The organism is Thalassolituus maritimus (genome assembly GCF_900156675.1).
Taxonomy (GTDB): domain Bacteria; phylum Pseudomonadota; class Gammaproteobacteria; order Pseudomonadales; family Oceanobacteraceae; genus Thalassolituus; species Thalassolituus maritimus.
Genome location: NZ_FTOH01000006.1, coordinates 1 through 57,671 on the forward strand (window position 1 = coordinate 1; position 57,671 = coordinate 57,671).

The following is a 57,671-nucleotide window of genomic DNA, read 5'->3' on the forward strand; positions in this document are numbered from 1 at the left end:
AAACGTCGGCCGGAAGAAGGGCTGATGCTCCATACGGATCGCGGAGTTGAATATCGCGGATCAGAGTACCAGAAGGAACTCCATAAACAGGGAATCGCGCATAGCCTTAGTAGACCGGGCAAGTGTACAGATAATGCCCATATGGAATCGTTCTTCCATTCAATGAAGGCTGAATTGATTCGCAATACAACATTCCATTCAGCAGCGGATTTGAAGTATGCTTTGGCGAGATACATTAATGATTACTACAACAGAAAACGGCTGCATTCGGGAATAGGTTACTGTTCACCAATGGAATACGAGCGAATAGCAGCATGAAAACGAACGTGTCCGTTTTATCGGGGCAAGATCACCATGATCACCAAAAAACCGCCACTTCGCCACTGCTGTCCCACAGTTTTGGGATCATATAACGAGCCTCATCTGAGGCTCGTTTTTGCATGGGTTAGGTGGCGACGGATTAAATACCTCCTGAAGTGTCTTTCGCTCAAACAGATTCATCTGCAAGACCCTTAACATCCTCAACACTGTCCAACCCGAGCGTGCTGCATATCGCGCGTAAGCAACCAATAGATAGACTGTCATCGCTATCCATATCTGGGTCATCACTGCATTCCGGGATCGCCCCAAAAACGTCTTAATCGATAAGCTCTGTTTGATGGCTTTAAAGAAGAGCTCAACTTGCCAGCGATCCTTATAGATCCCCGCAATGGTTTTGGCCGATAGGTCAAAATTATTGGTTAAAAACTCATAGGTCTTGTCTGTTTCTGAACAATGGTAAACCACGCGTCTCATGGCAGGCGCGCCTCGCTTCAGCGCATGTGCGCTGTTTGGCTGTATGTCCTGATCTGCTAATACACCGCTGTTTGGTTTGACCGGGTAGTCGGCGTGAATCTCATAGACTGCATTGGCTCGTAGCCGGGTGACAAAGAAAATTCCTTTATTTGTCAGTGTCTTATACCACTCGTAGTCAAAGTATCCTTTATCGAAAGCAACGATACTTCCCTTAGGGAAATCAAATTTCCGTCCTTCGATCATGTCGCTTTCATTGCCATCACTTAGTGCCACAAACTCTGGAATCAGAGTGCCATGATTCAAACCGACGCTCAGTTTCACGTTCGCGGTGTCGTCTCGGTGTGCCGCCCACGGAAACAGATTCATAGCCAGATCAATGGCGCTGGCATCCAGTGAATAGAGAGGGTTCTTAAACCTGAATTTGTGCTTTCCATGTGTATTCTTACAACGGGCAAGCAACTTTCCGAATAGCGACTGATAAAGCTCTGCCGGCTGCTTTTCATTGAGCCGGGCTAGCGTAGACCGAGCAATAGGCTTGGCTCCAAGATGGTAGAGCTTATGGCGTTGAGCTTCCAGGTTGGAGTGAATATCTCTCAAGCTCTGTCGATCAGAAATCTGGGATATGAACATGCCAATGAACTGGTCCCATCGAGTAGCAGAACGCAGTTTCTGGCCGCAATGATGGATTTTTGCGAGGGACTCAAACTCATGTCTCGAAACAGGTTTGAGCAACTGATGGAAAGCGGTGTTATGATGTGACAAAGCCTGATTCCTTGGTTTTTCTGGTGTGTGGTAACAACAGAATAACACTCGGAGTCAGGCTTTTTCATTTGCTGTCCCAAAACTGTGGGACAGCAGTGGCCACTTCGCTATGGTTTTTCGGCCCCTGCTGGCGGCGTTAAAAGCCTATGATATTTGCGTTTGCGAGTGATGATAAAGGGTTGGAAATATTCGAGGATGAGAGCTCTGCCATTTCGTCCTGCGAAGGTGTAGATGTTGAAGAGATCCCCATTCTATTCTGGGATGCTTGCGGCCGGCCTCTAAAGGCGGTCTTCATAAAGGCTAACAAGCGAAGTAAATATTCTGTGGTCTCGGGTGAATACGGGCTGGAGCCTGGCGGAGAGTTTGCGCCGCTGTTAGATATGCTTGATCAGGTGTCATACGTAGAGGGGCCAAATCCATTTGTTAGTGTAGATGAGGTCCGCCAGCATTTAACAAGTCAAACAAGCAGGACGTCTTAAGCGCCCCTGTTTGAGGTGTTAGCTTTCTCAGGGAGAGTACATTGGAAGATAACGAGTGCCGTGTTTATTTTGCTCTATATGGAGACAACTTTGATCCAGAGGAAATAACACGCATCTTAGGGATAGAACCAAGCTCTACAAAGCGGAGAGGTGAGAAAGTTCCCGATCATATTCCAAAATTTAGTTCTTGGATGCTTTCTACCGAGAATGTTACTGGTGATATTGCTGATGTTTATGATTTGGCCTCAGAAATTGTCAGAAAACTCCAGCCAAAGAGAGATAGTATAATTGAAGTAATGAGCAGGTTCTGTGCTTTTTCGAAGCTTCAAGTAGTCTTATCCATATCTATAAAAGATGAAGTATCGACCCCAGCAATAGGCTTCGATGTTGAGACAACTAGGTTTTTGGGAGAAATCGGTGCTTTTATCGATATCGATACTTACAAACACTAAAGCTAACAAACCGCAGCAGTCGCTCTTGTTGGTCGCTGGGACCACCAATCCGCTGCGCTTATATGTCTTCCCCTGTACGGGGCGGTAGGGGATCATCATGAATATCGACCGTCTTAGAGAAATCATTCCTCTGAATGAGCCTGACTATTGTGAAGAGTGCCATAAAGAAAATCTTAGAGGCTGGACTAACTCCAATAGACTTGAGACTAAGCTTCTAAAGCTTGGAAAGATAGAGTCACTGAAGAACAAAGGATACGAAGCCTATAAAAAAGGGGAAGAAAACCGTTTTTCTTCCGAGGCAACTGCGGCTCTCTCATATTATCCGTATAACGGAAGTAGCGTATATCAGTGTATATCCTGTAAGGGGGTCATCCTCATATACTTGGAAACAGGTGGTCATGCGGCCAGATATCAAGCACGCTGGATATCATCCAGAGTCAGTCTGAAGCCCTAAGAGGAATTTCGTGAATTGCGTTCGAAATTTCTTCGATTCCTGTACTTTCTAGATTGTGATCTTATACATGGATAAAGAAGCATAGAGAATTATCCATTTGGGGTTTGTATCGAATTTTTGCGCAGCGTAGTTTTTTGCAGGTTTTCAGAATTTCATGTTCTGCTCGCAGTGGCAGCTTAGCTGCTTACTTATTATTATTTTTTTGTTGTACCATTATCGTAATGGAATACTAAGGTAAGAGGCGTCCATTTATCGGGGCAAGATCACTCACTCGCTGAGAGAGGCCTTATCATCGCTTTAAACTAAGGATTTTTTTATGAAACGCATACTCGTTGTAAACGGTAACCCTAAAGAGAGCAGCCTGTGCCGTTCCTTAGCAGAAACTTATGTGGAGGCAGCTGCTAATTCAGGGTATGACGTGCATGTTTTTCATATTTCGGATTGTGATTTTAACCCGGTACTCAATGCCGGTTACGAAAGTCGCCTTCAGTTAGAGGACTCACTATGCACATTCAAACAGGAATTAGAGCAGGCAGATCACGTGGTTATGGTATATCCAGTGTGGTGGGGCTCGGTTCCTGCAGGGCTTAAAGGACTGCTGGATCGGGTGTTCTTGCCAGGATTTGCATTCAAGTACGAAAAGGATGACTTGTTTCCTAAGCGGCTCCTGAAAGGACGCAGCGCGCGTCTGATCATTACGATGGATACGCCGGTCTGGTATTACAAACTCGTTTATGGATCACCGGCTACAAAGATGATGAAGAGAACGGTGCTTGAATTTTGCGGTTTTAGCCCAGTGAAAGTAACTGAGTTCGGCAATGTAATTAAGTCCAGTGAGCATCGACGACGTAAATGGATTACCGAGGTAGAGAAGCTGGGGTCACTGGGTCTCTAGCTGCCTCTTATTTCCCACAGCGGGACTATGAAAACCACTCTGTAACGGAGTTAACTCGCAAACGTTGCAGAAAGACGCTATCTAAGGATCACAAGAAACACATGAACAAAAGTAAAATAGAACTATGCTGATCCTACTATGCGGAAAAATGGCCTCAGGTAAATCGACGAAGGCAGCCGAGTTAGTCGCTTCGAAGCAGGCAATTCTATTCTCGGAGGATGAATGGCTCACCCAGCTATGCCCTGATGTTATTTTCTCGGTTGCTGATTATGTTAATTACTCGGGCCTCATTAAACCCATAGTGAAGCCTTTGGTTCAGTCAATGCTCAGTAGTGGTCAGACTGTTGTGATGGATTTCCCGGCGAATACCCCTGGGCAACGTGCTTGGTTACGTAGTATCTTCGCGGAGGTAAATGCGCCGCATGAGCTTATCTACCTCGACTCATCTGATGACGTATGTTTAGCGAATCTTGCAAAAAGACGAGTAGAACAACCTGAAAGAGCGGCGACAGATACAGAGGAGATGTTTATGGCGATGGCGCGTTATTTTTCGGAACCTTCCGAAGATGAAGGGTTTAATCTGGTAAGGCTCGGTACTTTCAGCAGGTAGTGCTTAGTAAGTACTTACAGCTTTTAGTTAAGGATAGAAGGATGTCAAATTATCAGGGCTCGTGCCTGTGTGGGGCAGTGACTTTTTCGATCAAAGGGCAGTTCGACAGCTTTTACCTGTGCTATTGCTCGCATTGCCAGAAAGACAGCGGTTCAGCTCATGCCGCTAACCTGTTTTCTCAGTCAGCAGTATTGCATTGGAACAGTGGTCTCGACGCAGTGACGACCTTTAATCTTCCTGGCAGTCGCCACTCCAAAAGCTTCTGCAAGCACTGTGGCTCTGCTGTACCGGGGAGCGAGATTCCGGGTGTGCTGATGGTGCCTGCAGGTAGCCTGGATTGCGAAATCGATATAATACCGACAGCGCGTATATTCACGGCTCGCCAACATAGTTGGGTACAAAGTATTAACAACTCGCGGGAGTACGCTGAATTACCTGACGACTCAGCAGACGAATAACTCAGCCGAGCCCCAGCATCCTGATAACTAAGCTCCCATACTTCCCTGGCTTTTCTATCGCTCGGTGGGCTTCCCGAATGTCATCCAATTCATAAATTTTATGCACCACTGGCTGAAACTCGCCATTGATTGCGAGGGCCGTTAAGGTGTTCAGGTCTTCGATATCTTCACGCGCATTTCCGGTGATCTCGCGACGTTCTTCACTGTCTTTGTGCGTGAAAGAGAGCAGGGTGTCTTTCATGTCGGCAACAACCCTCAACAATCGTCCATTGGGTTTCATAGCTTGTTTGCTTTCTTTCCAGCGAGCGTTGCCGACGACATCAAGAATCATATCCCAGCGCTGGCTGTAATCGCGGAAGTCTTCGGTTTCGTAGTTAATAATGTGGTCGGCACCCAGTGATCGTACTAGGCGGGTAGACCGGAAACTGCATACGGCGGTTACGGTAGCTCCCGCTTGTTTAGCCAGTTGGACTGCGGCGGTACCAACAGTGCCTGAGGCGCCATTAATCAGCACGTGCTCGCCTGCAACCAGCTTGCCTTTGTGAAAGAGAAAGTCCAGGGCGGTTGTGCCGCCAAAACATAAGGCGGCCGCCTGTTCCCAGTTGAGGTTTGCTGGCTTTCTGACGATCAGAGAATCTTCTGTCAACACCACATATTCTGCATGGGCGCCGAGTTGGATGCCTGTCATGGCGATAACTTCATCACCCGGTTTGAATTGAGTGAGCTTGTTACCAATTCGCTCAACCACTCCCGCAAGCTCTGATCCCAGTACTTGCTGGCGCGGGCGAAATAGCCCAAAGAACAGCCTGACGATGATGCCGAACCCTGCGGGTACATTTAGGCTGCGGATACGCCAGTCGGCTGAATTCACACTGGTGGTCAGCACACGAATCTGTACTTCGTTGTCTTTAGGCATAGGTGTCGGGCGCTCTTCGATGTTAATAACGTCGGGCTCGCCGTATTCTTTAAATACTGCTGCTTTCATGTTTTTGCTCCTTTGTGTTCCTGGCGTTTCTTTTTCTCTTTCTCAGGTCAGACGTAATAGTCGGTTCAGGATCATGCCGTTGTCACGCAATTGCCTGAGCAGGCCGAGCAACTCAGATTGATCCCGCACCCGGATATCAATCAATGTGCCTTCGGGGGTGGTGCTGAAGTGAGCACCATCAAAGTTCTGGCAGAGAGAGGGGCGCCCGGCCTGCCCCTCGATCAGAATCTGATAACGATCCACGCCGGATCACCATTGATAGCCGAGGCTTAATCCACCCATGCTGCCCGCAAGGTCAATATCGCGGTTGCCCGTTTTCGGGTAGATATTGTCCAGCTCTGCCGAGCCGCCAACATAGCGCAGGTCGGCTCCTACAGTGATTGAGTCTGTGAGTGAGTAGTAGGTGCCAATCCCCACCCAGCCAGCGGTTATGTTGTCTTCATCTTCGCGTTTGGCATCGTCGATCTCGCTTTCCTGAAGTGCGTTGATTAATGCCAGGCCGCCGCCAATGTAGGGGTGGAAGCCTTGCCCCAGCTCGAATACTTTGCGTACACCTAAGTGCATTTCAGCAGTGTAGGTATCAAAGCGGTCGCCATTGGTTTTCCGCTCGCTGCCGGTACCAAACAGGTCGATGGCGATGCTTACCGGCCAGCGTGTCTGACGGAAGTCGGTGATAACGCCAATGACGCCGTGCTCATCATCTTTTGCCCAGTCATCCTCTGGGATAGATTTTGATCCCATCATAAGGCTGGTGTGGCCGGTCCAGTCGTCGGCGTGCACGTGTGATCCTGCAGCCAGTGCCAGGGCTGGTAAAAGGGCCAGCATGTTTGTGGTCAATGGTGTTTTCATGCGTGTTTTCCTTCAATTGCTGTTAGTCGTTGGTCAGTGCTTGTGCATCTGCCCATACTTTTGGTTTGTGAACAGCGAGAAGATTACGTGCAGGCAGGGGGAGGCCACATCACATCATGATGTGATTTTGCGATGTGATGATGTGAATGCAGGAGATTGCTATTCTCTCCCAGACAACTTTCGACAGGTAATGGGCGTACTAACAGGTAAGTAATGATATGAGTGACTTAACTAACAGAAAGGTCGTTATCTTCGGTAACTCGGGTTCGGGAAAATCAACACTGGCGGGTGAGATGGCGAACATCGAGGGCTTTGCCCATCTTGATCTGGACACGCTCGCCTGGCTGCCCGACATGCCTCCAGAGCGTAAGCCTCTGGCTGAATCTCAACGAGAAATGGATGTGTTCCTTGAGGCTAATGCTGGCTGGGTCATTGAAGGCTGCTACGCGGATTTATTGGAGTACGTTTTGCCGTGCGCGAGTGAGATTATCTATATGAACTTGCCGGTAGAAGCTTGTGTTGCTAATGCGAAAGCCCGCCCTTGGGAGCCACATAAGTATGAATCGAAAGAAGCGCAGGACGCTAATCTGGATATGTTGATTCGATGGATTCGCGATTACGATACACGCGACGATGTATTCTCCCGTCGCGTTCATGAGGCTTTGTATGAACGTTATCAGGGGAAGAAAACGGTCTACACCAGTAACAAGCGTTAAATAAGCGCGTTAAATAAGACGCAGCTCTTCAGCCCGCCGAAGCGCTGCTCTTCGGGTATTGACGCCGAGCTTACTGTAAATATTTTTACTGTGAGTGCGCAGGGTATTGAGTGAGACAAACAGGCTTGCGGCAATTTCTGGCCCTGTCATATCGCTATTCAGTGCACGCAGTACGTCCAGTTCGCGATCTGACAATGATTCTGTCAGTGGCTGTTTCGCAGCGGAGTCAGGCGAATCAAGGGAGTCAGGGTTGTGGAGTTGAGTATCAGCTCCGGTAGTAATTGAATTTTTAAGCCATTCCGGCGCAGAAACTTTACTGATGCTTTCTTTGAGCCAGCCAGATGCTGCTGGTAGGTCATAAAGAAATACGGCTGCGTTCTCCTCTGCCGCGGTCGCATTAATCGCAGCATTAAGATATTCAAGAGCACTGGTTGGTTCATTCATCAGATGGCATGTGAAACCGCTGAGAAACAGAATCTCGGGCATCATCCCAGGGCGACTTTGCTCTTCAAGAACCGCGAGGTGTTTAAGCAGTGACAAGACATCAGCTAAATTTTCAGCGCCTCGGATATGAGCCGCATCGGTCACTTCGATGTGGACCAGCGTCAGAAGCGTGAATGCAGTTATAACCTGAGGTTCACTTTTCAGACTGAGGCCGCAGTGGCTTGCCCAGGTTTTGGCTGCCGTAAGATTCCCTGTTAATACCTCGATCCGGGCCCTCCATGCCTCAAGAGGCTCAAACTCGGGGGCGGGGTTGGGTATATGAATGCTTTCTGCCTCGTCCATCAGGTCGAGGGCATTGCGGGCATTGTTTGCTCTGGCTTCGAGTATGGCTTTCACCAGATACCAGAGGTGTGCCGACTCCATCAACCGTGATTGATCGCCAAGTGACTGGGCGACTAGTAACTGCTTATTGGCGGTGTCGTGATCACCCCGGCGAAGTGCGAGCACCGCAAGCACCACGTGTATATCTGCGCTGCCTTGGGGCGCCAGCGGGTAGGGCTCGATCATTTTCAGCCCCCGCATGCACAGACGCTCAGCTTCGGCGGCCTGCCCTTGCATAATGCGCATACGGGCGAGTAAAAACAGAGAGCTGATCGCTCCACTGACTTCGTTATCCCGGCGCATTGCATCGAAGCCAGCCTGAGTTGCCTGAGCTGCTCCCTCTATGTCACCGCTAGCCCAGAGTACGAAACTTTTGAGAATAGAGGCGGCGCCGCGCCAGGTCAGTTCGCTTTCGGGAAGAAGATCCAGAGCTTTATCTGCGTACGTAATAATATTCGCGAAGTCACCAGAAGCACCGGCAGCATATGCCTGGCAGATAGCGAGGATGCCCGTTAATTCAGCGGGCTCTCCAGCCTTTTCAACGGCTTGTTGGGCGCTGCGTATCCAACGTTGTGCCTGCTCCGGGTCATAAGACAGCACTGCCAGTGAATAGTAGGTTGCCAGCACCGGATGATTTATGGCGACTTCTTCCGGGAGTGATTTAATCCAGTGCATAAAAATAGCTTCTGGTTCGCTTTTTCTTAGCTTTGGCCAGCAACCAGCAATAATATCTGCAGCACGTTCGGGGTCATCGCTCTGCAATGCGTGATCAATCGCTTCATGAAAAAGCCGCTGTTCTTCGAACCATTCGCTTGCTCGAGCATGTATTCGAGGTGAGTTGATTGAACTGTTATTGAGGCGAGCCTTAAGTACATCCGCGAATAAATGGTGGTAGCGATACCACTGGCGATTTTCATCCAGCGGAATAAGAAACAGGTTCTGAGTTTCCAGCTGATTCAGAAGAGCGCTGGAGTTACTGAGGCCAGTGACTGTCTCGCACAGCGATGCACTAAAACGAGGTAACACTGACGTTTTCAGCAGAAAGGTTTGTATCTCTTCTGGTTGTGCGTTGAGTACTTCCTCGGCGAGATAATCAAGCACAAAGCGGTGACTGCCTGCGAACGAGTGAATAAAGTCATCACGTGCTGTCGAATCCACTAGTGATTGCATCGAGAGTGCGGCAAGTTGTAGTCCGGCGATCCAGCCTTCGGTCTTTGCTTCGAGCGAATTGATCTGGGTTTCATTCAGCTCAATACCCATCGTCTTGCGGAAAAACTCAGTGGCTTCTTCTAAAGTAAACCTCAGGTCGTCGGCTCTGAGTTCTGTCAGGTCGCCGTTGACTCGCATACGTGCAAGGGGCAGTGACGGGTCTTCACGGGTGGTGATCACCCAGTGAACATGCGCCGGGAGATGCTCAAGCAAAAAGGACAGTGCGTCGTCTGTGGCGCCTGACCCAGTGTCATTATCCAGCCGGTGATAGTCATCCAGCACAATGATGACGTCCCGCGCCAGCCCAGAGAGGTCCCTGAGTAGCACTGGCAAAACGGCATCCACGGTAGGCTGCCCCGCGCTCAGAAGAGCCATCGACGCCTCAACAGACTCGGGCAACATAGTGTTCAGTGCGGCTGTTAAACCTGCCAGAAAGCGCAGCGGATCTGCATCGGCCTCATCGAGTGATAGCCAGGCCGATGGATAACCTGATTCAGCAATCCCTTGCGATATCAGCGTGGTTTTTCCAAAGCCAGCCGGAGCCGACACCAGTGTCAGGCGATGCTTCAGCCCTTGCTGAAGGCGCAGCGACAATCGCTCACGAGCAACCACACCGGCACGGAGCGACGGCGCATACAGTTTGGTCTGGATCACAGAAAGAGGCATCGCCATTCCTATGGCTGTTTGCAATGTTCAGAGAATACCAGACATTCAGGCGGTATGTGGTGACAGGAGTATGTAGAAGGGGATCTACTCCTGAGATGTATGGTAGGAGCGATTCAGCCGGAGGCTATTCGCGAATAGAGAGAAGTCGGGATTCGTGAGATAATCGTCAGGAAAGGATAATTGCACAAGGATGATTCATGTATAAGTTACTTACGTTGGTTGCCATCATATCTCTGAGCGGCTGTGCTACTTCTCCCGGGAACAGTACCGGAGAAATCAGAACTCACGATATGAGTACAGTAAAGGCCGTTAGCCCCTCGATAAGCTCTAGTCATTCTGAGCTGATAATGTACGAGAATAATAAGACAGGCATCGATTCCATAATTTCTAACGAGGCACTTGAATCGTTCCAAACTAAGTATAAGGAAGCAACATCCAATAAAGCCTTTGCACAATCCGTGAGTGGAGCTTGGAATTGGAGGTCAAACAGAACCTCAATTGAACATGCTAAGACCAGCGCTTTGGTCGGCTGCCAGCGTAATAATAAAAAATCTGAAGATTTATATCCGTGCCGAGTAATCCATGTGAATGACAGCTGGGTAACACCATCCCCATCTTCTGTTCCTCCGCATAAGCGTATTGCTTCGAACGTTGAGAGCCGCCCACATGTATGGTCAAGCCATAAAGAGCTGGATATCCCTGCCCCAGCATGTGGCCAGAAAGGGGAGGATGTTCTGAACGCTCTAGGATTCAGTAATGTCGTGAAAAGCAGCCATGGTGAATACATTTATGGCAACTACATTAGTAGTCGAGCTGCAGTAAAGTGCGTCCCGCAGGATGATAAATCGTTCGTCTACATTGTAGTTGCCGGTTCGGATGTAGTAGCTGTTGAAAGACTGCGTAATGAAATAACTTGGAATTACTAAGTTAATAGTAATTTTGGTTTTAATAGAGATGTTGCGAAGCACCCGGATGATGAAGTTTAAAGTTTATATTATCGTTAGCATTAGTATGTTTCTAACAACTTCTATTCTTTCTTTTGGAAGTATCATGGGAGAGGAAATTGAAAGAGTAAGAAAAGATCTTATGGTTAGATCCATGTTTGATGGTCGCGACTTAGATGATATTCCTATGGATGAAGTCGAAGGTTTCTATAGTAGCCCGGACTTTCTTGATAGATACGAAGATGCAAATCAAGCTGCGAATAAGACTCTAAAATGGTATGTTATAGCTAATTTTTCTATTCAGATACTTATCTTCATTCTGATAGTCTGGATATGCGGGCGCTCTGTTATTTACACTGTACAAAAGTATGAGGGCAATCAGGAGTAGCTGCTCATTTGAAAGCCGATCATTGACGTCGGTATACTGCTAGCGCGCTGACAATTACTGGTAAGTTACTAACGACTAGGTTTATTACTATAGGAACTAGAGCGGCCCCTCTCAAGTAGTACAGTTTAAGAGCGATTTAGCCGGAAGCTATTCTCGAAAACCTTCATTATAAAAAAAAGCCCGCGGGTCCTATTGGGATCGCGGGATTTTTTGTTATTACTTACTGAATCCGCACCTGTAGTGAGTATGTACCCGTGCCTGGGATGGCTGCCATCCACACATACACTGCGGTAGTCGCAGCCGGTACCGTGTAGGTAAGGGACGTGCTCATCTCGTTTTCACCAAAGTAATGCTCAACCGGTTCGTTATTTTCCTCAAGAATTGTGTCATCTGAGTCTACTAAGGCAACGTAAATCAGGCTTGCGCCATCGTCGGTAGCAGAGGCATTGATTGTGACGACGTCACCTTCAGTGACTGCGTACTTGTAGTAATCGTCAGCGTCAGAGTTATCCGTATCCAGAGTCCCGTCGACGGTCGTGAACGACTCTGAAACAACCTGAGCAGTAGCCGGTGTATCGTTCGGTTCATCGTCAGTAATTTCTGTGGCAACAGGAGCGACCATGGTGAGTGTAAAGGCGGATCGGCTTGGTAGAGCAGGCGTCCAGACTTTGACCCATATCTCACTGATACTGGCGACGGTATATTCAAGTGTTTCATCGACACCATTGCCCTCGGTATCGGCACAGGCGAGCTTGTTGCCTGAACCATCAAAGAAGGCAATGTTGTAGTCTTTGTCATCCGGCACCGTCATTTCGGCAGTGAGCTCCTGACCTACAGACACCGGCATGCGCCATACCGCGAGAGCATTATCGAAGGTGAGCTCCGTGTTGACCGTAGTTCGCGCCGCAGCATTAATGCGCGTGGTGCTCAGGCTGACGTTACTGCAGTCTTCAAGAGAGGTCGCGCCCGGAGATTCCGGAGCAACTACTGTATCGGATGAGTCTGCGTCATCGCCAGCACAAGCGGCCAGCATCGTACTGGCAATAACAGGGAGGATAAGTTTGCGCATATGAGTCCTTCAATACTGTCTGATTCTGAAGTTAGGGGAGGCATCGACGAGCGTCGATCATGATGATGTAGAGCCGCTGATTCAGCTTAGTAGTTCAGTATCGATCGGGAGGTGGAGAGGGTAGTTAGACAGGTTAGAGATTGGCCTGATTGAAAATCAGACCAATCTGACGTGTTGTAGCTCAGGCTTCGGCTGCTTTCTGGCGCTGGCTACGGCGCACTTTGATCTGCGGCTTCTTAGCTTCACCATAAGGCGATGTGCTGGCAGGCTTACCGCTGTGTGCAGACTTATTCTGCGCTGGTTTACCTGACTTACTTCCCGATCCAGGCTTACGGTGACCACCTGATCGACTGTTGGCGTTACCCGAGTTTGCCTGCGACTGCTCTTTTGGCTTTTTAGGTTTCTTGGGCTTTTTGTTTTTAAGAGGCAGAATCTTGCGCGATTCAGGCAGAGGGTTCTGCGGTTTGAAGCCTTTCACTTCTTCGCGATCGATATGCTTCTGGATCAGTCGTTCGATATCCTGCAGCTGATCGATTTCATCCGCACTTACCAGAGATATGGCATGGCCTGTCATACCCGCACGGCCAGTACGACCAATACGGTGTACATAGTCGGCCGGTACATTCGGCAGGTCAAAGTTTACGACCTGTGGAAGCTGGTGGATATCGATACCACGTGCGGCAATATCCGTGGCAATAAGCAGCGTGATTTTTCCATCTTTAAAGTCGGCCAGAGCTTTAGTGCGCTGATTCTGGCTTTTATTACCATGAATGGCAGCGGCTTTAATGCCGTCTTTTTCCAGCAGTCGAACCAGTTTATTAGCACCGTGCTTAGTGCGACTGAACACTAGCGCCTGTTCCCAGTTCTCGGTACGGGTCAGGTGGCTCAGCAGGCGTGTTTTTGCCGACTTATCGACTGGGTGCAGTTTGTGTTCAATCTGAGTATTAGTGGTGTTTTCTTTTGCCACACTGACTTCGGCTGGGTTATCCAGCAAGCCATGAGCAAGCTCACGGATTTCATCGGAGAAGGTCGCAGAAAAGAGCAGATTCTGACGCTGCTTTGGTAGGATTTTCAGAACACGTTTAATGTCGTGAATAAAGCCCATATCGAGCATGCGGTCGGCTTCATCGAGCACAAGAATATCCAGCTCGTCGAACTTAATGGCGTTCTGGCTATGCAGATCGAGTAGACGCCCGGGCGTTGCGACCAATACCTCAGTACCGCTGCGCAGTTTCTGCATTTGCGGATTAATTTTTACTCCGCCAAATACAACGGTTGAACGTATTTTCGTGTGCTTGCTGTACATCTCGGCATTTTCGAGAATCTGTGCAGCAAGTTCGCGGGTGGGGGTGAGTACCAGCGCTTTGCATCGATTACCGGACGCGCGAGGTTTATCGAGCAATTGCTGCAGTACCGGCAAAGTAAAGGCGGCGGTTTTTCCTGTACCTGTCTGGGCCGAGGCGAGAAGGTCGCCGCCCTGCAGAACCACAGGGATGGCTTTCGCCTGAATTGGGGAAGGCTTGGTGTAGCCTTTTTCTTTCACGGCACGGGCAATCGGTTCGGCCAGCGCCAGGTCATCAAATGTGATTTCAGTGTTTGTATCAATAATGTCGGACATAATATTCCAATAGATGCTGCCAGCCGCAATAGAGCCAGAAGCAATAAGTCGTCGCCCTTAATGGGCAGAAGCAGCAGTAGTCAGAACGAAATAGGTTCGGATCAGACTGAAGCCAGCGAGTTGGCCATGAGTTATAAAGTGGCCGGGTGCGGCATTCAGATATTGTCAGGATCGGACGGGTGTCGATGAAGAAGCAATAAAGGATGTCGCGACAGGAGTAAACTGTCATGGCGAGCAAGTATATCAGCAGTCTCTTTAGTTTTCTTCCTGAACAGGTACACTGATGTGAAAAATATCTGTAAGGAAGCATCTGATGCGTTTGATGGCGACTCTTCTTCTGGTCGTAGTTCTTAGCGGCTGCGGCATTAACAATATCCCTACCTACGATGAACAGGTCGCGAGTGCCTGGTCGCAAGTGGAAAACCAGTATCAGCGTCGAGCTGACCTGATACCAAACCTGGTGGCGACGGTGAAAGGTTTTGCCGCACAAGAACAGGAAACTCTGACAGCGGTTGTAGAGGCCAGGGCGAAGGCGACTTCGATCCAGTTGGATGCATCGATGCTGGATGACCCACAAGCGGTTGCCCGTTATCAGGAAGCGCAGGGGAGCCTTGAGCGTGCACTCGGCCGCTTGTTGATGGTCACAGAAAACTATCCGGATCTTAAGTCGAATACTAACTTCCTCGCACTTCAGTCTCAGCTTGAGGGCACCGAGAATCGTATCGCGGTTGCTCGCCGTGACTTTATTCAGGCAGTGCAAAAGTACAACACGGAGATCAGAACCTTCCCTGGTCGTATCTGGCACTCTCTGCTGTATAGCGATATGGAGTTGAAAGAGAATTTCAGTGCGACCACTGAAAACGCCGAGCAGGCGCCTGCGGTAGAATTCTGATGAGAGTGAATGTGATAAGGAGTATCACGGCAACTGTCTTACTGATGCTTTGTGCGCAGACGTTTGCAGCGATAGAGTTTCCATCGCTTACCGGTCGTGTTGTTGATAACGCATCGATGCTTCCTGTGTCATCCGAGCGCAGTATAGAAAAGATCCTGAAAGCTCACGAAGAAGCGACCAGCAATCAGGTTGTGGTGGTTACCATCGACTCCCTCAAGGGCTACAGCATTGAGGAGTATGGCTACCAGTTGGGGCGCCACTGGGGAATCGGCCAGAAGGACAAGAATAACGGTGTGCTCCTGATCGTCGCCAAAAATGACAGAAAAGTGCGCATTGAAGTCGGCTATGGCCTGGAAGGTAATCTGACCGATGCCATTGCTGGCCATATTATCCGTACAAAAATAACGCCTGATTTTAAACGCGGTCGTTTTACAGCGGGTATAAGCAAAGGGGTTGATTCAATCCTGCTGGCCATTGATGGTGCTTACAAAGCAGATAAGTCGAAACTAAATGGCAAACAGAGTGACTTTATAACCATCCTTTTTGTTGTTCTGATTCTGTTCATTTTTATTGCGAATTTCTTCGACACCGGAGGGCCAGGCGGCTTTTCGAGTGGTAGATACACTACCGGCGGATTCGGTGGAGGTTTTGGTTCAGGCGGTTTCGGCGGAGGCGGTGGCTTCAGTGGAGGCGGCGGTGGTTTTGGTGGCGGTGGCGCATCAGGAGGTTGGTAATGAGTCTTTTAAATAAACAACAACTGGATCAACTAGCCTCTGCCGTCAGTAAGGTGGAAGAAAAAACGGATGCTGAGCTGGTTACCGTACTTGCTCACGCATCGGACAGCTATCACTATATTCCGACCTTATATGCAGCGCTGATTGCATTGTTAACACCTGGAGTACTGAGTTTTTCTCCACTCTGGCTCGGCTGGTTTGAGCTGATCATAGTTCAGGCGTTGGTCTTTAGTGTTTTGGCGCTTGTGTTCCGTATTCCGGCATTGCGCTATCGATTGGTGCCTGCGAAGGTAAAAAAATCCCGTGCAGAAATGATGGCGAGACGCATGTTCCTTGAGCAGGGCTTACATCATACAAAAGGCGAGACGGGTATCCTGATATTCGTGTCTGAGGCGGAGCATTACGTTGAGATCCTGGTTGATCGTGGTATTTCTGAGAAGATTGATAATAAGGTCTGGCAGAACATCGTCAATGACTTTACTGCTGAGGTAAAAGCAGGCGCAGTACTTAAGGGTTTTGAAACCTGTATCGCCAGCGTTGCTGAGGTGGTTTCGGATGTTGTTCCTGCCACTGAAGAAAAGAACGAGCTGCCCGACAGGCTGGTTGTTCTCTGACGTACGCCTGTTTCTGATGTATTAAAGCCCTCTCACGAGGGCTTTTTTATTCAGATGATTATTTCAGCACGACCAACACCTGCCCCGGTGCCACGCCTTTACCCGCTTCTTTCAGAAGCTCGACCACGGTGCCGTCTTTATGGGCGGTGACTTCGATTTCCATCTTCATGGATTCCAGCACCAGTAGAGGCTGACCGGCTTTTACGCCCTGTCCGGGTTCGACCAGTACCTGCCAGACGTTGCCAGAGACGTGGCTTTCTACGGCAAACTCACCATCAAGCAGTTCGCGTTCGTCGTTTTCTTCGGCAACACCTATATCCGATTCAAAGCGCAGTAAGCCTTTGGCCTTCCAGTCTTCCAGTTCGGTCTGGAAGGCTTGCTGACGATGCGTCTGGAATTCGCTGATGCCAGCGGCGTTATCACTCAGGAAACGCTCGTACTCATCGAGGTTAAAGGTGTCTTCTTCAATCCGAATCGGGTACTGCCCGTGCGGGAAGTGCTCACGGATGTCCGTCAGTTCATCGTGGCTGACTTCGTAGAAGCGGATTTTATCGAAGAAGCGTAGCAACCAGGGCTTGGTAAATTCTTTGGTTTGTTTGTAACGGTTCCACATCTGCAGAGTGCGACCGACAAACTGATAACCACCGGGGCCTTCCATACCGTATACACACATATAAGCACCACCGATACCGACGGAGTTTTCTGCCGTCCAGGTGCGTGCTGGGTTGTACTTGGTTGTCACTAAGCGGTGACGAGGGTCAACGGGCGTGGCTACTGGTGCGCCGAGGTACACGTCACCTAAGCCCATCACCAGATAGCTGGCATCGAAGACGATTTTTTTCACGTCGTCGACGGATTCAAGACCGTTAATACGACGGATAAACTCGATATTATCCGGGCACCAGGGCGCATCGGCGCGCACAGACTTAACGTATTTATCAACCGCCTGCTGGCAGGCAATATCATTCCAGGAAAGTGGTAGCCAGACGGTACGTGAGGGCACTTCGGCATTTTTAAGATCACCCAGCGCGTCTTCTTCGTTGATCAGAAGCTTGAGCAGATCACTCTGCTTTAATGTCAGGCTGTCATAGTGAATCTGTAATGAACGAATGCCCGGTGTCATTTCGATAATTCCCGGTATTTCCCGACTTTGCAGAGATTCCATTAACGCATGTACACGGAAGCGCAAACGGATATCCAACTGCAGTGGGCCGTATTCAATCAGCAGATAATTATCACCGGCGGGGCGATAGACAACGCCGGTTGGATGACTTTCTGTATCAATGGTTTTTAGCACCGGTGAGTCAGGTAAATACTCACTTACTTCTGAATGTTGGTATTTAAGGGAGTCTAATTGCTTGAGCTGTTCATTACGAAGATTTACCGCTGTGTCGTGGCTTACCGGTGTAAAACGGATTTTATCCCCAGCTTTTAATTGTCCGAGTTTCCACAGGTCTGCCTGAATAACAGTCACAGGGCAGACGAAACCACCGAGGCTTGGGCCGTCAGGGCCGAGAATGACTGGCATGTCACCGGTAAAGTCCACGGCACCAATGGCGTAGGCATTATCGTGAATATTGGATGGGTGCAGACCCGCTTCACCGCCATCGTTTCGAGCCCATTCAGGTTTAGGGCCGATTAAGCGCACACCTGTGCGACTGGAATTAAAGTGAACCTCCCAATCGGCGGCAAAGAATTCATCAATATCATTCTGAGTGAAAAAATCGGGTGCGCCATGTGGGCCGTAGATAACACGCAATTGCCATTCATTGCCGATGGCAGGTAAGACATCTGCAGGCAATATATCGTCAGCTAATTTGACGTAGCTTGCAGACGTTGCTTCTTCAGTCAGATGTAATACATCACCAGGAAGCAGGGCGCGTCCGTTATGGCCGCCAAACTGCCCGAGCGTAAAGGTGGAGCGTGATCCTAGATACACAGGGCATTGAATGCCGCCAGCAACGAGCAGGTACGCACGGGCACCCGCGCCGGTCACCGTACCGCAATCCAGTTGGTCGCCTTGTTTCACTTCAACGATCTTATTAAATGGGATGCTGTAAGTCGTATTATCGCGACTCAGTTCAGCACTCGTTGCAGCGCCCGTAAGGATAATTTGTGTGGCTTTCTGAAAAACCAGTACCGGGCCTTTTAAGGTAATTTCAAGGCCTGCGCAGTCTTCGCTGTTGCCCAGCAGGCGGTTACCTAAGCGGAAGGAATATTCATCGAACGGGCCTGATGGTGGAATACCTACGTCCCAGTGGCCGATACGACCGGGAACGTCCTGCACTGTGGTTTGAGTGCCACCACTGATCACATCAATGGCTGGGTCGGAGAACTGCATTTTGCTCAGTTTCTGCGTCCAGACCAATCCGGCTTTTACTTCTTCGTCTTTTAGAATCGACTTCAGATAAAGCAGGTTGGTTTCGATGCCGTACAGTTCAGATTGATCGAGGGTTTCTGCTAACCCGGTCATTGCCTGCTCGCGGGTTTCTGCTGTGACAATGACTTTTGCCAGCATAGGGTCGAATAATGCGGGCACCTGTGTGCCGCTTTCGATCCATGTATCGATTCTGGTACGCATTCCATGTGTAGTTGTGGCTTGCCAATCTACCCGGCTAAGAAGTCCGGCGCAGGGCTGGAAGTTTTTTACCGGATCTTCGGCATAGATTCGTGCCTGAATACTGTGGCCTTTCGCAGAACGTTGTTCGTTTAAGGGTAACGTTTCACCGGCGCCAAGCCGGACCATCCACTCCACTAAATCCACACCAAAGACTTCTTCGGTCACACCGTGCTCAACCTGTAAGCGGGTATTCACTTCGAGAAAGTAAAATGATTCGCTGATTTCGTCGTAAATAAATTCCACCGTGCCTGCACTGCGGTAATTTACGCTTTCGCCTAAACGTTTCGCTGTCTCATGCAGGGCAGTACGGACGGTCTCTGAAATACGGGGTGCCGGTGTTTCTTCAATGACTTTCTGGTTGCGTCGTTGCAATGAGCAGTCCCGTTCACCGAGCGCAGCAACCGTACCTTTGCCGTCACCAAAAATCTGAACTTCAATATGGCGGGCGCGCTCAACAAATTTTTCCAGGAATACGCCATCGTTCGAGAAGTTATTGGCACTGAGGCGTTTTACCGAATCAAAGGCGTTCACCAGTTCTGCTTCGGTGTAACAGAGCTGCATACCGATACCACCACCACCGGCGGTGCTTTTCAGCATCAGTGGGTAGCCAACACGATCAGCCTCTGCTTTGGCTTCGTTGATGTCAGTCAGAAGACCTGTGCCCGGCAGCATGGGTACATCGGCTTGTTCGGCCAATGCGCGGGCGCTGTGTTTCAAACCGAAGTCGAGCATCTGTTGGCCGGTTGGCCCGAGGAAGACTACACCTGCTTGTTCACAGGCATCGGAGAAGGTCGCGTTCTCGCTTAAGAAACCGTAGCCAGGGTGAATGGCCTGGGCACCACTTTCTTTCGCAATGCCCAGAATTTTTTCCTGATTCAGATAGGTATCGGCGACACTGCCATCACCTAGTGAGTAGGATTCTTCCGCTTGCTGAACGTGCAGCGAATGCTTGTCTGCTTCGTGATAAATTACAACAGGGGTGACGCCAAGGTCATTCAGCGTGCGCATAATACGCACAGCAATGGCACCACGGTTGGCAATCAGTACTTTAGAAAACATAGTTACTCCCAGATCAGCACATCGACTGGTGTCGGGTTATAGCCGTTGCACGGGTTATTCAGCTGCGGGCAGTTCGAGATCAAAACCAGAATATTCATTTCGGCTTTCATCTCGACGTATTTTCCCGCACCCGAAATACCGTCTTCAAAGGTCAGGCCGCCTTCCGGAGTAACAGGCACGTTCATAAAGAAATTGATGTTGTGGGTGATGTCAGACTTGCTCAGGCCATATTCTTCATTTTCGTTAATGGCCAGCATCCAGCTGTCACGGCAGGCATGCATGCACTTTTTCTCAAGCGAGTAACGCACGGTGTTCGATTCAGTCGCACAGGCGCCACCCAGTGTGTCGTGACGACCACAGGTGTCTGCAGTAATCGTTAGCATGGGTCGGTCTTCGTTGGAGCGCAGAACAGTGCCCGCAGTGAGATAAACGTTACCTTGGCCTCTAATGGTATCCATAGCGCTGTAGCGTTCTGAAACGTCATCGGCGTTATAGAACAGGGTGTCTGCGGCCTGATTACCTTCGAGATCGAGAATGCGGAAGGTCTGGCCTTTTTCAATGCGATGCAGGAAATAGTCTCCCGCGGGAACGGTTTCACGGAATACCGCATCGGCTTCGTTAAATTGGCTTTCTTTAATCATGATGCGTCCTCCTTATTGGCCCATAAACTGGTAAATCGCGTTGTTTTTAAAACCGCGCTGGTTTTCAGGGCGGGAGTTCATACACTCATCATCGTCAGTCACCGGCTTGGCCTGAGCCAGTGCGTAATGTACCGGGCGTACAGGATATTCTTCAGCATTACTCAGTGGATGAGGGCAGGTGTGCATGATGACCAAGGTGTCCATCTCGAAGCGCAGCACGATTTTATCGCCTGCTTTCGAGCCTTCGCTGTACTGCAGATTGCCTTCGTTGTCGGTACTGATTTTGCTGAATAAATTCAGGTTGGCGGCCATGTCTTTGCGGGTCAGGCCGTACTTGGCCAATTCGACCAGAAAGGCGTCGTAGCCATTCTGTGTCCAACCGTTTAAGGCCTCCTGATAGGTTTTCAGCGACCATTTCTTTTGCAGCATGTCTTTGTTCAGGTTGCCGCACACGGTATCGTGCCAGCCGCAGTCGTCTTCAACGATGGACGCAAAAATACGCCCCATGTCTGAATACAGACAATGACCACGGGTCAGCTTAAAGGTGTGCTGACCTTTCAATGTGTCAGGCGCGTTGTATTTTTCCAGAAGGTTTTCCGGGTTGTAAAACAGCATGCCCAGATTTGCGTCGCCTTTAACATCGGTGAGCGTCAGCAGCGTGCCTTTTTTAACTCTCATGGACCAATGACAGCCACCACCGAGAGTATCTTCATAAATAGTATCGCCAGACTGAAAATCAGACATAAAGGCCTCCTGTATGCGCAGACATCTTGGGCGCGGAAATCATTAATAAAAAGAAATGGGGTTTTGTCACGGTGCGGGCTCCTGCAAGTTCACGGATTCATAAACGCTGCTTATTACAATGTGGGCAGTGCGTTGTCTGATCTCCCGGGCTTTTATCCCGCCGTGTAACCTGCCAGTACGCCGCTGGAGGTCGGTCACTCTCGGTCCAGTCGCTGGTTCTATCCCCTAACTTGATTGGGAGAGACCTGCCGGAACCCTAGTGCCCTTATTGTGGCAACGGCACATGTTTACGTGCGCTGCCTCTAAAAGCGTAAGTACATTCTGCTAAGCGATTGCTGTGCCAAATGCGTATATATAGTGATAACCCGCTGAGAGCGGGATTGCAAGTGCGGTTGCCTCGGCGAGTTATCTGGAACTTGCACTCTTGGTGTGCCCGTTGCGGAACCTCGTGCTTTCTCTCGGTGCACACTCTGGTACGAGTTGATCACTCTTCTACCGCCTGCTTGTTCAGATTTCAGGCGTAGTATGCAAAGCGGACAAAAAATACCAGGGCCCGAATTCCGTGCGTTTCAGCAAGTTCAGAGAAAGGTTGGTTACTCCTCTCAGGTGGTAAATGACAAAAAATGTCTAACCGTGGCACAGCCAATGCAAGGTTCGATATTACGAAACGCAATTTCAGTAATACTAACAACCTTTGGGGAATACCTATGGCGATCAGAAAGAAGTTTATTGCAGGTGCGGTGTCTGTTGTGTGCGCAGGGTTGATGAGCGTTGCCAGTGCAGTGGCTGAGCCTCTCAAGATTGGTTACAGCGACTGGCCGGGCTGGGTAGCCTGGGAAATCGCGCTTGAGAAAGGCATGTTCGAAGAAGAGGGCGTAGACGTTCAGTTCGAGTGGTTCGATTACGTGGCCAGTATGGATGCCTTTGCTGCCGGGCAGCTCGATGCGGTATCAATGACCAACGGTGATGCCCTGGTGACTGGTTCAACCGGCGCGAAAAACGTGGCCATTCTGATCAACGACTACAGCAATGGTAACGATATGGTCGTTGCTGCTGCGGGTATCAGCACGGTTGAGGAGCTGAAAGGCAAGAAAATTGGTGTTGAAGTCGGTTTTGTCGGACACCTGCTGCTGCTCAATGCTTTGGAAAAAGCCGGTATGACCGAAGCTGACGTTGAGCTGGTAAATGTGCCTACTAACGAGACTCCGCAGGTACTGGCTTCTGGTCAGGTGGATGCCATTGTTGCCTGGCAGCCTAGCTCTGGTCAGGCGCTGAATCTGGTGCCTGGCTCAAAGCGTATTTATTCAAGTGCGGATGAACCGGGTCTGATCTACGACGTTCTTGCAGTATCGCCACAGAGCCTTGCTGCTAACCGTGCAGACTGGCTAAAGGTTCTGAAAGTCTGGTACATGGCGGTTGATTACCTGAAAGATCCAGAAACCCGTGATGAGGCCATCAGCATTATGGCTGCTCGTGTGGGTATCCCACCTTCTGAGTACAAGGGCTTTATCGATGGCACCAAGATCCTGACGTTAGAAGAAGCGCTTCCTTTTATGAAGAAATCAGCAGGCTTCAAATCTTTATACGGCTCCGGTGAAATCGCAGATGCCTTTAATCTGGCGAACGATGTCTATGGCGAAAAACAGCCAGTCGATGAATACATCGATCCTTCACTGATGGAAGCTCTGTAACCCTCGGGGCTCAGCATAACCGGCGCTATTGGATTAGCGCCGGTTTTTCTCTACCGATATTCAACATGTCCTGCAGGGCTGGGGGTACTTTGGCTCTTTCCTGCTAATCGGACATAACCATGGGGATTGAAATGCAGCTTATTGCCGTTAACAGAAAACTCGACAGAGGCCCACGAAGAGCCGTCACTCTGGCCAGCTTCGCATTACCGATACTGATCTGGGCTTTAGTGAGCTATGTTCCGTTTTTATGGCACCCTCAGGTTGAAATCACACAATCGGGTTCTGTCAGTTACTTCAGCGAAGGCTTGCTGGTTGACCGGGAAGTGTTCGACCGTGAGTACGATAAAGCGAGCGAAAATGGCACGGCACTCCCAGAAGGCAAGCCTGCAAACCCTGTGTATCTTCCTGCACCTCATGAAGTTGCCGCAGCGTTTGTCACTTCATTTACTACTGAGCCTAAACGTCGAAGTGAGAACTGGCTGCATGAAAGCTTGTGGAGCAGTATTCAGGTTATTTTCTGGGGTTTCGTGCTTTCTTCCATCATTGGTATACCTCTGGGAATCCTGGCGGGCACTTATGACTTCTTCTCTCGTTTATTTGAACCTTTTATTGAATTTTTCCGGTATCTGCCTGCGCCAGCGTTTGGTGCTCTGGCCGTAGCCGTATTGGGTATTTATCAGGCACCTAAGATCGCCATTATCTTTATCGGCACTTTTTTTCAGCAAGTCTTAGTCGTTGCCAATACCACGCGTAAGCTTGATCCGAGTCTGTTAGAGGCTGCTCAGACACTGGGTGCCAAGAACAAGTCCATGCTGTTCCGTGTTGTGGTACCGGGCATTCTGCCTGATCTGTATCGCGATGTTCGCATCCTTCTGGGCTGGGCCTGGACTTACCTGATCGTTGCGGAGCTCATCGGTACCAGTTCAGGTATTACCTGGTTTATTACGCAGCAGGCGCGTTACAAAAATTTCGACAACGTGTTTGCTGCCATCATCATGATCGGGATTCTCGGTCTTACCATTGATCTGTTATTGGCATGGTTAGGGCGCCGCCTCTTTCCATGGCAGAAAGAAACCAAATAAGCGGAGATAACCCATGACAGAGAAAGAATTACCCAGTTATCTCGATCAGGCACCGGAAGTAAAAGACCGCTTCGATCGGCTTAAGCAGCGCCCAGTAACCATGGAGGTTAAAGGCCTGAATAAGCAGTTCGGTGAAGTAATTGCCTTAAAAGACATTAACCTGAAGATCCACAAGCGCGAGTTCGTTTGTGTGATTGGCCCTTCGGGCTGCGGTAAATCGACCCTGATACGGATTCTGGCGGGGCTTGAACAGGCGAGTTCCGGACAGGTGCTTCTTAACGGAGAAGCCGTGACAGAACCCGGCCCGGAACGCGGCATGGTATTTCAGGGATATACCCTGTTCCCCTGGTTGACGGTAAAAAAGAACATTATGTTCGGGCTTATTGAAAGCGGCTACGACAAAGGAACCGCAGAGTCAGAAGCTCGTGAGTGGATCAACCTTATCGGTTTAACCAAATTTGAAAACAGTTATCCGCATCAATTGTCCGGTGGGATGAAGCAGCGTGTTGCGATTGCGCGTGCTTTAGCGAACCGGCCGAAAGTACTGTTGATGGACGAGCCGTTTGGTGCACTGGATGCTCAGACGCGTGCGAAAATGCAGGCGTACCTGCTAGAAATCTGGAAGAACATCGACATTACCGTGTTCTTTATTACTCACGATCTCGATGAGGCTGTGTATCTGGCCGACCGAATTCTTGTGTTAAAGGCGAATCCCGGTGAAGTGCAGGAAATTGTTGAGGTACCAGTGCCTCAACCACGTTCCCCTGATCAGTTTATGAATCCGGAATTCCTCGCCACTAAGCAGCATATTGAAGAGTTGATTCATCCGCCATCAGAGCAGGAAGAAGACGATGATCATCTCAATCTTGTGCGCATGGTGCATGTCAACGACGACGTCGGGAGCGTCTTCTGATGTACCAACTCAGCCATATGACCTGGGAAGAAGTCGCCTCCGCTGTGGAGGGTGGAACAAACACTGCCATTCTGCCCATCGGAGCGACCGAGCAGCATGGCCCACATATGGGCTGTGGTATGGATACCGCGATTGCGCATCGGCTTTGCAGTGACGTTGCTAAAGAATCGGATGTCATTCTGTTACCGACTTTGCCATACGGGTGCTCGGTTGGACATTCCCGGCGCTGGCCAGGCACTCTGGCGTTAAATCCGAAGACCTTAATTGATGTTATTTCAGATCTGGGCGACTGGGTAAAAAGCTCGGGTGTCAGACGCCTGGTGCTGGTCAACGGTCATGTGACTAACGAAGCCCCGCTGCGCTGTGCGCTGGAAATTCTGCGCGCACGTCATGACGGTTTTATGGTGGCTTTGGTGAATACTGCACAGATTTCTGCACGGGTTAAAGACGCGCATTTTGCCGATGCCGAAGATTGGCACGCCAACGATGCAGAGACGTCATTGATGATGCACCTATACCCTGAAATCGTACGCGAGAATAAATTAGCGGAAGCCGATGATGAAGACAGAACCGGGAGCTGTCTGTTCAGTCACCCGGTTAACCGAACCAGTAAAAATGGCGTTACCGGCACGCCATCAATCGCCAGCACAGAAAAGGGCGCTGAATTGTACCAATGGATGTGTGAAGATTTTTCTTCACTACTGCAACAGGCCGTTAAGGAAGAGGCCCCCCTTAATCACAGATACTACGAGTCTGTACTTAAGATTTAATCCTGCAAAGGACAAACCAATGATCGACGTAAAATCTGACAGTGAAATTAACCGCATTCAGGAAGAACTGCAGAAGAAAGGCGTGAAATACTGCATGGGAACCTATGTAGATATTCACGGTATTCCGAAAGGAAAAGTCGTTCCTATTTCCCATCTTCATCATATGGCCCACGGTTCTGAACTCTATACAGGCTATGCTCTGGATGGGTTAGGGCAGGCACCCAATGACGATGAAATTGCCTCTGTGCCTGATCTTGATCACATTATTCAATTACCATGGCAGCCAGAGGTTGCCTGGATGCCAGCGGATAATACCCTCTATGGCGAGCCCTACATGCTCAACACCCGTGTTTTGCTGAAATCGGTGCTTGAGCAGGCAAAGGACATGGGTTTTGGTATGAACCTTGGTATTGAGGCTGAAGTTTTTCTGCTCAAGAAAAATGAAGACGGTAGCCTGGTTCCGCAAGACCCCAACGATAAACTGAAGAAGCCCTGTTATGACACCCAGTCATTCCTGAGTAATTTCAGCTGGCTCGACCGGATGGCAACTTCGATTAATGACCTCGGATGGGGGCTTTACTCTTTTGACCACGAAGACGCCAACGGTCAGTTTGAGTTCGATTTTAATTACGCAGATGCTGTTACATCGTGCGATCGTTTTACCTTCCTGAAAATGATGGCGAAAGAATATGCGAAGCAGGAAGGTCTGCTGGCGACCTTTATGCCGAAGCCATTTTCGAACAAAACCGGCAACGGCGCGCACTTTAATATGTCGCTTTACGACCTCGATACGAAAGAGAATCTGTTTCAGTGCAAACCCTCTGACGATCCTCATGGTCTTGGCTTAACCGAACTCGGTTATCAGTTTATTGCTGGTGTTCTGAAGCATGGCCCAGCATTGTGTGCTGTGTTTGCACCGACGGTGAATTCCTATAAGCGCCTCGTGCGTCAGGGAGATATGCCGTACTTCACCTGGGCGCCGGTATTTAATTCTTACGGTTCAAATAACCGTACTAACTCGGTACGTGTGCCTATGGGCGGCGGCCGCTGTGAATCTCGTAATGCCGATGGAGCGACAAACCCATATCTTGCGTGCGCTCTGGTATTGGCTGCAGGCCTTGAAGGCATTCGCGAGAAGCTCGATCCTGGCAAGCCACAGGAAACTAACCTCTACGAGCTGACCGAAGAAGAGCGTGAAGCGCGCGGTATCGGATTTTTACCACGCACATTAGATGAAGCGATCACAGCGTTTGAGAGTGATCCGTTCGTTGAAGAAGTGCTGGGTAAAGAATTACGTGCGGAGTTTATCCGCTACAAACGCGAAGAATGGAATGAGTATCATCGTTCAGTGAGCGAATGGGAAATCGAACGCTACAGTCATTTATTCTGAGATTAACGGAGTAACTAGCATTGAATAAAAAGGAACCTCTCAGTCGCATCAGTATCTCTTTGCCCGAGTCTCTTCTCAGTGGGCTGGATGAAATGGTTGCACGACGCGGTTTTGACAGCCGCTCGCAGGCCATCTGCGACATGATTAATCGCGACATTAACGAGCATCGCTCGCAGTCCGGTGATGAGGTCATGACAGGGACGTTAAATCTGGTTTATAACCATTCGATACCGGGGTTACATAAAAAGCTTTATGACCTGCAGTACAAGTACATTGACGAGGTGATCAGCAATCTGAGTGTGAACCTAACTGATACCCACACACTGGCGGTGCTACTGGTACAGGGCCCGGCTGACCGACTTCGTATGATAGGCGATCAGATGATCAGCCTGCGTGGTGTCGCGCATGGTAAATTGTTACTGAATTCTTATCTGATCCCGCCAATTCATCCATTACCTGAGTCTTAGGCTCAGATTGCCTCCTTTCGAATAGTTATATTGCGCCATAGCCGTTACAGCCGCTTCCTCCAGGTCATTATTTTGGTAGTCTGCGGCCGGTTAACCAACTCAGTTTCCGTAATCTGCCTGACAAGGATAGTGGCATAATGAAAGTGGTACTGATTTTTGTGCTGTGGCTCGTGACTTTGTCTGGCCTTATAGCCGGGGAGAGCTTAAGCGACGTATCTTCAGGCTCTGAGCGCTTTTACTCCAGTGAGCTAGATCTTCAGGTCGAGATCGGAGCTGACGAGCACTTTATGGCGATTAACAGGCTTCAGCACTGGAACGTCAGGTTGATGCGCCTGGACGGTTCACCTGTCGCGATAAAGGCGCTGACGTTTGACGGTGGCATGCCAGCACACAGGCATGGCTTACCAACGACACCGCAGACGAGCGTGTCGGGCGCAACTGCACAGATCAAGGGTATTCGCTTTTCCATGCCCGGCGTGTGGCGTTTAACTTTGGAGATGTCAACGGAAGGCGTTGATATAACCTTGGGCCTGGACGCTGATCTGAAATATGGGCAGCCACCGGATTTTCAGTCAGCAGATTTTAAGTCAGAAGGACTTATCGAGCTTTGAGCTGAGCATAGAAAGGGATATTTCATGCAGAGCGATCAATCAAATTCTATTCACTGGTTACTCGCCAGTATTATCTTTCTTTTGCTGGTACTTTTGGCAGGCTTGAAAGTAATTGCCCCTGCGCCAATCTCAGGAGAGTCTGAGGTAGCAACCTGGAGCCCAGAGGAAATCGCGTTACTTCGTTCGTTGTCGCTTCAGCGAGACGGAGAATTACCTTCTTATGAAGGGCGCACCAACGAGTACGAAGGCTCTGCGGCAGCCGCTTCCCTTGGGCATCAGCTATTTTTTGATACTGACCTCAGTCGAACTGGTGCAACTTCCTGTGCCAGCTGTCATCAGCCCGATAAAGCCTTCACCGATGGATTAGCTCATCCGGCGACTCACGTTCAGGCTGCGCCGCGTAATACCCCCACGTTAATAGGAGCGGCCTCATCGCCCTGGCAGTTCTGGGATGGTCGCAGTGATAGCCTATGGGCACAAGCCCTCGAAGCTCTGGAGAGTCCGTTGGATCATGGGCTGTCGAGGTCGGACATCGTATCGTTGGTTAGCACGAAATACCGACCTGAATACGAAGCGTTATTTGGAGAACTGCCGGCATCTGATGACAGTGCTGAAGTTGATCGTGCGTTTACTAATGTCGGTAAAGCCATCGGTGCGTACGTTGCTATGCTCAAGCCAGCGCCAGCAAAGTTTGATCGTTATGTGGCCAGTCTGTCGTCCACTGAGCCATCTGGTGAGCCTGTTGAGCTACTGACTAAAACTGAAATTGCAGGGCTGAAGCTGTTTATCAGCGAGGACAAAGGGCAGTGCATTTCCTGCCACAATGGTCCGCTTTTTACTAACAACGAGTTCAAGTCGATTAACGTACCCGATTTTTCTGGAACAGACAGTGGCAGGCTGCTGGGTGCAGAGCAGGCTTTGCGAAATCCGTTCAATTGCCTTGGCAATTATAGCGCCGCCGAAAAAGAAAGCTGTGGTGAGCTTCTCTACATCAAGAAGGACGACCCGGAGCTATACGCCGCTTTTAAAGTCCCCACGCTGCGTAATCTCAGTTCTACCGCTCCCTACATGCATTCAGGGATCTTCCCTAGCCTGTCCGATGTTCTGAAGTACTACAACCATCCACTGCAACGTGCCAATGACCATCTGGACATCGTACCGCTGGGTATGTTTCCACACGAATTGCAGCAACTTGAAGCCTTTCTGATGACTCTGGAAAGTGGTGTTGATATCGCCCCTGAATGGCTCAGACCACCGAACAAGCGTCAGGTCGCAATGATCGAATATGAATAGACCGGATGCCTGACGAGTTACTAAAGCATCGCGCTCGTACTGATTTCTGAAATTACCTTGAGATATCTCTAATGAAAATACGCTATTTTGCAGTTTTGCTGTGTCTAATGCCTTTGCCGGCTCTGGCCCATGTACGTTGGTTTGTACCGGTGGGAACGGACCTACCCGTGATGAGCTTACCAACAGACTGGCTTGCCGTACTTCTTGTGAGTGGTGCGTTAGTGTTTATGGCCTCGGTCTTCGTTGTCGCGAGAATCGCAGCTCAGTCGGATGCACTTAGCCGCTTTGTATTTTCGCCCTTGAAAAGTAAGCATCATATGGAGTGGTACCTGCTTTTTCTGCTGGTCAATCTGGTGTTCGTTCATAATCTTTTGGAAGGTGAGTTTCTCGGTCCTCACTTTTTCGTTATGCCGGATGCCATGATGATCGGTGTGGTACTGCAGGCAATGGTACTTATTCTATCGGTTGTATCACTGTTGGTGACGGGGGTGCTGCTATTGGTTGTAGCGCTCTGTGGGGTCATTGTTTTTTCGTTTGAGAGTGGTATCGATTACTTCTTTGAAATCGTCGCTCTGGGATTAGCGTATATCCTTGTCTCAACACGGATCAATACGCTCGACCGGAGTGCTTTTGCGCGATTCGGAATCGAACGTGTCGCTCACCTGGCACCTTCAGTGCTAAGGATAGGCCTCGGACTCCAGCTGGTGGTTCTGGCGATTCACAACAAGTTGTACGAGCCCGCAGCAACGTATTTCTTTCTCAGCGAGCACCCTTACTATAATTTCCCGCAATACTTGGGTTGGACAGAATTCACGCACCTGCACTTCGCTCTGGCGGCAGGTGTTTTTGAAGCAGCCTTTGGAATTATGCTGATGTTAGGCCTCGCGACACGCTATGTACTTCTTGTTGTCAGTTTCTTCTTTGTTTCAACGGGTATTATTTCGGGGCTTGAAGAAGTGATGGGTCACTTGCCGATTTTCGGGGTCATCGCCGTCTTGTTTGTTGCCGGTGATCGGCGTTCTTCAGATACACAGCAGGGGCCGCTGCTCGCACCGAGCCCCGCTTAGAACTACTGGGGGCCTCAAGATCAGCTTATCGGGCTAGCTTTTCCGGGCTAGCCACATGCGTACAGCGCTCCAGCGGTTTACCACGAGTGACAGAAAAATCAGCGAGCAGCCGAAGAGTTGGCTGAGAGACATGGTTTCTCCGAACCAGAGCGCAGCGAAGGTCGCTGTCCAGACCGGTTCTACGATCATGATTACCGCGGCGTGCGAGGGCGTTGTCATACCCTGTGCATAGGTCTGCAGAAAAAAGCGCGCAGCCGTACCAACAGTGACACTCAGAAGGAGCCACCACCACATGTCTGCGGTCCAGGTATCCGGCCATTCTTCCACACCCGCTGACAGGGCGATAGCAACGATCCCCACAATCGATAGCTGAATAGCACTGAGTGCCAGCGCGGGCACGTGCGCCGCAGCCCTTCCGTTAAGGATAAAGGTCATTGATAGCAAAAGTGCAGCGGTGAAGAACAGCAGTTGGCTCAGTTCAGGTCTGAAACCATGCTGCAATGAGAGTAGCCCCATGCCTGCAAATGCCAGAGGCAGAGCAATCCAGCTGGCACGCGACATCGCATCACCGAAGAACAGCCAACTAATGAGCGGAACCAGAACAACCGCGAGGCTAGTAATAAAAGATCCTTCTCCGAGATGTGTGGCATAGAAGAGCCCCATGATCCAGGTACTCATAGCGATGCCGAACAGTATTCCTACGCCCGATGAGGCTTTCCATTGATGTTTGGTTAACTTCTTAAGCCCTGAATATCCGGGGATGGCCAAAAGCAAGCCCGCGAACAGGAAGCGAGTGCCGATAAACAACAGAGGAGGGAATCCGTCGAGTGCTTCTTTTGAAAACATCCAGCTGATCGCTGCAAGAACGGTCACGAGTAACAACATCATGTCGGCTTTGAAAACAACGGGGCTGGCGGAGGTGTGCGACACGAATATCACTTCTCAAAAACACGGATGGGGCGCGAGTATTCCACAGGCTGGCTCATTCGGACAGATGGGATTATGCCAATTCCCGAGCCTGACTTTCACAAATCAGAAACACTGCTACTATTTTTCATACAGGCCACCCGGACAAACATTATGCGTAAGAACTTACCCGTAACTGACAAGGAACGTACTTTCTCTGAAGATCAGAAGTTGATCTCCTCCACCGATCTGAAGGGCAAGATCGTTCACTGTAATGACGCCTTTGTTGAAGTTAGCGGGTATTCGCGTGAGGAGCTCATTGGCCAGCCTCATAATATTGTTCGTCATCCGGATATGCCCGTCGAAGCCTATGAATCGATGTGGAAGGAGCTGAAAGCAGGTTCACCCTGGATGGGGCTGGTGAAGAACCGTTGCAAAAACGGTGATTATTACTGGGTCAGCGCCTATGTCACTCCAGTCATAGAAGGTGGGGTTGCGGTCGGTTATGAGTCAGTGCGTACTGCACCTTCCCGGGATCAGATTGCCAGAGCTGAAGCCGCTTACCGTGGTCTGAATGATGGGTCGTGGCTCAGAAAGCAGCGCCTGAAGAAGATCCGACAGCAGATTACATTGCCTGTTGTTCTCCTTCTTATGATTTTTGCGGGCTTTCAGATCAATGGTGTTAATGGAGCCATTGAGGGGGCGTCGTTTGGAGCGATTGGCGTGTTGCTCTTTTCTATCGCACGCCTGAAGCGCCGCTTGAGAGATCTGTCGGTTCAGTCTTCTGGTTTCTTTAACGATCCACTTGCTGCGCGGGTCTATCATAATCGCGATGATGCTGCTGGGCAGGTGGCGATGGCACTCACCAGTCAGAATGCACGCCTGGATACGATTCTCACCCGTATCGAAGATGCTGCTCAGGCCATGTCGGTAAAAACTGCTGAGGGATTGAGTAAGTCTATGAGTGCGCACGGCCAGATAGAAAAGCAGCAGGGTGAAAGCCAGCGTATTACTGAGGCGATGCGCGAAGTCAGTAATGCGATCGAAACAACGACCAAAAACATCCATGAGACGGCGGTGAACTCGGTGCAGGTACAGACTCTGGTTAAGTCAGGGACAGACCTGGCATCAAGTACCCACAAAGCTATTGAAGCCCTGAATGAGATCACTGAGAAAGTTACGGAGACGGTCCGGACCATTGAGTCTGAGACGTCACGGATTTCCGCCGCAGCCGGCGTCATTGAAGATATTGCTGAGCAAACTAACCTGCTTGCACTGAATGCGGCAATTGAGTCGGCACGCGCCGGAGAGCAAGGTCGCGGATTTGCTGTTGTCGCTGATGAAGTCCGGACTCTCGCGCAGAAAACTCAGGATACAACGAGCGATATTCACCGCGTGATAAACGATTTGTCGGTCAGTGTTTCTGCGGCAGTTGACATGGCTGCAGGAGGTTCGGAGTCTGCAGCAGGTGGTCTGAGTAAGGTCAACGAAATGGAAATCATGCTTAAGAGTATTTCGTCGGCGGTTGATGATATCGCTACAGTATCCGACTCAATGGCTGAGTCGGCGAAACGTCAGGCGGTGCTGACTAACGAAATGACGGAGCAGGTCGGAAATGTATCAGAGCTGGCTAAGGGCTCACTTAGCCAGTCTAACGAGGCCGCGTCGACGATGCAGGACATTGGGCGTCTCTCCACCGGTCTGCGCGATCTGGTTCAGCGCTTTCGCTGACAGGCACCGGATTATTCCGAAGATTAGTCGTTCTGAAGCTCAACCATCAGGTCGTCTGAGAGTGCTTCCAGGGCGTCACTGACGTCATCATGATCCAGGGTATCCGGTACACTGGCGCGAATTTCACTCCTGAACAGAGGAACCGCAGACATCTCTGCAGGTTCGCAACTGGTGCTCAGCTCGAGTACGTTTACGCCTATCTGCGCCAGGGCTTGAGATACCTCCCTGACAATGCCCGGGCGGTCATTCCCTACCACACTAAGGCTGACAATGTGAGTCGCCTTAGACGCGAGGGGAGTGGCCGGATTTTCAACCCGGACCAGAAGCCCGGAGCTGTCGAGGCTGGACAGAGCGGCAACTAACTTACTCTTGTGTTCACTATCGATACTGATGCGCAGGATTCCTGCGAATTTGCCTGCCATCTGAGCCATACGGCTTTCGAGCCAGTTGCCCTGATGATCGGCAATCACAGAAGACAACTTCTCTACAATCCCTGGTTTATCGTCAGCAATGACGGTCAGAACGAGAAAGTCAGGCATGCTTGATCCTTACGAATTATTTTTAGATCAGAAACGTTATCACAGGCTTATGAGGCTTCCTATTCTAATGCAGTAATTTATAACCTCAGGGATTTCGTCCAGCCTCTAATATGATACATTTACGCCCCAAACCCTTATGGGCATGGTAACAAGCCATGTCTGATCGACCTGACAGGAGATTTGATCTTGAAACCGGTAAAAGTAGGTATCTGCGGTTTAGGTACAGTTGGCGGTGGTACATTTAACGTACTGACTAATAATGCGAAAGATATTGCACGCCGTGCCGGTCGGGACATTATTATCGAGCAGGTTGCCATGCGTCATCCAAACCCGGCGGTGGAAATCGGCTCGGTTAAGACGACAGAAGATGTTGCCGACGTCATCAGCAATCCTGATATCGATATCGTGGTTGAACTGATTGGTGGCTACACCGTAGCAAAAGACGTAGTGATGGGCGCCATCGAAAACGGCAAGCATGTCGTCACTGCGAACAAGGCTCTGATCGCCGTTTACGGCTCTGAAATCTTTGCTGCTGCGGAAGCGAAAGGCGTGTCTGTGATGTACGAAGCCGCTGTCGCCGGTGGCATTCCGATCATTAAAGCCATTCGTGAAGGTCTGGCGGCAAACCATATTAACTGGCTTGCAGGTATCATTAACGGTACCGGTAACTTCATCCTGACCGAAATGCGTGACAAAGGCCGTGATTTTGCCGACGTACTGGCAGAGGCCCAGGCGCTGGGGTATGCCGAAGCTGATCCGACGTTTGACGTTGAAGGTATTGATGCTGCACACAAGCTAACCATTCTTGCGTCGATCGCTTATGGTATCCCGCTTCAGTTTGAGCATTGCTATACCGAAGGTATCAGCAAAGTGGCTCCAGAGGACGTTGAATACGCAGAAGAGCTGGGTTATCGCATCAAGCACCTCGGGATCAGCAGCCGCACCGAGAAGGGCATTGACCTGCGTGTGCATCCGACTCTGATCCCTGAGCACCGTCCGATTGCCAAAGTCGACGGCGTACTTAACGCTGTGACCGTGAATGGTGATGCCGTAGGCGATACCCTGTACGTAGGTGCTGGCGCAGGAGCTGGGCCGACTGCATCGGCGGTAGTTGCTGACATCATTGATCTGGCACGAACGCTGGAAGCACCTGCGTCGGCAAGTGTTAATCACCTGGCGTTCGATAGTGAAAGCATCGATAACCTGCGTGTACTGCCGATTGAACAGGTAGAAACTGCATACTATCTGCGTATTCAGGTTCAGGATCGCACCGGTGTACTGGCGAGCATCGCGACGACGCTCAGCGAGCACGACATCAATATAGAGGCTCTGATTCAGAAAGAGCCGCGCATGGAGAATGATCTGGCTCAGATCATTATCCTGACCCACAAAGTGGAAGAAGCGCGTATGAATGCTGCGATCGAGGCTGTTGAGAGCCTAGACAGTACACACGGTAAGATCACTCGCATCCGTGTTGAGCATCTCGACTGACCGCTGTAACACCGCCGTATGTGACACAAAGCGGAGCCTCAGGGCTCCGTTTTTTTGTCCTGTCTGACGGTCTTTACAGATAAAATAGAGGCGTTCTTGTGTGTTTAGCATATTCTTAATCATTAGTTATTCATTCAGGACAATACCATGTTAAGTCGGATTGTAGTTTCTCTGGTGTTATTGCTGGGAATTCCATCTTTTGCGGTCGCAGAAGATAAGGTCGTACGCCTGGCAACTCTTGAGTGGGCGCCGTATACCAGCCAGACATTGAAGCATCAGGGGGCGACGACCGAAGTAGTGCGCCGCTCGTTTAAAGCCATGGGGTATGAACTCCAGATTATGTTTTACCCATGGGAGAGAGCGGTAAAAATGGGTAGCGATGGGAGTTACGGCCTCGATGGCTTCTTTCCCGAGTACTATCGCGAAGATGTTAATGACGGCGTCGTATTCTCAGATCCGGTTGGCTACGGTCCTCTTGGTTTTGCAGAGCGTGTTAATAGGGTGATTGACTGGAACAAGCTCGAGGATCTGACGCCATACACCATCGGCACGGTTCAGGGGTATGCTAACACGTTAGAATTTGATGAGCGGGTTGCTGAACAGACGCTTAATGTCAGTGAAGCTATGACTGATGTTACCAATCTGATGAAACTGGTTTACGGCCGGGTTGACCTGTCTGTGATTGATCAGCATGTGTTTGCTTATCTGTTAGCAACTAATCCCGAGCTCAACGCGGTACGGGGGCAGTTGTTGTTTGATCAGACGTTGCTGGAGATAAAATCTCTGTACGTATGCTTTAACAAAGACAATGCCCATCTGGCTGAAATTCTGAACCAGGGGCTTGCTAAAATCGATATCCGTGCGATACAGGACGAGATATTTTCAGACTATTATCCGGATCAATAGTTGTCTGTTTTTCATTTATCAGGTGAATAGTGTAGGCTTCGCGTTAATGTCCTCTTGTGCTGTTCCGCCATGAACCTTGATCGTATTGACCTTAACCTGCTCGTTTATCTAGATGTACTCCTTCGTGAGGGCAGTGTCACTAAAGCTGCTCAACAGCTGGGTATTACTCAGCCTGCCATGAGTAATGGTTTGCGCCGACTCAGAGATCTGTTTGGTGATCCGCTGCTGGTGCGAACGTCTGATGGCATGACAGCAACAGAGCGTGCTCAGGAGCTACAGCCGGTGATTCGCAAGGCTTTGGGTGAGTTACAGATGGCACTCCAGCCACAGGAAGAGTTTGACGCCAGGGTCAGCCATCGCGTTTTCCGGATTATGGTGAGTGACTACGCTGAATCCACGTTAGTGCCAGAACTGGTGAAGCGTCTGCGCAGTGATGCCCCCGATGTGATTCTCGATGTATTGACGCCTTCCGATGTGACGTTCAAAGATGTTGAAGCAGGAAAGGTCGATATGGCGATTAACCGCTTTGATGAGATGCCTCAATCCTTTCACCAGATGGCTCTCTGGCAGGATGACTTCGTTTGTCTGGTGAATCCAGACCATCCCAATGTCGACCGGTTTGATCTGGACGCGTACCTGTCCAGTAAGCATATCTGGGTAAGCAAAACCGGTATGGGCGCAGGGGTCGGTATCGATCCGGAAAAGGTCGTGCGTCTGGGCTGGGTGGACAATGCATTATCAAAGCTGGGGCATAAGCGAAAAATATCTGTATTTACCCGTCACTATCAGATGCCAGCGCTACTTGCGCTCAATAATGATCTGGTTGCTACTTTGCCTCGAAAGGTAGCCGATATGCAGGCCGAATCAGCCTCTCTGCAGGTGAAAGAGCCTCCATTCAAGATCCCTCCGTTCGAGCTCAAGATGGCATGGTCCCCCTTACTACAGCATCATCAGGCACATCGCTGGTTACGGCGTACAATCGTTGATGTAGCGCAGTACTGTTAATTTGCTCCTCCCATCTGTTGATTGCTTGTAGTCTGCTTGTGGCGAATTGTCCGGATTTGTCACGCTGCTTGATTCACATCAAGCCAATGCCCTCCACTTAGGACACAATAGAGCCTGCTGATAAGAGTATTAATTCGGGAGGGGCTCATGTCCATGATGTTCTGGGATTACCCGCAGTTGCCGGTTCAGTTTATGAATCGTGAACATGAGACCTTTGTAGGTCTCATGAATGATGCAGAGCAGGCGCTGACGATGGGGACCTTCTCGGTTCAGCACTTTAAACGGCTTGTACAGCATTGCCAGGAGCATTTCGCACACGAAGAGCGTGAGATGCAGAGGACGCACTTTCCAGGTTTCGAATTACACAAGAAACAGCATGATCGTGTGTTGCTGGAGATGACTGAGCTTCTCAAGGGATATGTCGCGACTCAGGACATTGAGCCATTGCTCAGATACCTGCAGGACATATTACCTGAATGGTTTACTCAGCACATTCACACACTGGATCAGGTGACGGCGCAATACCTCACTGCCGCCTATGCCAAATCAAACCGTCGGGCTAAATCGATCGGTTAACCAGGGTCATACGTAGGGTATGGCTTTCGCCGGGCTGAAGCGTTACAGCAGCGTCCATAACATCCGCGGACTCAATGCAGAACATGTTTTTCCAGGCGTCATCCTCAAACTGACTCAGGCGTGCTCCTTTATCAATCCACGGGTTCCAGACAATCGCCGTGCGGTTATTTCCGCTTAAGATCATGGTTGAGCCGGGAGATTGCAGAGTAAGATCCCGGCTGACCGTGTAAATCCGGTCGGTTTCGTCGACGAACGCAACCGGCCCGGTCTGTGTTTTGGTTGCCCAGCCATCAAGGGCATCGATATATGACTCATCTTCAAGCCCGGCGATGCTGGTCTGGTTAATATCGGTCGTAGGGAAATAGGTATGTAAGGCCTGAGATATCGCGACCTCTTTCTGCCCGGCGATTGTGGTGAGCGCTAGAGTTAACGCGGAAGCCGACATGGAAACTTCAAGTTTAAGTGAGGCATCGCCGTTCCAGGCTGGATGTGCGGGATTCTCAAGAGACAGGCCGAGTACAACGTCTGAGTCAGATTCAGTGACTGACGTTAAGCTCCAGTCCTGAGAGCGGGCGAAGCCGTGTGCTGGTGCATTGTCACCGGTGATATGTGTTGTCACGGACGAGGGATTTTTAGCAGCATTACCGAACCAGGGCCAGCATATGGGGATTCCACCGCGTAGAGAGGTGCCGGTTTTATATTCTGCAGTCTCGCTTAACCATAGCCATTCTTTGTTCTGGATGGCAAAGCGCAGCAATTGTGCGCCTTGTATCGCGAGGTCTGCACTGAAGTCGGTATGTCGAACCAGGATCACCGGCAGAGCATCGCGCATTTCTACCGACAGGTATTGATTATCGCTCAGTTGGTCGCGCAGTGAGTTATACTTCTGCAGGGTCATAAGGCGGTTCCGAATCCGGGAATTTACGTCGATGATGACACAGTGCTGGTGGGATAAATAGTTGAATAAACAATTACTTAAAGACGCGTTACTAAGATCACTCGACGAAGAGATCAATGCCGCATTGGCGGCGGCGGGTGAGGCCCATGCAACGGCGTCCCATGGCGAAAATAAGCCAGAGAACCAGTACGACACTCTGGCGCTGGAGGCGGCTTATCTCGCCCATGGGCAGTCTGAGAGAATTCTCCAACTGCAACAGGCCAGAATAAACCTGAGCCGCTGGGTCGCTCCGGATTTCAGTGAGGATGACTCGGTGCGGATGGGCGCCTGTGTGGTGCTTCTTTCTGAAAATGACGAGGAAAGAAGCATATTTATTGCCCCTGTCGGTGGTCGTGAGCTGGAATTTGAAGGTGAGAAAATACTGGTGGTCAATCAGGAAGCTCCTGTAACCCGACGCCTGTGTGGCTTACAGATTGGCGATGAAGTAGCGCTGACGCTCGGAGGTCGCAGCAGCCTCTGGGAGCTGCTCGCCATTCATTAATTTTCCATTTCTCTCTTCTCCATTTCTCTCTTTTCTCTTCTCTGGTGTCAGTCTTGGCGCGCCACCAAAAATAGTATGTCGCATTATTGGTGGTCAATGCAGGTCAATTGTCGTGTCTTACCGATTGAGTGCCGGCGCCAGAGCAGAGTGTCATAGACCTGTTATTCGCCGCTGTCATATATCTGCTCTTTGATTCATAAAAGAGTAGCTAAGGACAGTCTCATGCGAACGATCTCACCGTATAACACTAAACTCGATAAACATAATGCTTACTGGATGGCGCGTATTGCTGAGGCCGTGTACGAGTGCACTTCTGACTGTGATCAACTGCCTAATGAAGCCACGATTCTGGCTGGGCTCAAGCAAGATGATGATGGCTTTCGCTCTGTTATGGGAGTTGATAAAAACTCGGCGCAAGCGGCTCTCGTTGAACACGACGATTATCTGTGTATGGCGTTTCGCGGCACTAACGAGTTGGCTGACTGGCTTGATAATCTTAATGCGTTTTCTACACCGCAGCTTTTTGGCGAATTTCATCGCGGTTTCTGGCTGTGTTGTGAAGATGTCTGGGCGCCAATGTTTGTACGTTGTCTCGAATTACAGAGTGAGAAAAAGCGCCCTGTTTTTCTGACGGGGCATAGCCTCGGGGGAGCCATGGCGACGATTGCAGCCGCGCACTTTGTGCAGATGGACAAACCCTTCACCAGTGTTTATACCTTTGGTCAGCCGCGGGCGATGACGCGAGAGACTGCTCAGATATTTAATATGGAGTGCAAGTCGCGTTTTTTCAGGTTCCATAACAATAACGATATCGTGACACGGGTGCCTGCCCGGGTGATGGGCTACAGCCATATTGGCAGTTATCTTTATATTTCTGAAGAAAAAGAAATTTATCGCGAATCAGGTTTCTGGTTTCGTTTTCTTGATTATGTCGATGGCGCTCTCAGCGATCTGCGTGAAGCTGGCATTGACGGAATCAAAGATCATGATATGGGCGAATATCTCAAGGCCATTGAAGCCTGGGATATTCGCGACTAAGAGTGCAGTCAGCAGAAGCCACTAACCACACGTACCAGCTCACTCTGGCATATCTTTGCTGGAGTGACGCTCGGGGATCTGCTCTGATGCCTCGCCCCAGGTTCGGTTAATTTTGCGGCCACGCTCGACCGCCGGACGTTGTGCGATTAGTTTCGTCCAGCGTTGCAGGTGCTCGTAGGAGGTGACGTCGAGAAACTTTCCGGCCTCGTACAGCTTGCCCTGAGCCAGAACGCCATACCAGGGCCAGATTGCGATATCGGCAATTGAGTATTCATCACCGGCCATGTAAGTATTATTGGCGAGGTGTTTGTCCAGTACATCCAGCTGGCGTTTAACCTCCATTGTGAATCGCTCGATGGGATATTCGTATTTTTCCGGGGCGTAAGCATAGAAATGGCCAAAGCCACCGCCAAGCATCGGCGCCGCTCCCATCTGCCAGAAAAGCCAGTTAAAGCACTCAGTCCGGGCAGCATGAGCTTCCGGAATAAAGCGTCCGAATTTTTCTGCCAGGTAGCGCAGAATTGAGCCCGATTCGAAAACCCGTACCGGGGTCTCACCTGACTCGTCTATTAATGCTGGAATTTTCGAATTAGGGTTTACTTCAACAAACCCGGAGCCGAACTGATCACCTTCGAGAATGTTCGTCAGCCAGGCATCGTATTCGGCGCCTTTTTCGCCGGCGGCAAGCAGCTCTTCCAGCAGAATAGTCACTTTCACTCCATTAGGTGTAGCCAGTGAATAAAGCTGTAGAGGGTGTTCGCCTTTGCTCAAAACCTTATCGTGAGTTGCACCAGAAACAGGGCGATTAATATTTGCGAACTGACCGCCGTTGCCTGGTTTCCAGGTCCAGACCTCGGGGGGCGTGTAGGTAGTGTCACTCATTGACCGGCTCCTGTTAGTAAATAATTTATTTCATACTAACGGGAAGACAGTGTGCTTAAAGGTGAGTTTCTGAGACAGTCTGTCTAATTAGGCGTTTAACCGGTTGTTTCCTGAGTATCAGTAACGGAACTGAATCCAGCTTTCAACAACGGCTTTCAGGTCTTCAAGGCCGCATCCTGACGTCAGTTCCATTGTGCTGAGCCCTGCGTCCTCATCGAGGTCGTCGTCACTGTCTGAGGTAAGGCGGGTGACATTGACTTCTCCCTCGCTGAACATAACCTCAAATTTTGGCGTGGCCAGAAGCTTTTCGTTAAAGGTGCCACTTTCGAGATCATTAATCAGATCGAGCAGGGCAAACGTCATGTCCCGTTTGGGAATGATGTCGGTGTTCAGCCACAGGGCAGTGACTTCCTGCCCCATGTCGAGACGAACAACCAGTTCGCCTGATTCGTCGTAACAGAACTCGTGATCCATCAGGCGTCGTCTTCCGCCAACGGCCAGCCGCCAAGATCTTTGTAGCGGTTAACGATGAAGCAGAACAGTTCGGCGGTTTTAAAGGTGTCGTACGCAGCGCTGTGGGCTTCATTGTTATCGAATTCAATACCGGCGACCTTGCAGGATTTCGCCAATACTGTCTGCCCCAGTGCGATTGCTGCTATAGACGCAGTATCGAACGACGAGAAGGGATGAAACGGATCACGTTTGATGTCGTTGCGATCTATTGCTGCACGCAGAAAGCCGTGATCGAAGTGCGCGTTATGTCCCACCAGTACCGCTCGGTTACAGCCATAGTGCTTTATTTCACGACGTACGGTCTGCAGCATGGGCGTGAGTGCATCAATTTCAAATTCAGCATCCCGTTCTGGATCGAATGGATCAATACCGGTGAAATCGAGCGCTTCCTGTTCGAGGTTTGCGCCATCGAATGGGTGAATATTTGCACTCAGCGTTTCGTTCGGGTGCAGATAGCCATCGTCATCCATTTTCAGGGTAACCATAGCGATTTCGAGAAGGGCGTCGCTGTCGGCATTAAAACCGCCGGTTTCCACATCGACTACCACGGGTAAAAACCCGCGGAAGCGTTGTGCCATCAACGACTTTTCCTGTTTCTCTTCAATTGTCATGTCGGTCCTTAGTTGTTCGGTGTCAGTAGTCGATTTTCCAGCGCAGGGTTTCGCCTGCACGAAGTGGAACGATGACATCGTCACCGAAAGGCAACTCATGTGGAGCCTGCCAGTCCTTTTTAATCAATGTAATTTCATCGGAGTTGCGTGGCAATCCATAAAAGTCGGGACCATAGTGGCTGGCGAAACCTTCAAGTTTATCCAGAGCACCGAGGTCGTCGAAGATTTCTGCGTAGAGTTCGATCGCAGCATAGGCGGTGTAACAACCCGCACAGCCACAGGCACTCTCTTTTGCGCCCTTAGCGTGAGGCGCACTGTCCGTGCCCAGGAAGAATTTGCTGCTGCCACTGACGACGGCATCCTGCAATGCCTGCTGGTGGATGTTGCGCTTCAGAATAGGCAGGCAGTAGTAGTGCGGTTTGATGCCACCGACCAACATGTGATTGCGGTTATACGCCAGATGCTGAACGGTGATGGTCGCAGCAACATTGTCGCCCTGGCTTTTCACAAATTCAGCGGCATCCTTGGTCGTAATGTGCTCAACGACCATATTCAGGTCAGGATTGCGACTGACGAGAGGCGACAGAATTTCATCCAGGAAGCGTTTTTCGCGGTCGAAGATATCGACGTCACTGTGTGTCACTTCACCATGCACCAGTAACTTTATGTCGTGTTCGGTCAGAGCATCAGCCAGCTCGTCGAGCTTGCCCAGATCAGTAACACCGGAAGCTGAGTTCGTCGTCGCACCCGCTGGGTACAGCTTAACCGCCACGATATGGCCAGCTTCTGCAGCTTCTTTAATCATCTCCGGCGTAGTGTTGTCGGTAAGGTACAGCACCATCAGAGGATCAAAATTCAGCCCCTGTGGCACCTTCGACATGATGCGCTGACGGTACTCATGTGCTTGCTCAGCATTCATTACTGGCGGTTGCAGGTTTGGCATGATGATCGCCCGTTTCATGACCCGTGCGGTCGCCGGTACGGTGTACTGCAAGACAGGGCCATCGCGAAGGTGCAGGTGCCAGTCATCAGGGCGGGTAATTGTAAGACGATCAGTCATGGTCTCGACCTTGTTCTAAACTTAGGTGGGAAGATAAGAATGGCCGTTATTGTACCGGATTCCGGCCGGCATTCTTAGAGCTGACATTCAACTTTTGGAGAATCGGGCCGATAACTTAACTATGAGTATGACTGACAAGCAGGTTCAACAACGGTGAGACGCCTGACGAAGATGTTGCTGGCATGCGGAGCCCTGATGCTTCCGGTGTTCGCTTTGGGACAGACGATGAAGTTCTCGGGCGGACCGGAGGATACGCTCTGGATGCTAAGCGGCAATGTTTTTGAGTGTCGCTTTGAACAACCGATACCCGGCTACGGTACGGCTGTTTTCCGGCAACGAGCGGGTGAAGATGTGACCTTTATGCTGGAAACCCGCCGTAACCTGATGTCGACAACCCCCGCACGGGTGAGCATCGCGCCGCCACCCTGGCAACCTTCAACGCGCTCAGAACCTCTGGGTCTGGTGCCGATGCAGAAAGCATCGCCGGTTCTGGCACTGGATTTTGGCCGATCGAATCAGTTTATGCATGCCTTGCGCGAGGGGCGGATGCCTACAGTCAGCCATGAGACTTACTACGACAGTGGTCGCTTTATTCAGGTGCAGGTATCAGCGGTCGAGTTTGAGAAGGCCTTTCAGGACTACATTCTGTGTTCGTCGCAGCTATTGGATGTGAATTTCGATCAGGTGGAGCGATCGAAGGTTCTGTTCAAAAGCGGACAGGAGGCTCTGGCTCAGGACGATCTGGACAACCTCGACCGCATTATTTACTACATCAAGAATGATCCACGTATTACGGCTGTGTATCTGGATGGTCATACCGATAACGTCGGGCGTCGCTATGATAACCGTCAAATTTCCAAGCGACGTGTCGAAGCTGTAGAGCGCTATTTTCTGGTGAAAGGTATCGCGCCTGAGATTATTACCACGCGTTTTCATGGCAGCCGCTATCCCGTCGCTAACAATGCGACTGCTAAGGGTAGGGCAGAGAACCGCCGCGTCACCGTTCGTCTCGAAATGGATAAAGATATGCCGTTGCCGGATGACCTTGTGTTCAAGTTGCCGGAGGATGCCTCGGTATTGCCTTCAATCAATCGCCCAGTCAGTGGGCGCTAGAGATACTCTGGCCAGTTGTGAGTCTAAATCGAATCGCGATTTTCAATCAGGAAGTCCATCAATGCACGGGTCTTTGCTGGTAACTGAGCCCGTGACGGGACGTACAGGTAGAAGCCTGGAAACGGCTTACACCAGTCAGAGAGCACGCGCCGCAGCCGCCCTTCCTGCAGATGTTTCTTAACATTAATATCCAGATACTTGATCAGGCCTACGCCCTGTAGCGCAGCGTTCAACATATTCTCATCATCGTTAAAAATAGCACTGCCGTTTGGCTCGAATACCACTGTGCGCTCACCATCTTCCGGTGAAGTGAAGCTCCACCTGTCAATAATGCCACTCGAAGAGAACCGGTAGCCGAGACAATTGTGCTGTATCAGCTCTTCTGGTGTTTCTGGTGTGCCGAAGCGATCAAGGTAATCAGGAGAGCCCACAATGGCCATCTCTATAGGAGGAGAAACAGGAACAGCGACCATGTGCTCGTCGAGGCTTTCTCCCAGCCGGATGCCGGCATCTGCTCCCTCAGCAATGATGTTGCTGAGACCATCGTTCATTGTCAGTTCAACTTTCAACCGCGGATAGCGCTTCAGGAATTCACCGAGATAAGGGTCAAGTAAGAGCCGGGTGGCGATACGGGAAGAGTTTATCCGCAGTAGGCCCGAAGGCTCTGACTGTGACTCGCCAACTTCAAGCACCGCGGTTTCGATGGATTCTAACGCCGGAGACAGTACATCGAGCAACCTCTGTCCTTCTTCAGTGAGTGACATGTTGCGGGTTGTACGATTGATCAGACGTACATTGAGTTGTTGCTCAAGGTTTTTCAGTTGTTGTGACAAGGCTCCACGAGTTACCTCCATCTCAGTTGCTGCTTTGGTAAAGCTGCGATGGCGGGCGATATGAGCGAACCAGGTCAGGGATGACAGGAGTGAGGGATCAAGTTTCATTTGTATAGCTTAGCTAAACACTTATGTTATTTAAAGCGCGTATATCAAATCAATTGGGTTTCATAAGATAGTTCTCGTAGGGCAAATACAGTGAATAGCATCTCGAGGAGATAACCCATGCCAAACGTTACTTTTAAAAACCTGAACGGCCACGGTATCACCATGGCAGCGACCATTAACTTTCCCGCAGGCTTTGATGAGAGCAAGGCATATTCAGCGGTTGTCGTCTCTCATCCGGGCGGCGGTGTGAAAGAACAGGCGGCTGGCCTGTACGCACAGAAGCTGGCTGAAGCAGGCCTGATTACGATTGCATTTGATCGTTCGTATCAGGGTGCAAGTACCGGCGAACCGCGCCAGCTGGAAAACCCTTTTGTCAGCACTGAAGACGTTAGCGCTGTGGTTGATTACCTGACCACGCTGCCATACGTCGACTCTGATCGTATTGGCGCCATGGGCGTATGCGCCGGCGCCGGTTACAGCGGAAATGCTGCTATTAACGACCGTCGTATTAAGGCACTGGGTATGGTCAGTGCGGTCAACATTGGCCAGATGTTCCGCAACGGTTGGGAAAACAACGTCAGCGATGCGGATGCCGTGGGCTATCTCGACTTTGGTGCCAGCGCTCGCACTGGTGATGTCGCTTCTGGTGAATACTCAGTGATACCACTGGCACCCATGAAGGAAGAAGACGCACCCAACGAAGAACTGCGCGAAGCCTGGGAGTACTACCACACCGAGCGTTGTGCGCACCCGAATGCACCGGGTTTCGCTCTGGCACGTAACCTTAGCCAGATCATTACCTATGACGCGTACCACAAAGCCGAAGCGTTTCTGACTCAGCCAATAATGGCGGTGGCAGGCAGTGTTGCTGGCAGTAAGTGGATGAGTGAAGACCTGATGGCGCGTGCAGCAAGTAGCGACAAAACGTTGCATGTGATCGAAGGAGCGAACCATATGTCTCTGTATGACGTACCTGAGTACGTTGACCAGGCGGTGGCGAAGCTGGGTGAGTTCTTCAATCGTACGCTCTGATACAGGTGACATCGAATAATCGACCGTATCTATCGTAATTAAACCGCACTTTACCGAACCGGGCGGCATATCCGCCCGGAATAAGAGGAATGACCATGAGCTCTATTCAATCCGTACGTTACCGTAACTTCGGCTGGGACATCGCCGCAGATCTGCATTTGCCTGAAAATTTTGATGTCTCAGCGATTTACCCTGCGATCGTCAGTACCCATCCGATTGGCAGCTGCAAAGAACAGACTGCTGGTAATATTTACGCTAAAGCGCTGGCTGACGCCGGTTTTGTGGTGTTGGTTCACGACGCTAGTTTCCAGGGCGAGAGCGGTGGCGAACCGCGTAATATTGAAGACCCGGGCATTCGCGTGTCTGATATCCGTTTTGCTGTGGATTACCTACAGACTCTGCCGTATGTCGATGCACAACGTATTGGTGCCATCGGTGTCTGTGGCGGTGGGGCATACACGATTCACGCAGCGATCACCGATCATAGACTCAAAGCCATTACTTCCATCACGGGGGTGAACTATGGCCGTTTGATACGTGAAGGCTTCGCAGAATTTCAGCCGCGCCAGATGGCAGCCAATATTGCCGACATGCGTACTGGCTATGCGCAATCTCCGTCCGGATCTACCGACGCAGCGGATCTTCTGCCGCCATCCGTTGAGGCTGCAAAAGCGGCGGGTATTACTGACATTGATGTGCTGGAGGCCACCGAATACTACAAAACTGAGCGTGGTCAGAAGCCAAACGGTAAGACGAGCCAGTTAATGTCGTTTACCGGTGCCGCCATGGGATGGGATGCGTTTACTAACGCGGAGGTATTACTGACTCAACCACTCATGGTTGTCATCGGCAGTAAGCCGGGCGGCTTTGGTGCGTATCAGGATGGCTGGGAGATATACAGTCGCGCAGGATCAGAGCACAAAGAGATCGTTGTTGTTGACGGTTACTCACATTACGACCTGTACGATAGAGCCGAGCCAGTGGCTGAAGCCATGACGAGGGTTATTCCGTTCTTTAAAGAACATCTTTGAGTTATATCTACATCAACAGTGAGGTTTCTATGTCTTTATTTCAATGGACCGGAATTATCTTAATTGCCCTCGCTGTTGTAGTGATTGGCATTCTGGGTGCGGTGGCAGGGATTGAGATTTATCAGTCCCGGCAAATCGCCCAGCTTGAGCTTGCTGCGAAGCGGGTCTCAGGCTCTGATGTTGGCTTCAGCCGTACTGCGGTGGTGTATTTTTCCCGTTCCGGTAATACCGGGCTGGCGGCCCGTCATATCGCGTCGCGACTGAATGCTGAAACCATTCAGCTCCGGGCTCCTGCGTATGAACTGGGGCCAGTGGGGCTGGCGAATGCGCTGAGTGATGCCAATAGCCTGAAAACTGATCCAATGGCTTTTCCTGAGGTTATTCCGGCTGTCGCGGACCTCTCTGGAGTCGATACTATCTGGATCGGCTCGCCGGTATGGCTTTACAGCCCGGCTCCACCGATTTGGGCGTTTGTTGAGCATAACCGCTTCGACGGTGCCCATGTGGTGTTGTTCAATACCTTCAACAGTAACTTCGGTGATGATCATATCGAGCGCTTGCGTGCGAAAGTGCTGGTTCGCGGGGCAGCATCGTTTGAGCATCGCACCGTCAAACGTGGCCGGATGACCCAGCAGCTGACATCCGAAGAGATGCTCCGGATAATAGATGAGGAGTGGTTCTGATACTCAGGGACGCAGGCGGAACTCAAAATTTACCCTCGCCAGCGCTCCTTGTTCATCGACGATAACAATTTCCTGCGCTCCGGTTCTGGCGATTTCTACGCGGAATAAACCCGAGTTATCGGCTTCAGAATGATAAGCGCCATTCACATATAAAGCCTTTTTCCCGAACCCTCCCAGGGTATTCAGCAGCAGTTCCTGAGTCTTTTTAAAACTGGCGGGCATCAGTGTCTGCCCCTCTTCAATTCCAATGATCCGCAGAGGCTCTGTGACAAGTGTTGGGGGCTCGCAGCCGGGTCTGCTTTCTGGCAACTGTTCTGATCGCCTCATGTGCGGCGCTATCCAGGGTTCCAGGTTACCGGGCCAGACAGCGAGTGTTCTGGTTTCATATCCGGTTTCGCCATTGAGGTCAGTGCAATCCATACCTAGCATCTGCCCATTACTGTCCAGCCTGATTGTGAGAATACCCGGAGCGGTGCCGTCAGCGTCCATATCGCGTAATGTCGGAGGTATCTGATCACGGATCAGAGTCGCTGTATGCGCCCGATGACAGTGGCCCGCCGGCGTTTCGCTGGCCAATTTTCCCGTTGGCCAGCATATGGTTTTGGTTGTCACATCCGCTGGTTGTGAAGGCCAGTCAGGGGAAGGGGCCAGGCGTTGCTGCAGGCGGAATAATAGTGGAAGAGCTGTCACGGCGCCGTATTGACCGGGGCTGGGCGTGCCGTCCGGGCGGCCAAACCAGACGACCATAGTGTATTGGGGCGTGACGCCCACCGCCCATGCATCACGGTAGCCATAGCTGGTTCCAGTTTTCCAGGCCATCTGAGGTTGGCTACTCATCACTGCAGCACTACGAATCCGGTTGGGACGTGGTTGGCGCAGCATATTCAGAGTTACCCAGGAAGCTTCAGGGCTCATCAGCCAGCGCTTGTCATGGCGCTTTGCTTCGCGATTGACTTCGCCATCCTTTGTCTCTGGTTCAACAAGCACGAGAGGCTGTACTTCTCCGCCATTGGCCAGACCTGAATACAGGGTCGCTAATTTCCAGGCGCTGAAACCACCACCTCCCAAAGCCAGTGCAAGACTGGGTTTGCCATCACCGGGAACAACATAGGGCGTTCCGGCATTTTCCAGTGATGCTGAAAAAGATGCCGGGCCCAACGCTTCAAGAACCTGTACTGCAGGTAAGTTGAGTGACTGCCGCAGTGCGGTAGTAGCGTCGACGGGCCCGCTGAACGAATGAGCGAAATTCTCTGGTTGATAGCTACGTAGATGTCGCGGAACGTCCCGCAACAGGCTGGCACTGTGGATCAAGCCCTGATCCATGGCTAATCCATAAATAAAGGGTTTGAGCGTTGAACCGGGGGATCGTGTTGCCTGAATCATATCGACGTGGGCGAAGCGGCTGTTGTCGGTAAAGTCGGCGGAGCCGAGGTAGGCTTTCACGCTGCGTTCATGATTATCGACCAACAGAATTGCCGCGGATTGATGCTCAGGAAAACGCTGAATTTCTTCCGCCAGCAGCGCCTGTAATTCGTGTTGCAGTTCACCGTCCAGCGTTGTCTTGATGACTGCGTCATTGGGGTAATTGTCCACCAGTTGGCGACTTAACAGAGGCGCGAGCTGAGGTGTTGATAAAGGCAGAGCAATGATATTTTCAAGTTGAGCATAATGAAGTTGCTCCTGCGTGATCTGTCCTTGCAAAAAAAGACGCTGGAGAACTTTATCGCGGGCTGCTCTGGCTCGCTGCGGATGACGATCGGGCCTCAGACGGGAAGGCGCCTGGGGCAGCACCGCCAGCAAGGCGCTCTCAGCCAGACTCAGCTGGTCGGCGGATTTGCCAAGGTACATCTGGCTTGCCGCCGCGACCCCTTCAATCACGCCGCCCATGGGGGCGTAATTCAGATAAAGTGTGAGAATTTCTTCTTTGCTGTAATGCCACTCCAGCTGTAAAGCTCTGAGCATTTGCTTAAATTTTCCACCGATGCTGCGATCGTGTGGAGACAGTCTTCGTGCGACCTGCATTGTAATCGTTGAACCACCGGAGACGATGCAGTCACACTGAGCATTCTGGATGGCTGCTCTTACCAGAGAGATCGGGTTAATACCCGGGTGATAATAAAACCAGCGATCTTCGTAACTGAGTAAGGTATTCAGATAATCGGGTGATACCTTATCCGGGGAGGTCGGGTAGCGCCACACTCCATTTTTATCGGGAAAGGCTCGTAAGATCTGATTATTTCTGTCGGTCACGACCTGAGTAAAGCCCTCGCCTGACGTTGCCGGGTCGGGTATTGGGAACAGCAGATCAAGAAGTAACGGAACGCCAATAAAAACAGCAAGAAAGAGGGATACCCTCTTTCTTGCAGATAAATACAAGGCGTTTTTCGCTCTTTTTAACATCCTAGCGCGGCTGAACGACCAGCTCCTCAATGGTGCCGCCAACTGCGCGAACCTCCGGGTCGTACATGTCTTCAAGGAGCGGATTCGGGACTTTGTAAGTGCCCGGCGTCACTGCCCGTGCGATGTAATACATGCGCGCAGGACGCGTACCATAGTAGCGGCTGCCTCCGGTGCGAAGTGCCGCGACATAGCGGTCATCACGGAACTCGTCGTGAACCACGCCTGCACTCTGTAGGTGCTGACCAATCTTCTCACCATCGATAATAATGTCGGACAGTTTTGTACTGTCGGGCAGGTTCTGGTTTTCGATCTCCAGACCCGCGGGAAGAAGGTCGACCATCAGCAGGTCAGGGCGATACTTTTTCGAGTAAACCAGCAGCTCAACAATAACCATGTCTCCGGTATTCATGGTTAAAGTATTATCCGTACCGATTTTCTCTCCCTCCATGTTCCAGTAATTGCGGGTTACGCTGACATCGCCGGACGATTGTTTTTCCGGAGGCGTGGCCCCGTATCCTTGATAGGTCAGCGCCGCATAGAGATTTTTATCTCCGATATTGGTGAGGCTGAGGTCGGTAGCATCCTTTCCCCGTAATACTAGCCGTGTAGGCTCAGTGCCGGTCAGTGTCTGCTCTTTTCCAGCGCTGAGTAACATCAGGTTCCATTTGTCACCGGTATGTTTTTGCTGCTCGTCCGCCAGTTGAACAATGGCGATCTGTTCCTGTGTGCTCAGGTAGCGGCGACTGCGGATATCTTCAGCTACTTCGGACGTTAACTGAACAGGGCGGGCCTCATCGATATCGTATTTCCAGATCAGTCGGGCCTGTTGAGCTTTGTCGCGCAGTTCTGAGCCGTAATCACCGATGTATGGACGTATCGGCTGTTGTCTTTGAGATTGCTGGTAAAGCTCAGTTGCAAGGCGATTGTCTCCCTGTAGTTTTGCAGCGATTGCCAGATGCAACAGTGCCAGACCACCTGCATTCTCAGGCACGTAGGCCGCGGTTGTCCGGATATCCGCCAGTGACGCTATGTTGTGCTGAGCGAGAATAAAGTGTGCGAAGGCCTGATAGGTAAAGCGGTAAAGGTCGACGTCTTCGGCCCAGAGTTCGCGCAGCTGTGCCTTGTTACGCGAATATTCCCGAAGTCGAATCAATACTTTGCCCAAAACATCGTTATCAACCTGATAGCCCGCAGACTGCACATCCGTCATAAACTGAGCAACGTAAGCCGCCAGCCAGTGCTGTTCGTCTGCATCTTCACGACGCCACAGACCAAACCCTCCATTTGGTTTCTGCCGTGTAGCGATACGGGCAAGGCCACTGGCTATGGCATTGGCTCGGGTTAATTCACCGTCTATCGAGTCTTTCAGACGCATGATCTGTTCGTCGCTTGCATAGAGCCATGGATAGGTTGAGCTGGTGGTTTGCTCGACGCAACCGTATGGGTAACGCAGCAGGCGAGCCATACGCTCTTCAGCATTCAGATTTTCGGAGCTGCTTGCAGACACCGCGGCAACAATCGAATCACTCAGCCAGCCCGAGGATACGTCAGAGTTCATTGTCAGTAATGCGCCCGTTTCGAGTACATCGTATTCGCGGAAGGTCTGGGCCGGATACGGATATCGACTCTGAAGTCCCCACTCACGATCAATCACTATTTTGCCCTGATGCCAGACTTCTGTGCGGAAGACAATGCGCCCGGCACCTGTTGCGGTGAAGGGGAAGAGCAGTGTAGAGCGCTGTTGTTCCTGCAACGAAAGTGCTTGCGCCAGTGCGTCGGCCTGCACCGGCCCCGAGGCTGACAGAGTGACCTCGAAATCGCTGCCTTCACCTGTCATATTCGTGATATCCAGTGCAACGCTGGATGTATCCCCAGCGCCGATAAATCTGGGTAGAGATAACTGTGTTACAACTGGCGCGGCCACTGTCACTTCTTTATCCGAGCTGCCGACTCTGCTTTCATCAAAGGCCAATGCCATCAGGCGAACCTGGCCATTGAAGTCGGGCATGGAAACAGGGATAACGGCCCGGCCGTTTTTGACGTCGACCATGCCGCTGAACACGGAGATGATCTGAACCTCTGAACGTGCGAGATCACCACCGCGAGCCAGGTCTGCATCACCACCGTAGCGGATTTCTCCATTGCGGTTATTGTTCAGGTCGATGAGCTTTCCGTACATGTCCTTTGCATCAACCGAGAAGCGACGTGGGCCGAAGAAAAACTCGAAAGGCTCGGGTGTTTTAAAGCGGCTGATTGACAGAATGCCGCTATCGACGGCTGCCAGAGTCACCCAGGCGCGGCTCACTGGTTTCTCCGATGATATGTCGAGTGTGACCTGCTCTGTTTTCGCGGGCAGCCATTTCTCAGGTGTCTGAATTTCAATGTTCAGTCGTTCAGACTCTCTGTTGAGCGGCAGGTGAATCAATCCAACCGAGCGTGTAGGGGTGATTCTTTGTTGAGTGTCAGAGGGTTGTAAGTGGATGACTGACACATAGATGTCATGGCGCTGCCAGTCTTTGCTGACTGGAATATCCACCCAGCCGCCTTCTGCGGGAATATCGGCTTCCGTACGGAAGAGTAACTGGTCAGCTTCAATCAGGACCAGTGAGCGGCCTGCCGCAGGCGGCGTGATTTTCAGGCGCGCGTTGTCACCGGCATTGTAACTTTCTTTATCGAAAGCGAGGTTGACCTGGTCCGGGCGTGCTGCCTGCTCCTGTGACCGCCAGTACCAGCGATGGCCAGCGTTAAAGTAAACGCGTGTACTCAGATTTGTATTGGTGTCGCGAATTTCGAGAAGGTATTCGCCCCACTGTACAGGTACCTGAACCGTCACCGGACCTTCACTATTGGTGGTTACTGGTAGACTCAGTTCGCGCACATTACGACGCTGCTCTTCGTAATGCCAGCCGCGGTTGTCGTCTCGCTTCCAGCGGGTTTCCAAAGTGATATTTGTCAGCGTCATCTCCAGTGATGTGCTGTCAACCAGTTCACCTTTACTGTTGGTGCTGATCAGTTCAAAGCTGGCGGGGGCGTTGGTGTTCGCTCTGTCTTTAAAAAGCGGGCGAATGCCGACAAGTTGCCCCTCTGGCACGATGCTTACGGTATGAGAGCGGACAACCGGGCGGCCTCCGCTTTCAAAAAGGCTGCCTGTGATTTTGAGGGCCAGTGGCACACGGGCCTCTTTCCAGGTGCTTGCAGGGTGCAGTGTCAGCTCGCCCTTATCGCTTAATCTGGTTTCCCGCGCTGGCAGAGACTGAATCCAGTCGTCCTGCTTCGGATCACCAAAGTGAAATTCGGGCCATTGCTGAAATGGATGCGCCGTCGGACGTAAACTGAAATCGGCTTCAAAGTTGTTGCCGGCTGCCGGAGCGCCATACAGGTAGCTGCCGAGCACATCAATTTTTAGCGGATCTTGTGTACTGAATACCGCGGATTTCTGATCGGGATTCCACTCCAGTTTCATGCGTTCTGGCATAAAATCTTCGACCTGGAAGTTATATCGGTGGGTACCACCGTTTGGTTCAGCGACGTTAAAGCTCCACTGGCCCGTTGGGGCGTCGTCGGCCAGTGTCGTAGAAAATTCATAGACACCGGGAACCGTGCTGCGCCAGGTCACTTTATCGCTGCGGGTTCCATCAGGTCGGCGTAGGTAATAGGTCAGAAGACTGTCTGGTTGGGCTTTGCCATCGGAATCACGATAAAGCCCGTTGATGTATACGGTATCACCGCCGCGGTACAGGTCTCGTGGGCCGTACATGAATAGCTCGGTGTCGCGGTAGGGGCGGGTGCCGGAATCGAAGTCCGACATGTCCAGTGAAGCACTGTTGAGGTGCATCAGAGTCACCGCATCTTCGTCACGTGCGATCAGAATGGTGTTGTAAAAATCCTTCCGCGGATACTGAACGTATCCTTTGCTACCGCTCGAAAGTGTTGTCACCTTGGGCTCCTGGCTGCGATAGCCAGCCATCACGGTGAGTTCAACGTTGGATTTGCTGGCCCCTGAGTTGAGGTCCCTTGTGTAAATTCCGATATTCTTTCTGTACTCGCGGATATGCAGACCGATGTCGCTGACGGTAAACCAGGTGGTCGACAGCTTGGACTTGAATTGACCCGGTATCGTCATGACCGCAAGGTAGACTGCTTGTTGTTTCAGGGCATCTATCGAAGTCAGTGGCAGATTCACTTTCCGCAGCCGATTCTTATCGCTTGTCAGCGCGATGCGGCCCTCATAAACAAAGTCTGCAAATTCACCCATGTCTTCGAGTCGATAAATATGTTCAAGGGAAGCGGACGACTTCCACAGCAGCATCTGTCGCAGAGCTTCGTTATCATTGCGAACCCGGAAAAAGCTGACGTTTACTTCGCTGGTATTCATAACGCTTACGGGCAGGCCAACACTCAGGTCTGTGGTCAGGTAGTGGCCGTCACTGGCAAACGTAGCTGAAGGTGGCGCAGGGGGCAGAGTCACAGTTGCACTGTCACCGTCCTGCAGGACCTTGCCGTTTCTGGCTTTAAGGCCCTTACTGACCATTACGTTATAGGTGCGCTCGGGTTCGGGGTCGGCCAGATACAGGGTCAGGGCATCATCAGAGAGTATCCAGGCGGGTGTTTCACCGCTGATGTGTACGTAATTCTGGAAAGGCTGATTGCTGCTCAGTGGCGCTGAAAAGCGGATGCCTACCGTCATTCCACCGTCGTAGCTGGTTTCGTTTACTGAGGCGATTGTCAGCGGGATATCAGCGTACATCGCATCATTGATCGGGGGAGGGGGACTGACGTTCGGTGTCTCTTCAGCAATGGATGTTTCTGGCGGCGTGCTTTCGGTTCTCGTACTTTCTGAACCCGTGCTTTCGGAGGTGGTGTTTTCCGATGGCTGACAACCGGCCTGAAAGGTGCTTAACACAGCAAGAGAGACCAGAAGTGCGATTGAGCGTGAGAGTGACGCCTTGCTGCGTAGGTGACGGTGTTTGGTGAAAGGCTTGGTAACTATTCGAAGCATCCCTGATTCCTTGTAATTGATCGAGTAGCCGGAGACACGGCTATGACATCGCAATCTCCAGATTGTACCCATAATTTTTTTCAATCGTGAGATTTCTGCCCGCGTAAGCTCTGCGGCCGACTGGTGTTATTGCTCACAATCAGTACAATATGCACCCTTTGAATTTTCGCCCCGGCGCCCGTGTTGCGATCAATGAATCGATCTGCAGACAGAAGTGGTGCCGTTCATCTCTGGAGAAGCGCATGTCAGACATCAAGAAAGTCGTACTGGCGTATTCCGGTGGTCTCGATACCTCCGTAATCGCAAAGTGGCTGCAAACTGAATACAACTGTGAAGTCGTTACTTTTACCGCTGACCTGGGTCAGGGTGAAGAAGTGGAACCAGCTCGTGCGAAAGCCGAAGCTCTGGGTATCAAAGAAATCTACATCGACGATCTACGTGAAGAGTTTGCCCGCGACTTCGTTTTCCCGATGTTCCGCGCTAACACCATCTACGAAGGTGAGTACCTGCTGGGTACGTCGATCGCTCGTCCTCTGATCTCTAAGCGTCTGATTGAAATTGCGAACGAAACAGGCGCTGACGCCATTGCCCACGGTGCAACCGGTAAAGGTAATGACCAGGTACGTTTCGAGCTGGGTGCCTACGCACTTAAGCCGGGCGTTAAAGTGATCGCGCCATGGCGTGAATGGGATCTGAACTCCCGTGAAAAGCTGATGGCTTACTGTGATGAGCACAACATCCACGTAGAGAAGAAGAAAGGCAAGAAGTCTCCTTACTCTATGGATGCCAACCTGCTGCACATCTCTTACGAAGGCGACCTGATCGAAGATCCATGGGCAGAGCCAGAAGAAGACATGTGGCTGTGGTCTGTATCGCCCGAGAATGCGCCAGACGAAGCGACTTACCTGAACATCACCTTCAAGAACGGTGACCCGGTGGCTATCGATGGTGTCGACAAGTCTCCTGCGACCATCATGGAAGAGCTGAACAAGCTGGCCGGCGCTAACGGTATTGGCCGTGTCGACATCGTTGAGAACCGTTACGTAGGTATGAAGGCTCGTGGCTGTTACGAAACTCCAGCAGGTACCGTGCTGCTGAAAGCGCACCGCGCCATCGAATCTATCACTCTGGACCGCGAAGCGGCTCACCTGAAAGATTCTCTGATGCCTAAATACGCAGAGCTGATCTACAACGGTTACTGGTGGTCGCCAGAGCGTAAGATGCTGCAGGCAGCCATTGATGAGACTCAGTCTGTTGTAAACGGTGAAGTTCGCCTGAAACTGTATAAAGGCAACGTGATTGTGGTTGGCCGTAAGTCTGACGACTCACTGTTTGACGAAGCGATCGCTACCTTCGAAGACGATGCAGGTGCATACGATCAGAAAGACGCGGAAGGCTTTATTAAGCTGAACGCTCTTCGTCTGCGTACTGCAGCTAAGAAAGGTCGTGACCTGCTGTAAGCTTTTTGCAGTAAGAAACGTCCGGAAAAGAGAGGCGCTCATTGAGCGCCTTTTTTGTGCCTGCCAATCAGTGATCCGCGACCATATCCATAAACCATGAAATCACCAGTTCAACCCGGTACGGACGTTGATCTGACTTTAACGATGAAATATAGATATCGTTGAGCAGAGGTTCGCTGTTTGCCTGTTCAAAAACGACCAGTTTCCCATCGTCTATATGCTGCTGGATACAGTGACGCGGGAAAATACTCACGCCCAGGCCACCTAACGTCATCAGGATGGCGCCTTCGATACTGTTGATATTTCCGGCGCAATGTAGCGATAGCGCCTGGGTGTGCTGGCTGTCCGGGAAATGATGTGTACGCCAGTAGTCGAAGTAGACGTCAAAGCCCGGATAATCGATATATCGGTAATTCAACAGGTTGTCGCTGTTCAGATTTTTGAGGTCTATGTCAGGTGAGGCGACGGCGACGTATTCTTCTTTGCAGAAGGGGATGTATTCCAGGCGTGGATGATCGATTTTTTTCGTTACAAAACCAAAGTCGATACGACC

At 50.8% G+C, this 57,671-nt stretch carries 54 protein-coding genes and 1 riboswitch (1 of these 55 running past the window's edge); of the genes, 33 read left to right on the top strand and 21 right to left on the bottom strand.

Annotation, left to right across the window (positions count from 1 at the left end):
* The coding region (locus tag BW941_RS10165) for an integrase core domain-containing protein (protein ID WP_139325817.1) at nt 1-318 on the top strand (318 nt) is incomplete at its 5' end.
* Nucleotides 319-405: 87 nt separating this feature from the next.
* Here BW941_RS10165 and BW941_RS10170 read toward each other — a convergent pair.
* Entirely contained in the window at nt 406-1,557 is a 1,152-nt protein-coding gene (locus tag BW941_RS10170) for an IS4 family transposase (protein ID WP_076515782.1), read from the bottom strand.
* 520 nt (nt 1,558-2,077) lie between these two features.
* Here BW941_RS10170 and BW941_RS10180 point away from each other — a divergent pair.
* From BW941_RS10180 to BW941_RS10200, 5 genes are all read left to right on the top strand, one after another.
* Nucleotides 2,078-2,488 carry a DUF4279 domain-containing protein gene (locus tag BW941_RS10180; RefSeq protein WP_076515786.1) on the top strand — a complete coding sequence of 137 codons (411 nt, stop codon included), beginning with the start codon at nt 2,078-2,080 and terminating at the stop codon, nt 2,486-2,488.
* 97 nt (nt 2,489-2,585) lie between these two features.
* The gene (locus tag BW941_RS10185; protein ID WP_076515788.1) at nt 2,586-2,942 is read left to right on the top strand and encodes a hypothetical protein; all 357 of its coding nucleotides are present in this window, start codon (nt 2,586-2,588) and stop codon (nt 2,940-2,942) included.
* Between the two features lie 316 nt (nt 2,943-3,258).
* Nucleotides 3,259-3,837, top strand: coding sequence for an NAD(P)H-dependent oxidoreductase (locus BW941_RS10190; protein ID WP_076515790.1), 579 nt, complete (start codon nt 3,259-3,261; stop codon nt 3,835-3,837).
* Nucleotides 3,838-3,961: 124 nt separating this feature from the next.
* Nucleotides 3,962-4,447, top strand: a complete 486-nt coding sequence (locus BW941_RS10195; protein WP_076515792.1) for a P-loop nucleotide/nucleoside kinase family protein — start codon at nt 3,962-3,964, stop codon at nt 4,445-4,447.
* Between the two features lie 41 nt (nt 4,448-4,488).
* Nucleotides 4,489-4,905: a GFA family protein gene (locus BW941_RS10200; protein WP_076515794.1), complete on the top strand. Its 417-nt coding sequence runs from the start codon at nt 4,489-4,491 to the stop codon at nt 4,903-4,905.
* Nucleotide 4,906: 1 nt separating this feature from the next.
* On the opposite strand, the gene BW941_RS10205 is transcribed toward BW941_RS10200, so the two are convergent.
* Genes BW941_RS10205 through BW941_RS10215 form a run of 3 tightly spaced genes read right to left on the bottom strand, consistent with a single transcriptional unit; the run spans nt 4,907 to nt 6,739 of the window.
* Nucleotides 4,907-5,890: an NAD(P)-dependent alcohol dehydrogenase gene (locus BW941_RS10205; protein ID WP_076515796.1), complete on the bottom strand. Its 984-nt coding sequence runs from the start codon at nt 5,888-5,890 to the stop codon at nt 4,907-4,909.
* A gap of 42 nt (nt 5,891-5,932) precedes the next feature.
* Nucleotides 5,933-6,133 carry a DUF8691 family protein gene (locus BW941_RS10210; RefSeq protein ID WP_076515798.1) on the bottom strand — a complete coding sequence of 67 codons (201 nt, stop codon included), beginning with the start codon at nt 6,131-6,133 and terminating at the stop codon, nt 5,933-5,935.
* A gap of 6 nt (nt 6,134-6,139) precedes the next feature.
* Nucleotides 6,140-6,739 carry an outer membrane protein gene (locus BW941_RS10215; protein ID WP_076515800.1) on the bottom strand — a complete coding sequence of 200 codons (600 nt, stop codon included), beginning with the start codon at nt 6,737-6,739 and terminating at the stop codon, nt 6,140-6,142.
* Between the two features lie 218 nt (nt 6,740-6,957).
* Here BW941_RS10215 and BW941_RS10220 point away from each other — a divergent pair, with 218 nt between their 5' ends.
* A complete protein-coding gene (locus tag BW941_RS10220) occupies nt 6,958-7,455 on the top strand; it encodes a P-loop NTPase family protein (RefSeq protein WP_076515802.1) in 498 nt (165 codons plus the stop codon).
* A gap of 9 nt (nt 7,456-7,464) precedes the next feature.
* Here BW941_RS10220 and BW941_RS10225 read toward each other — a convergent pair whose 3' ends face one another.
* Nucleotides 7,465-10,155 (bottom strand): winged helix-turn-helix domain-containing protein, encoded by a 2,691-nt coding sequence (locus BW941_RS10225; protein WP_076515804.1) that lies wholly within the window; start codon nt 10,153-10,155, stop codon nt 7,465-7,467.
* Between the two features lie 197 nt (nt 10,156-10,352).
* Here BW941_RS10225 and BW941_RS10230 point away from each other — a divergent pair, with 197 nt between their 5' ends.
* Both BW941_RS10230 and BW941_RS10235 read left to right on the top strand, forming a co-directional pair.
* Nucleotides 10,353-11,081 (top strand): hypothetical protein, encoded by a 729-nt coding sequence (locus BW941_RS10230; protein WP_076515806.1) that lies wholly within the window; start codon nt 10,353-10,355, stop codon nt 11,079-11,081.
* Between the two features lie 46 nt (nt 11,082-11,127).
* Entirely contained in the window at nt 11,128-11,487 is a 360-nt protein-coding gene (locus BW941_RS10235; protein ID WP_076515808.1) for a hypothetical protein, read from the top strand.
* Nucleotides 11,488-11,707: 220 nt separating this feature from the next.
* On the opposite strand, the gene BW941_RS10240 is transcribed toward BW941_RS10235, so the two are convergent.
* Together BW941_RS10240 and BW941_RS10245 are read right to left on the bottom strand one after the other, a co-directional pair.
* On the bottom strand, nt 11,708-12,556 hold the full coding sequence (locus BW941_RS10240; RefSeq protein WP_076515810.1) for a hypothetical protein: 849 nt from the start codon (nt 12,554-12,556) through the stop codon (nt 11,708-11,710).
* A gap of 181 nt (nt 12,557-12,737) precedes the next feature.
* Entirely contained in the window at nt 12,738-14,144 is a 1,407-nt protein-coding gene (locus BW941_RS10245; protein ID WP_076516208.1) for a DEAD/DEAH box helicase, read from the bottom strand.
* 343 nt (nt 14,145-14,487) lie between these two features.
* On the opposite strand from BW941_RS10245, the gene BW941_RS10250 reads away from it, so the two are divergent.
* From BW941_RS10250 to BW941_RS10260, 3 genes are read left to right on the top strand one after another with little or no spacing between them, the layout of a single operon-like run.
* Complete coding sequence (locus BW941_RS10250; protein ID WP_076515812.1) at nt 14,488-15,066, top strand: LemA family protein; 579 nt, start codon at nt 14,488-14,490, stop codon at nt 15,064-15,066.
* 11 nt (nt 15,067-15,077) lie between these two features.
* Entirely contained in the window at nt 15,078-15,800 is a 723-nt protein-coding gene (locus BW941_RS10255) for a TPM domain-containing protein (protein ID WP_366370758.1), read from the top strand.
* The gene (locus BW941_RS10260; protein WP_076515816.1) at nt 15,800-16,414 is read left to right on the top strand and encodes a TPM domain-containing protein; all 615 of its coding nucleotides are present in this window, start codon (nt 15,800-15,802) and stop codon (nt 16,412-16,414) included. Before BW941_RS10255 ends, BW941_RS10260 begins: the two co-directional genes overlap by 1 nt.
* 58 nt (nt 16,415-16,472) lie before the next feature.
* Here the strand turns inward: BW941_RS10260 and uca are convergent, their stop codons facing one another.
* Genes uca through BW941_RS10275 form a run of 3 tightly spaced genes read right to left on the bottom strand, consistent with a single transcriptional unit; the run spans nt 16,473 to nt 21,478 of the window.
* Entirely contained in the window at nt 16,473-20,093 is a 3,621-nt protein-coding gene (gene uca, locus BW941_RS10265) for an urea carboxylase (protein ID WP_076515818.1), read from the bottom strand.
* Nucleotides 20,094-20,095: 2 nt separating this feature from the next.
* Nucleotides 20,096-20,734 (bottom strand): urea amidolyase associated protein UAAP2, encoded by a 639-nt coding sequence (locus BW941_RS10270; protein WP_068441396.1) that lies wholly within the window; start codon nt 20,732-20,734, stop codon nt 20,096-20,098.
* Between the two features lie 12 nt (nt 20,735-20,746).
* Complete coding sequence (locus BW941_RS10275) at nt 20,747-21,478, bottom strand: urea amidolyase associated protein UAAP1 (RefSeq protein ID WP_076515820.1); 732 nt, start codon at nt 21,476-21,478, stop codon at nt 20,747-20,749.
* A 139-nt stretch (nt 21,479-21,617) separates the two neighbouring features.
* Nucleotides 21,618-21,749: riboswitch (guanidine-I (ykkC/yxkD leader) on the bottom strand.
* Nucleotides 21,750-22,101: 352 nt separating this feature from the next.
* Here BW941_RS10275 and BW941_RS10280 point away from each other — a divergent pair.
* From BW941_RS10280 to BW941_RS10320, 9 genes are all read left to right on the top strand, one after another.
* Nucleotides 22,102-23,169 (top strand): ABC transporter substrate-binding protein, encoded by a 1,068-nt coding sequence (locus BW941_RS10280; protein ID WP_245820088.1) that lies wholly within the window; start codon nt 22,102-22,104, stop codon nt 23,167-23,169.
* Between the two features lie 119 nt (nt 23,170-23,288).
* Nucleotides 23,289-24,251, top strand: a complete 963-nt coding sequence (locus BW941_RS10285) for an ABC transporter permease (protein ID WP_068441389.1) — start codon at nt 23,289-23,291, stop codon at nt 24,249-24,251.
* 13 nt (nt 24,252-24,264) lie between these two features.
* Nucleotides 24,265-25,164 carry an ABC transporter ATP-binding protein gene (locus BW941_RS10290; RefSeq protein WP_076515822.1) on the top strand — a complete coding sequence of 300 codons (900 nt, stop codon included), beginning with the start codon at nt 24,265-24,267 and terminating at the stop codon, nt 25,162-25,164.
* Nucleotides 25,164-25,934: a creatininase family protein gene (locus BW941_RS10295; protein ID WP_076515824.1), complete on the top strand. Its 771-nt coding sequence runs from the start codon at nt 25,164-25,166 to the stop codon at nt 25,932-25,934. Before BW941_RS10290 ends, BW941_RS10295 begins: the two co-directional genes overlap by 1 nt.
* 19 nt (nt 25,935-25,953) lie before the next feature.
* Nucleotides 25,954-27,324 (top strand): type III glutamate--ammonia ligase, encoded by a 1,371-nt coding sequence (gene glnT / locus BW941_RS10300; RefSeq protein WP_076515826.1) that lies wholly within the window; start codon nt 25,954-25,956, stop codon nt 27,322-27,324.
* A gap of 20 nt (nt 27,325-27,344) precedes the next feature.
* The gene (gene nikR / locus BW941_RS10305; protein ID WP_068441379.1) at nt 27,345-27,791 is read left to right on the top strand and encodes a nickel-responsive transcriptional regulator NikR; all 447 of its coding nucleotides are present in this window, start codon (nt 27,345-27,347) and stop codon (nt 27,789-27,791) included.
* A gap of 137 nt (nt 27,792-27,928) precedes the next feature.
* On the top strand, nt 27,929-28,402 hold the full coding sequence (locus tag BW941_RS10310) for a hypothetical protein (RefSeq protein ID WP_076515828.1): 474 nt from the start codon (nt 27,929-27,931) through the stop codon (nt 28,400-28,402).
* A 24-nt stretch (nt 28,403-28,426) separates the two neighbouring features.
* Nucleotides 28,427-29,695, top strand: coding sequence for a cytochrome-c peroxidase (locus BW941_RS10315; RefSeq protein ID WP_084188838.1), 1,269 nt, complete (start codon nt 28,427-28,429; stop codon nt 29,693-29,695).
* A gap of 170 nt (nt 29,696-29,865) precedes the next feature.
* A complete protein-coding gene (locus BW941_RS10320) occupies nt 29,866-30,762 on the top strand; it encodes a hypothetical protein (RefSeq protein WP_076515831.1) in 897 nt (298 codons plus the stop codon).
* 33 nt (nt 30,763-30,795) lie between these two features.
* On the opposite strand, the gene BW941_RS10325 is transcribed toward BW941_RS10320, so the two are convergent.
* Entirely contained in the window at nt 30,796-31,692 is an 897-nt protein-coding gene (locus BW941_RS10325; protein ID WP_084188840.1) for a DMT family transporter, read from the bottom strand.
* 150 nt (nt 31,693-31,842) lie between these two features.
* Here BW941_RS10325 and BW941_RS10330 point away from each other — a divergent pair, with 150 nt between their 5' ends.
* Nucleotides 31,843-33,399, top strand: a complete 1,557-nt coding sequence (locus BW941_RS10330) for a methyl-accepting chemotaxis protein (protein WP_076516216.1) — start codon at nt 31,843-31,845, stop codon at nt 33,397-33,399.
* A 23-nt stretch (nt 33,400-33,422) separates the two neighbouring features.
* Here BW941_RS10330 and BW941_RS10335 read toward each other — a convergent pair whose 3' ends face one another.
* Nucleotides 33,423-33,938 (bottom strand): glycine cleavage system transcriptional repressor, encoded by a 516-nt coding sequence (locus tag BW941_RS10335; RefSeq protein ID WP_076515833.1) that lies wholly within the window; start codon nt 33,936-33,938, stop codon nt 33,423-33,425.
* Between the two features lie 186 nt (nt 33,939-34,124).
* On the opposite strand from BW941_RS10335, the gene BW941_RS10340 reads away from it, so the two are divergent.
* The 4 genes from BW941_RS10340 to BW941_RS10355 all read left to right on the top strand — a co-directional run bounded on the left by BW941_RS10340 (nt 34,125) and on the right by BW941_RS10355 (nt 37,916).
* Complete coding sequence (locus BW941_RS10340; protein ID WP_076515835.1) at nt 34,125-35,429, top strand: homoserine dehydrogenase; 1,305 nt, start codon at nt 34,125-34,127, stop codon at nt 35,427-35,429.
* A gap of 147 nt (nt 35,430-35,576) precedes the next feature.
* Complete coding sequence (locus BW941_RS10345; RefSeq protein ID WP_076515837.1) at nt 35,577-36,335, top strand: substrate-binding periplasmic protein; 759 nt, start codon at nt 35,577-35,579, stop codon at nt 36,333-36,335.
* A gap of 69 nt (nt 36,336-36,404) precedes the next feature.
* On the top strand, nt 36,405-37,340 hold the full coding sequence (locus tag BW941_RS10350; RefSeq protein WP_076515840.1) for a LysR family transcriptional regulator: 936 nt from the start codon (nt 36,405-36,407) through the stop codon (nt 37,338-37,340).
* Between the two features lie 147 nt (nt 37,341-37,487).
* Nucleotides 37,488-37,916, top strand: a complete 429-nt coding sequence (locus BW941_RS10355) for a bacteriohemerythrin (RefSeq protein ID WP_084188844.1) — start codon at nt 37,488-37,490, stop codon at nt 37,914-37,916.
* Here the strand turns inward: BW941_RS10355 and BW941_RS10360 are convergent.
* On the bottom strand, nt 37,900-38,814 hold the full coding sequence (locus BW941_RS10360) for a D-hexose-6-phosphate mutarotase (protein WP_084188846.1): 915 nt from the start codon (nt 38,812-38,814) through the stop codon (nt 37,900-37,902). The genes BW941_RS10355 and BW941_RS10360 overlap by 17 nt on opposite strands.
* A gap of 61 nt (nt 38,815-38,875) precedes the next feature.
* On the opposite strand from BW941_RS10360, the gene BW941_RS10365 reads away from it, so the two are divergent.
* Together BW941_RS10365 and BW941_RS10370 are read left to right on the top strand one after the other, a co-directional pair.
* Nucleotides 38,876-39,355 carry a GreA/GreB family elongation factor gene (locus BW941_RS10365; protein WP_076515844.1) on the top strand — a complete coding sequence of 160 codons (480 nt, stop codon included), beginning with the start codon at nt 38,876-38,878 and terminating at the stop codon, nt 39,353-39,355.
* Between the two features lie 222 nt (nt 39,356-39,577).
* The gene (locus BW941_RS10370) at nt 39,578-40,393 is read left to right on the top strand and encodes a lipase family protein (protein ID WP_076515846.1); all 816 of its coding nucleotides are present in this window, start codon (nt 39,578-39,580) and stop codon (nt 40,391-40,393) included.
* Between the two features lie 39 nt (nt 40,394-40,432).
* Here BW941_RS10370 and yghU read toward each other — a convergent pair whose 3' ends face one another.
* The 4 genes from yghU to pyrC form a co-directional block, all read right to left on the bottom strand.
* Entirely contained in the window at nt 40,433-41,275 is an 843-nt protein-coding gene (gene yghU, locus BW941_RS10375; protein WP_076515848.1) for a glutathione-dependent disulfide-bond oxidoreductase, read from the bottom strand.
* 117 nt (nt 41,276-41,392) lie between these two features.
* On the bottom strand, nt 41,393-41,749 hold the full coding sequence (locus BW941_RS10380) for a YacL family protein (protein WP_076515850.1): 357 nt from the start codon (nt 41,747-41,749) through the stop codon (nt 41,393-41,395).
* Entirely contained in the window at nt 41,749-42,399 is a 651-nt protein-coding gene (gene rnt, locus BW941_RS10385; protein ID WP_076515852.1) for a ribonuclease T, read from the bottom strand. Before rnt ends, BW941_RS10380 begins: the two co-directional genes overlap by 1 nt.
* A 22-nt stretch (nt 42,400-42,421) precedes the next feature.
* The gene (gene pyrC / locus BW941_RS10390) at nt 42,422-43,459 is read right to left on the bottom strand and encodes a dihydroorotase (protein WP_076515854.1); all 1,038 of its coding nucleotides are present in this window, start codon (nt 43,457-43,459) and stop codon (nt 42,422-42,424) included.
* Nucleotides 43,460-43,654: 195 nt separating this feature from the next.
* On the opposite strand from pyrC, the gene BW941_RS10395 reads away from it, so the two are divergent.
* Nucleotides 43,655-44,572 (top strand): flagellar protein MotY, encoded by a 918-nt coding sequence (locus tag BW941_RS10395; RefSeq protein WP_175607891.1) that lies wholly within the window; start codon nt 43,655-43,657, stop codon nt 44,570-44,572.
* Nucleotides 44,573-44,595: 23 nt separating this feature from the next.
* On the opposite strand, the gene BW941_RS10400 is transcribed toward BW941_RS10395, so the two are convergent.
* A complete protein-coding gene (locus BW941_RS10400; protein WP_076515858.1) occupies nt 44,596-45,513 on the bottom strand; it encodes a LysR family transcriptional regulator in 918 nt (305 codons plus the stop codon).
* Nucleotides 45,514-45,630: 117 nt separating this feature from the next.
* Between BW941_RS10400 and BW941_RS10405 the strand changes: the two genes are divergently transcribed.
* The 3 genes from BW941_RS10405 to BW941_RS10415 all read left to right on the top strand — a co-directional run bounded on the left by BW941_RS10405 (nt 45,631) and on the right by BW941_RS10415 (nt 48,259).
* The gene (locus BW941_RS10405) at nt 45,631-46,545 is read left to right on the top strand and encodes an alpha/beta hydrolase (protein WP_076515860.1); all 915 of its coding nucleotides are present in this window, start codon (nt 45,631-45,633) and stop codon (nt 46,543-46,545) included.
* A gap of 95 nt (nt 46,546-46,640) precedes the next feature.
* Complete coding sequence (locus tag BW941_RS10410; protein WP_076516220.1) at nt 46,641-47,576, top strand: alpha/beta hydrolase; 936 nt, start codon at nt 46,641-46,643, stop codon at nt 47,574-47,576.
* A 29-nt stretch (nt 47,577-47,605) separates the two neighbouring features.
* On the top strand, nt 47,606-48,259 hold the full coding sequence (locus tag BW941_RS10415) for a flavodoxin family protein (protein ID WP_076516222.1): 654 nt from the start codon (nt 47,606-47,608) through the stop codon (nt 48,257-48,259).
* A gap of 3 nt (nt 48,260-48,262) precedes the next feature.
* Here the strand turns inward: BW941_RS10415 and pbpC are convergent, their stop codons facing one another.
* Both pbpC and BW941_RS10425 read right to left on the bottom strand, forming a co-directional pair.
* Nucleotides 48,263-50,659, bottom strand: a complete 2,397-nt coding sequence (pbpC, locus tag BW941_RS10420; RefSeq protein ID WP_076515862.1) for a penicillin-binding protein 1C — start codon at nt 50,657-50,659, stop codon at nt 48,263-48,265.
* 1 nt (nt 50,660) lies between these two features.
* Nucleotides 50,661-55,658, bottom strand: coding sequence for an alpha-2-macroglobulin family protein (locus BW941_RS10425; protein ID WP_076515864.1), 4,998 nt, complete (start codon nt 55,656-55,658; stop codon nt 50,661-50,663).
* Nucleotides 55,659-55,807: 149 nt separating this feature from the next.
* Here BW941_RS10425 and BW941_RS10430 point away from each other — a divergent pair, with 149 nt between their 5' ends.
* Nucleotides 55,808-57,118 carry an argininosuccinate synthase gene (locus tag BW941_RS10430; RefSeq protein ID WP_436286958.1) on the top strand — a complete coding sequence of 437 codons (1,311 nt, stop codon included), beginning with the start codon at nt 55,808-55,810 and terminating at the stop codon, nt 57,116-57,118.
* Nucleotides 57,119-57,185: 67 nt separating this feature from the next.
* On the opposite strand, the gene BW941_RS10435 is transcribed toward BW941_RS10430, so the two are convergent.
* Nucleotides 57,186-57,671: the 3' portion of a LysR family transcriptional regulator gene (locus BW941_RS10435; protein WP_076515868.1), read on the bottom strand. 432 nt of this gene lie beyond the right edge of the window; only the last 486 of its 918 coding nucleotides appear in the window; its start codon lies beyond the right edge, outside the window; its stop codon occupies nt 57,186-57,188.

Excerpts from the sequence above, each read along its gene's own strand:
- BW941_RS10185 (WP_076515788.1), top strand. The coding sequence starts at position 2,586 with ATGAATATCGACCGTCTTAGAGAAATCATTCCTCTGAATGAGCCTGAC.
- BW941_RS10190 (WP_076515790.1), top strand. The coding sequence starts at position 3,259 with ATGAAACGCATACTCGTTGTAAACGGTAACCCTAAAGAGAGCAGCCTG.
- BW941_RS10195 (WP_076515792.1), top strand. The coding sequence starts at position 3,962 with ATGCTGATCCTACTATGCGGAAAAATGGCCTCAGGTAAATCGACGAAG.
- BW941_RS10200 (WP_076515794.1), top strand. The coding sequence starts at position 4,489 with ATGTCAAATTATCAGGGCTCGTGCCTGTGTGGGGCAGTGACTTTTTCG.
- BW941_RS10205 (WP_076515796.1), bottom strand. The coding sequence starts at position 5,890 with ATGAAAGCAGCAGTATTTAAAGAATACGGCGAGCCCGACGTTATTAAC.
- BW941_RS10215 (WP_076515800.1), bottom strand. The coding sequence starts at position 6,739 with ATGAAAACACCATTGACCACAAACATGCTGGCCCTTTTACCAGCCCTG.
- BW941_RS10220 (WP_076515802.1), top strand. The coding sequence starts at position 6,958 with ATGAGTGACTTAACTAACAGAAAGGTCGTTATCTTCGGTAACTCGGGT.
- BW941_RS10225 (WP_076515804.1), bottom strand. The coding sequence starts at position 10,155 with ATGCCTCTTTCTGTGATCCAGACCAAACTGTATGCGCCGTCGCTCCGT.
- BW941_RS10230 (WP_076515806.1), top strand. The coding sequence starts at position 10,353 with ATGTATAAGTTACTTACGTTGGTTGCCATCATATCTCTGAGCGGCTGT.
- BW941_RS10235 (WP_076515808.1), top strand. The coding sequence starts at position 11,128 with ATGATGAAGTTTAAAGTTTATATTATCGTTAGCATTAGTATGTTTCTA.
- BW941_RS10240 (WP_076515810.1), bottom strand. The coding sequence starts at position 12,556 with ATGCGCAAACTTATCCTCCCTGTTATTGCCAGTACGATGCTGGCCGCT.
- BW941_RS10250 (WP_076515812.1), top strand. The coding sequence starts at position 14,488 with ATGCGTTTGATGGCGACTCTTCTTCTGGTCGTAGTTCTTAGCGGCTGC.
- BW941_RS10260 (WP_076515816.1), top strand. The coding sequence starts at position 15,800 with ATGAGTCTTTTAAATAAACAACAACTGGATCAACTAGCCTCTGCCGTC.
- uca (WP_076515818.1), bottom strand. The coding sequence starts at position 20,093 with ATGTTTTCTAAAGTACTGATTGCCAACCGTGGTGCCATTGCTGTGCGT.
- BW941_RS10270 (WP_068441396.1), bottom strand. The coding sequence starts at position 20,734 with ATGATTAAAGAAAGCCAATTTAACGAAGCCGATGCGGTATTCCGTGAA.
- BW941_RS10275 (WP_076515820.1), bottom strand. The coding sequence starts at position 21,478 with ATGTCTGATTTTCAGTCTGGCGATACTATTTATGAAGATACTCTCGGT.
- BW941_RS10280 (WP_245820088.1), top strand. The coding sequence starts at position 22,102 with ATGTCTAACCGTGGCACAGCCAATGCAAGGTTCGATATTACGAAACGC.
- BW941_RS10285 (WP_068441389.1), top strand. The coding sequence starts at position 23,289 with ATGGGGATTGAAATGCAGCTTATTGCCGTTAACAGAAAACTCGACAGA.
- BW941_RS10290 (WP_076515822.1), top strand. The coding sequence starts at position 24,265 with ATGACAGAGAAAGAATTACCCAGTTATCTCGATCAGGCACCGGAAGTA.
- BW941_RS10295 (WP_076515824.1), top strand. The coding sequence starts at position 25,164 with ATGTACCAACTCAGCCATATGACCTGGGAAGAAGTCGCCTCCGCTGTG.
- glnT (WP_076515826.1), top strand. The coding sequence starts at position 25,954 with ATGATCGACGTAAAATCTGACAGTGAAATTAACCGCATTCAGGAAGAA.
- BW941_RS10310 (WP_076515828.1), top strand. The coding sequence starts at position 27,929 with ATGAAAGTGGTACTGATTTTTGTGCTGTGGCTCGTGACTTTGTCTGGC.
- BW941_RS10315 (WP_084188838.1), top strand. The coding sequence starts at position 28,427 with ATGCAGAGCGATCAATCAAATTCTATTCACTGGTTACTCGCCAGTATT.
- BW941_RS10320 (WP_076515831.1), top strand. The coding sequence starts at position 29,866 with ATGAGCTTACCAACAGACTGGCTTGCCGTACTTCTTGTGAGTGGTGCG.
- BW941_RS10330 (WP_076516216.1), top strand. The coding sequence starts at position 31,843 with ATGCGTAAGAACTTACCCGTAACTGACAAGGAACGTACTTTCTCTGAA.
- BW941_RS10335 (WP_076515833.1), bottom strand. The coding sequence starts at position 33,938 with ATGCCTGACTTTCTCGTTCTGACCGTCATTGCTGACGATAAACCAGGG.
- BW941_RS10345 (WP_076515837.1), top strand. The coding sequence starts at position 35,577 with ATGTTAAGTCGGATTGTAGTTTCTCTGGTGTTATTGCTGGGAATTCCA.
- BW941_RS10350 (WP_076515840.1), top strand. The coding sequence starts at position 36,405 with ATGAACCTTGATCGTATTGACCTTAACCTGCTCGTTTATCTAGATGTA.
- BW941_RS10355 (WP_084188844.1), top strand. The coding sequence starts at position 37,488 with ATGTCCATGATGTTCTGGGATTACCCGCAGTTGCCGGTTCAGTTTATG.
- BW941_RS10360 (WP_084188846.1), bottom strand. The coding sequence starts at position 38,814 with ATGACCCTGCAGAAGTATAACTCACTGCGCGACCAACTGAGCGATAAT.
- BW941_RS10370 (WP_076515846.1), top strand. The coding sequence starts at position 39,578 with ATGCGAACGATCTCACCGTATAACACTAAACTCGATAAACATAATGCT.
- yghU (WP_076515848.1), bottom strand. The coding sequence starts at position 41,275 with ATGAGTGACACTACCTACACGCCCCCCGAGGTCTGGACCTGGAAACCA.
- BW941_RS10380 (WP_076515850.1), bottom strand. The coding sequence starts at position 41,749 with ATGGATCACGAGTTCTGTTACGACGAATCAGGCGAACTGGTTGTTCGT.
- rnt (WP_076515852.1), bottom strand. The coding sequence starts at position 42,399 with ATGACAATTGAAGAGAAACAGGAAAAGTCGTTGATGGCACAACGCTTC.
- pyrC (WP_076515854.1), bottom strand. The coding sequence starts at position 43,459 with ATGACTGATCGTCTTACAATTACCCGCCCTGATGACTGGCACCTGCAC.
- BW941_RS10395 (WP_175607891.1), top strand. The coding sequence starts at position 43,655 with ATGCTTCCGGTGTTCGCTTTGGGACAGACGATGAAGTTCTCGGGCGGA.
- BW941_RS10400 (WP_076515858.1), bottom strand. The coding sequence starts at position 45,513 with ATGAAACTTGATCCCTCACTCCTGTCATCCCTGACCTGGTTCGCTCAT.
- BW941_RS10405 (WP_076515860.1), top strand. The coding sequence starts at position 45,631 with ATGCCAAACGTTACTTTTAAAAACCTGAACGGCCACGGTATCACCATG.
- BW941_RS10410 (WP_076516220.1), top strand. The coding sequence starts at position 46,641 with ATGAGCTCTATTCAATCCGTACGTTACCGTAACTTCGGCTGGGACATC.
- BW941_RS10415 (WP_076516222.1), top strand. The coding sequence starts at position 47,606 with ATGTCTTTATTTCAATGGACCGGAATTATCTTAATTGCCCTCGCTGTT.
- pbpC (WP_076515862.1), bottom strand. The coding sequence starts at position 50,659 with ATGTTAAAAAGAGCGAAAAACGCCTTGTATTTATCTGCAAGAAAGAGG.
- BW941_RS10425 (WP_076515864.1), bottom strand. The coding sequence starts at position 55,658 with ATGCTTCGAATAGTTACCAAGCCTTTCACCAAACACCGTCACCTACGC.
- BW941_RS10430 (WP_436286958.1), top strand. The coding sequence starts at position 55,808 with ATGCACCCTTTGAATTTTCGCCCCGGCGCCCGTGTTGCGATCAATGAA.